Source organism: Pseudomonas sp. FW300-N2F2 (assembly GCF_017351655.1).
GTDB classification, from domain to species: domain Bacteria; phylum Pseudomonadota; class Gammaproteobacteria; order Pseudomonadales; family Pseudomonadaceae; genus Aquipseudomonas; species Aquipseudomonas fluorescens_AA.
In genome coordinates this window covers 345,562-403,232 of the sequence record NZ_JACNDQ010000003.1, presented here as the reverse complement: position 1 = coordinate 403,232, position 57,671 = coordinate 345,562, and the positions used below count along the sequence as shown (strand labels likewise).

The window sequence follows — 57,671 nt, the reverse complement described above, 5'->3', positions numbered from 1 at the left end:
GCCGCGCTCGGCCCGCCACCCCAGGCTTCGCGCAGGCTCAACGATTTCTTGCATCACTATTTCATCAAGGAGCTCGCCGAAGATGAGCGATCTGCACCGTGACATCAAACAGCTGATCATCGACGCCCTCGGCCTGGAAGACATCGGCATCGACGACATCGGCGACCACCAGACCCTGTTCGGCGAAGGCCTGGGCCTGGACTCGGTGGATGCCCTGGAGCTAGGCCTGGCGATCCAGAAGGAGTACGGCATCAAGATCGACGCCGACGCCAAGGACACTCGTAACCATTTCAGCAATGTGGCAAGCCTTGCGGCCTTCGTCACTGCAAAACGCCCCTGAGACCGGACCATGCAAACTCGTGACGACATTTTCAACACCCTGCGTGACGCCCTGGTCGAGCTCTTCGAGCTGGACCCAGAGCGCGTGACGCTGGAATCGAACCTGTACCAGGACCTGGAAATCGACAGCATCGATGCGGTTGACCTGATCGACCACATCAAGCGCCAGACCGGCAAGAAAATCGCCGCCGAAGAATTCAAGTCGGTGCGCACCGTCAATGACGTGGTCGAGGCGGTCTATCGACTGGTTCAACCAGCCGCATGACCCGGCTGATTGGCCTCGGCCTGCTGCTGGCAGGCCTGCTGTACCCCTTTGCGGTGTATTTCGGCATGGAGCATTTCGCCCCGTGGCAGTTCGGGCTGCTGCTGGGTAGCCTGTGGCTGGCCCGGGCGTTGCTAGGCAAGGGCGGTGACGGCAGCCGCTGGATGGCGACCACGGCGATCGTGTTTTGCGTGTTGCTCGCGCTGTTCGACAGCCCGCTCCTGCTGCGCTGGTACCCGGTACTGATCAGCGGGTTCATGCTCGGACTGTTTGCCCTGAGCCTGAAATACGGCCCGCCAATGATCGAACGCCTGGCCCGCCTGCGCGAACCGCAGCTGCCGGCCAAGGCGGTGGTGTATACGCGTCAGGTCACGGTGGCCTGGAGTGTGTTTTTCCTGTGTAACGGTTTGCTCGCCGCCGCCCTGACCCTCTGGGCGCCGCTGAGCTGGTGGATGTTGTACACCGGCCTGATTTCCTACGGATTGATGGGGCTGCTGTTTGCCATTGAATGGCTCATACGACAACGGGTAAGAGGCCGCCCATGAATTGGATAACACTTGAGCGGATGTTGCTCAGGGCTCAGCCGGAACGCACCGTCGCGGTCGCTCCGGCGCTGGATCATTCGCAACTGCGGGACGCGGCGTTGCGCCTGGCGGCCGGCCTGCAAGCCCAGGGCGTGCGCCATGTGGCGGTGCACCTGGAAGATGCAGCCGACCTGGCCATCGCCCTGCTCGGTGCCTGGCACGCCGGCACGCGCGTCCTGCTTCCTGCCGACCTGCAAGCGCAGACACGCCAGCGCTGGGCGTCGGAGGTGGACCTGTGGCTGACCGACCAGCCCGGCGACACCCATCCCGACGACTTGCAACACGCGCCGATGGACGCCGTCGAACTGGACCTCGATCACTGCTGGCTGAGCCTGTGCACCTCCGGCTCCAGCGGCGAGCCCAAGCGCATCGAGAAAACCCTGCGGCAGTTGAGTAACGAAGTCCAGGCCCTGGAACAGCTGTGGGGCGCCGACCTGGGCCCGGCCTGCATGATCGGCAGCGTTGCCACCCAACATATCTACGGGCTGCTGTTCCGAGTGCTGTGGCCGCTGTGCGCCGGGCGTCCGTTCGGGCGCAGGCAATTGGCGTTCCCCGAAGACCTGCAACGCGCCAGCCGCGAGCAGCCGGTGTTCGCCTGGGTCGCCAGCCCGGCGTTGCTCAAGCGCATGGGCGATAACCTCGATTGGCCGGCCCTGAGCAGCGTGCGCCGGGTGTTCTCCTCCGGCGGCGCCTTGCCGGCCGAGGCCGCGCAAAGCTTGCAGCGACGCCTTGGACAATGGCCGACGGAAATTTTCGGCAGCTCGGAAACCGGCGGTATCGCCTGGCGCCAGGGTGACCCATGGTGGCAGCCCTTTGCCGACGTCGAGCTGCGCCAGGACAGCGACGGCGCCTTGCTGATCGCTTCGCCCTATCTGCCCGCCGGGCATGTGGAACACACCGCCGACGCGGCGCGAATCGCCGAAGATGGGCGCTTCGAGCTGCTCGGGCGACTGGACCGTATCGTCAAGCTCGAAGAGAAGCGCATCTCCCTGCCCATGCTCGAACAGGCGCTGGTGGCTCACGACTGGGTCAGCGAAGCGCGGCTGGGCGTGGTGCAGGAGAATCGCGCCTCCCTCGGCGCGCTGCTGGTGCTGAGCGACGCTGGCCTGCGGGCCTTGCGCAACCAGGGTCGGCGGGCCGTGACCGAGGGCCTGCGCCGGCACCTGAGCGAACATTGCGAAACCCTCGCCCTGCCACGGCGCTGGCGCTGGCTGCGGCAGTTGCCGCTCAACGCCCAGGGCAAGCTGCCCCAGGCCGAGGTCGAGGCGCTGCTGATGGCGCCACGCCCCAAAGCCCCCGAGGTGTTGGAGCAGGTTGAAACCGACGGCGAGTGGAGCCTGCGCCTGGTCGTGCCGCCTGACCTCGCGTACTTCAGCGGCCACTTCCCCACCGCGCCGGTACTGCCCGGCGTGGTGCAGGTCGACTGGGCCTTGAGCCTGGGCCGCCAACTGCTGGACCTGCCGCCGCGGTTCGTCGGCATGGAGGTGCTGAAATTCCAGCAACTGGTTCGCCCCGGTGACGACATCCAACTGCACCTGCGCTTCGACCGCGAGCGCGGCAAACTGTACTTTGCCTACCGCAATGCCACGGCGGCCTGTTCCAGTGGGCGGATTGTGTTGGGGATGACGAATGATTAATGCTCACACTGCCCTCCTGTGGCGAGGGAGCTTGCTCCCGCTCGAGCGCGCAGCGCTCGCCCAGCGATCTCGAATACAGGGGGCTGCTTCGCAGCCCAGCGGGAGCAAGCTCCCTCGCCACAACAAACTCTCCGTTCACCACAATTCCTCTGTGCACAGTAGATCAGTGGAAGGTGCAACCCATGCATAACCCCTGCGCCGTCATCCCGGTCTACAACCACGAAACCGCCATCTCGGCGGTGGTCCAGGCGTTGCTCGCCAACGGCCTGCCCTGCGTGCTGGTGGATGACGCCAGCAACCCGGCATGTGCCGCCGTACTGGAACGGCTGGCCGAGGGCGAGCAGGTGCATCTGGTCAGGCTGGCCGTCAACCAGGGCAAGGGCGGCGCGGTGATGACCGGCTTGCGGGAAGCGTCGCGCCTGGGTTTCAGCCACGCCTTGCAAGTGGACGCCGACGGGCAGCACGATCTGGGCGACGTGAAGACCTTCATCGAGCAATCCCGTGCCCACCCGGACGCAGTGATCTGCGGCTATCCGCACTACGACGCCAGCGTGCCGAAAGGTCGCCTGTACGCGCGCTACCTGACCCACGTCATGGTCTGGATCAACAGCCTGTCCCTGCAAATCCGCGACTCGATGTGCGGCTTTCGGGTCTATCCCTTGGCACCGACCCTGGCGCTGATCGACTCGGCCAATATCGGCAAGCGCATGGATTTCGACTCGGACATCCTGGTGCGCCTGGCCTGGCGCAATCAGCCGATGCACTGGCTGCACACCCGAGTCCATTACCCTCAGGACGGCGTTTCACATTTTCGCCTGTTCCACGACAACGTGCTGATTTCCAGCATGCACACCCGGCTGTTCTTCGGCATGCTGGTGCGCGCGCCCCTGATCCTCTGGCGACGGTGGCGGACATGAGCCTTCAGGCAGACAAGCAACATTGGGCCGACCGCCAGGAGCGCGGCAGTTTCTGGCTGATGAAACTCACCGCGCTCGCCGCCAAGGTGCTCGGCCGACGCCTGTTGACCCCGGTGCTGTACGGCATCGTCCTGTACTTTTTCATTTTCGGCCGCAGCGCGCGCCAGGCGGCCTGGCAATACCAGCAACGCCTGGCCGACTGGAGCGCACGCCCCGAACTGCGCCCGACCCGCTGGCGGGTGTTCGGGCAGTTCATGGCGTTTGCCGATTCCTTGCTCGACAAGCTCGACGTCTGGAACGGCAAGCTGAGCATCGACCAGATCGAAATCGTCGACCCGGCGCTACTGCGCAATCACCTGCGCGATGCCCGTGGGCAAATGCTGGTGGGCGCGCACCTGGGCAACCTGGAGATGTGCCGGGCCCTGGCCGAGCTGGGCGAGAAAGTGACCATGAACGTGCTGGTGCACACCAAGCACGCCGAGCAGTTCAACCGTTTGCTGGGCGAGGCCGGTGCCACGCACTTGCGGCTGATCCAGGTCAGTGAGCTGAACCCGGTGATCATGTTGCAACTGAGCGAGCGCCTGGAGCGCGGCGAGTGGCTGGCGATTGCCGGCGACCGCGTGCCACTGCACGGCGGACGCAGCGTGACCGTGGACTTCATGGGCCACCCGGCGGCATTCCCCCAGGGGCCCTGGCTGCTGGCCGGCCTGCTGAAATGCCCGGTCAACCTGCTGATGTGCCTCAAGCACGAGGGGCGCTATCGCGTCACGCTCGAACCCTTCGCCGATGCCGTAGTGTGGAAACGCAACGAGCGCGAACAAGTGATCGCCCATTGGGCCGGCCACTATGCCGAGCGCCTGGCGCAGTACTGCCTCCAGGGCCCCCAACAGTGGTTCAACTTTTACCCTTTCTGGAAGACCGATGACGATGCCCACTCTTGAGCCGGTAACCTTCGGCGAACGCCCCCTGCGCATCGAAGATGTGCTGGCCCTGGCCAACCGTCAGGCCCCGACGCAGTTGCAGGATGACCCGGCGTTCCGCCAGCGCATCGCCAAGGGTGCGCAATTCCTCGACTCCTTGCTGGACAAGGAAGGCGTGATCTACGGCGTGACCACCGGCTACGGTGACTCTTGCGTGGTCGCGGTACCACTACACCACGTCGAGGCCCTGCCGCGTCACCTGTACACGTTCCACGGCTGTGGCCTGGGCAAACTGCTGGACGCCCAGGCCACCCGCGCGGTGCTGGCGGCGCGCTTGCAGTCGCTGTGCCACGGCGTGTCCGGGGTGCGGGTGGAACTGCTGGAGCGGCTCCAGGCCTTTCTCGAACACGACATCCTGCCGCTGATCCCGGAAGAAGGCTCGGTGGGCGCCAGCGGCGACCTGACGCCGCTGTCCTACGTCGCCGCCACGCTGTCCGGTGAACGGGAAGTGATGTTCCGCGGCGAGCGGCGCCTGGCCGCCGATGTGCACCGTGAGTTGGGCTGGACCCCACTGGTGCTGCGGCCCAAGGAAGCCCTGGCGCTGATGAACGGCACCGCTGTGATGACCGGCCTGGCCTGCCTGGCCTTCGCCCGGGCCGACTACCTGCTGCAACTGGCGACCCGTATCACCGCGTTGAACGTCGTCGCCCTGCAAGGCAACCCGGAACATTTCGACGAGCGCCTGTTCGCCGCCAAGCCACACCCAGGGCAGATGCAAGTCGCCGCGTGGCTGCGCAAGGACCTGGCGATCGATGCGCCGACAGCGCCGCTGCATCGCCTGCAGGATCGCTATTCCCTACGCTGCGCGCCCCATGTACTTGGCGTGCTGGCCGACAGCCTGGGCTGGCTGCGTTCGTTCATCGAGACCGAACTCAACAGCGCCAACGACAATCCGATCATCGACGCCGAAGCCGAGCGCGTGCTCCACGGCGGGCATTTCTACGGCGGGCATATCGCCTTCGCCATGGACAGCCTGAAGAACCTGGTGGCCAACGTCGCGGATTTGCTGGATCGGCAACTCGCGCTGCTGGTGGACGAGCGCTACAACCATGGCCTGCCGAGCAACCTGTCCGGCGCCAGCGCCGAGCGGGCAATGCTCAACCACGGGTTCAAGGCCGTGCAGATCGGCACCAGCGCCTGGACCGCCGAAGCCCTGAAAAACACCATGCCGGCCAGCGTGTTCTCGCGTTCCACCGAATGTCACAACCAGGACAAGGTGAGCATGGGCACCATCGCCGCCCGGGACGCGATCCGCGTGCTGGAACTGACCGAACAGGTCGCCGCCGCCACGTTGCTGGCGGCCAACCAGGGCGTATGGCTGCGCAGTCGTGCCGAAGACGCGCGGCCGCTGCCGCCGGCCCTGGCCGCCATGCACCAGCAATTGGCCGAGGATTTCGCCCCGGTCATCGAAGACCGCGCCCTGGAAGGCGAACTGCGCCTGTGCCTGCAACGCATCGCCGAACAACATTGGAGGCTGCATGCGTAGCCAAGGCGTTCTGCACGTCGACACCCACATCGTGGTGCCGTTTTTCGACGTCGACTCGATGAACGTGGTCTGGCACGGCCACTACGTCAAGTACCTGGAAGTGGCTCGCTGTGCGCTGCTCGACCTGATCGGCCACAACTACAACGACATGCTCGAATCCGGCCATGCCTGGCCGGTCATCGACCTGCAACTGCGCTACGTGCGCAGCGCCGTGTTCGGCCAGGCCCTGACCGTGCGTGCCAGCCTGGTGGAGTGGGAAAACCGGCTGAAGATCAATTACCTGATCAGCGACGCAGCCACCGGCGAGCGCTTGACCCGCGCCAGTTCGGTACAAGTGGCCGTGGACATCGCCAGCCGCGAAATGCTGCTCGCCTCGCCCCGGGTCTTTGTCGAAGCCGTCGAAAGGAAACTGCCATGAAACGTTTGTCGATCTGGCTGCTGCTGTGTTGCCTGGCGCCGTTGGCCCAGGCTTTCGACCTGCAGCAGTTGAGCGACCAACTGGCCCGCCCGGAGGTGATCCACGGCCAGTTCATCCAGGAAAAACACCTGCGCGCCCTGCCCCAGCCCCTCACCAGCAAGGGCCGCTTCGTGCTGGCGAAAAACCATGGCCTGCTGTGGCTGCTGCAAACCCCGCTGCAACAGGACTACCGCATCACCGCCCAGGGCATCGCCCGGCGGGATGGCAATGCCTGGCAGATGCTGCCGAACAAGAGCGCCGGCGCCGAACAGAACCGCCTGTTCCTGGCGGTATTGCAGGGCGACAGCAGTGGCTTGCAACGGGATTTCGAACTGAGCCTGTCGGGCGAACCACAGCAGTGGAAACTCACCCTGACCCCGCGCTCGGTGCTGCTCAAGCAGGTCTTCAACCAGATCAACATCGACGGCGGCGAACTGGTCCAGCGCATCGAACTGCTGGAAACCCAGGGCGACAGCACCGTGCTGCGCATGCAGGACGCCACCAGTGCACACCCCTTGAGCGAAACGGAGCAACATGATTTTGCCGAGTGAACGGATGCTGCCCCGGCTGTTCCTGATCCTGCTGCTGGCCGTGCTCGCGCTCGCCGGCTGGCAGTGGCGCAACGGCGCGCCGTTGTCGGCCAATCTCATGGAACTGGTGCCGGGCACGTCGCCCGATGCCCTGGAACTGATCGCCGAGCAGCGCATGCAGGAACCGTTGAATCGCGAGGTGCTGGTGCTGGTCGGTCATGCCGATCGCCAGCAAGCCATCGCCCTGGCGCAAACCCTGGGCGAGCAATGGCAGGCCAGCGGCCTGTTCGACAAGGTGCAATGGACATTGCAGGCCGACCTGCCGGCGTTGCGTACGCAACTGCTCAACGGGCGCTTGGCGATGCTCTCGGCGGCGGACCGGCAGCAACTGATCGAACAGCCCCAGGCGTTCATCCAGCAACGGGTGCAGGCCTTGTTCGACCCGTTCAGCGGCTTCAGCCTGGTGCCGAACCAGGACGATTGGCTGGGCCTGACCGGGCGTATCCAGAACAGCCAGCCCCAACGCGGCGCGATCAAATTCGACATCGGTAGCGGGGCCTTGGTCGCCGATGCCGACGGTAAAAGCTGGGTGATGTTGCGGGCCCGCGCCCAGGGCAACGCCTTCGACATGAACCTGCCGCTGCAAGTGGCCGAGCTGCTGCAACGCAGCCGCGACCAGGCGAGCCAGGCCCAAGGGCAACTGCTGGCGGCCAGCGGCCTGCTGTACGCCGCCAGCGGCCAGCAACAGGCGTCGCGGGAAATCACCTGGGTCGGCGGTGGCGCGACGGTCGGCATTTTGCTGCTGCTGTTGCTGGCCTTCCGACGCTTGCGCGTGTGGCTGGCGTTCGTGCCGGTGCTGGTGGGCATGCTGTTCGGTGCCGTGGCGTGCGTGGCCTTGTTTGGACGCATGCATGTGATGACCCTGGTATTGGGTTCCAGCCTGATCGGCGTCGCGGTGGATTACCCCCTGCACTACCTGTCCAAGAGCTGGAGCCTCAAGCCATGGCGCAGCTGGCCGGCCTTGCGCCTGACCCTGCCGGGGCTGAGCCTGAGCCTGGCGACCACCTGCATCGGCTACCTGGCCCTGGCCTGGACGCCGTTCCCGGCCCTGACCCAGATCGCAATATTTTCCGCCGCCGGGCTGGTCGGCGCCTACTTGACCGCGGTGTGCCTGTTGCCAGCGCTGCTCAACGGCGCGGATTTGCGTCCGGCCCAGTGGCCGCTGCGGCTGTGCGAATGCCTGCTCCAGATCCGCCAGGCGTTATTGGCACGGGTGCCTACGCCAGTACTGCTGGTGTTGCTGCTGAGCTTCTGCGCGGGCGGCCTCTGGCACCTGACCACGAAAAACGACATCCGCCAGTGGATCGGCACGCCCCAGCACCTCACCGACGAAGCCCGCGAGATCGCGCGCATCACCGGTTTCCAGCCCACCAGCCAGTTCTTCCTGATCCGCGCCGACAATCAGTCTCAACTGCTGGAGCGCCAGACCGCCCTCAACGAGCGGCTGGATCAGTTGATCGCCCTGGAAAAACTCCAGGGCTACCTGTCGCTGAACCAACTGGTGAGCCCACCCGCCGACCAGCAAAAAGTGCGTGAGGCCCTGGCCCGGTTGCCGGCGGTCTGGCAGCCGTTGCTGGACCTGGGCGTGCCGGTCGCCGCGCTGCAAGCGGAACTGGCGCAATTGCAGGCCTTGCCGGTGACCGACATCGATGCCGCGCTGGCCGGGCCCCTGGCCGAGCCGTACCGCACGCTCTGGCTCGGCCCCACCGCGCAAGGCGTGGCCGCCATGATCAGCCTGCAAGGCTTGAACGATGCCGCGCTGCTGCGGGTGCAAGCCGTGGACCTGCCGGGGGTACAACTGGTGGATCGCCTGGGGGACCTGAACCGGGTCTTCGCCGCCACGCAGGTCAGCGCCGCCGAGTTGAAACTGGCCTCCTGCGTGCTGATCGTGCTGGTGCTGATCTGGCCCTTCGGGGTCGGTGCGGCCTTGCGCATCGTCGCCCTGCCATTGCTGGCCGCGCTGTGCAGCCTGGCGAGCCTCGGCTGGCTGGGGCAGCCACTGACCCTGTTCAGCCTGTTCGGCCTGCTGCTGGTGACGGCCATCGGCGTCGATTACGCGATCCTGATGCGCGAGCAGATTGGTGGCGCGGCGGTGAGCCTGCTGGGCACTTTCCTGGCAGCGATCACTACTTGGCTGTCGTTCGGCCTGCTGGCGCTTTCCAGCACACCGGCAGTGAGTAATTTCGGCCTGGCGGTGAGCCTGGGGCTGGCTTTCAGTTTCATGCTGGCGCCGTGGGCCGGGCGTCACGAACACCCCACACCCGCTCAAGAAGACCAACGATGATTACGGAACTCGAGGAATCCCAATGCCTGTGACTGAAACGGAACATCGCCTGGTCGTCGTCATCGGTGCCGGCCCCTCCGGGGCCATTGCCGCCGCGCTGCTCAAGCGCAAGGGCCACGATGTGCTGGTCATCGAGCGCCAGCATTTCCCACGGTTCTCCATCGGTGAGAGCCTGTTGTCCCATTGCCTGGATTTCGTTGAAGAAGCCGGCATGCTCGACGCGGTGAATGCCGCCGGGTTCCAACGCAAGAACGGCGCCGCGTTTGCCTGGGGTGAGCGCTACAGCGCCTTCGACTTCGGCGATACCTTCAGCAACGGCAAGCCCACCACTTTCCAGGTGCAACGGGCCGACTTCGACAAATTGCTGGCCGACCAGGCCGCCCTGCAAGGCGTGGAGATCCGCTACGGCCAAGCGATTGCCAGCGCCGATTTCACCCTCGCCAAACCACGACTGGGCGTGCAGCGTGAAGACGGCAGCCAGTACTGCGTCGAAGCTGACTTCGTGCTCGATGCCAGCGGCTACGGTCGCGTCCTGCCGCGCCTGCTGGACCTTGAAGCACCGTCCAACTTCCCGCTGCGCCAGGCCGTGTTCACACACATCGAGGATCGTATCGACACTCCGGCGTTCGACCGGGAAAAGATCCTCATCACCACCCACCCGAGCAAACGTGACGTGTGGTTCTGGACCATTCCGTTCAGCGGCGGGCGCTGCTCGGTGGGCGTGGTCGCGGCGGCGGAACATTTCGCCGGTCGCACCGACGACCTCGATGCCTGCCTGCGTGGTTTCATCGACGAAACCCCGAGCCTGGCCGGCGTGCTGAAAAATGCGCTGTGGGACACCCCGGCACGCACCATCGGCGGCTACTCGGCCAACGTCAAGACCCTGCACGGCCCTGGCTTTGCCCTGTTGGGCAACGCCGCGGAATTCCTCGATCCGGTGTTCTCCTCCGGTGTGACCATTGCCATGCGTTCGGCGAGCATGGCCGCCGACGTACTCCACCGCCAGCTCCAAGGCGAAAGCGTCGATTGGCAAAGCGAGTTTGCCGAGCCGCTCAAGCGCGGCGTCGACACCTTCCGCTGCTATGTCGAGGGCTGGTACGCCGGCACCTTCCAGGACGTGATTTTCTACACCGAAGGTTCAGACGACATCCGGCGCATGATCAGTTCGATCCTGGCTGGCTACGCCTGGGATCAGCGCAACCCGTTTGTCAGTGAACCCAAGCGGCGCCTGCGCATGCTCTCGGAAATCTGCGCAAGCCCGGCGCCGAGTCCGCAACCATGAGCTACCTGAGCGACAACTACGTCGAAGAAACCCGCTTCGGCTTCTGGTTCCTGCGCAGCCACACCTGGCAGCACCACGTGTTGCGCGTGGCGATCAACGACCTGCGCAGCCTGTTCAGCACCGCGCTGCCAGCAAATCCGGTGCTGCTGGACGCCGGCTGCGGCCAGGGCAAATCATTCCAGTACCTGCGCCAGGTGTTCGCGCCACAACGCCTGATCGGCGTGGATGCCGACCCTCACAGCCTGGACCTGAGCCGGGAGGAAGCCGCGCGCCAAGGCATGACCGTGGAACTGATCGGCAGCGACTGCGCGACCTTGGCGGTGCCCGACGCCAGCGTCGACCTGCTGTTCTGCCACCAGACGTTCCATCACCTGGTGGAGCAGGAAAAAGCCCTCGCCGAGTTCTACCGCGTACTCAAGCCCGGCGGCTATTTGATGTTCGCCGAATCCACCGAAGCCTACATCGATACCTGGGTGATCCGCTGGCTGTTCCGCCACCCCATGCACGTACAGAAAAGTGCCGCGCAGTACCTGCAGATGATCCGCGATCAAGGGTTCCGGTTCGAAGACCGCAACGTCTCCTACCCGTACCTGTGGTGGAGCCGTGCCAAGGATTTCGGCCTGCTGGAGCGCTTTGGCCTGCGCCGGCCCAAGCCATTTGGCGAGCGTGAGGAAACCCTGGTCAATGTGGTGGCGCGCAAGCCTGGCGAAGGGGCTGCCGGATGATCCGTGGCCTGCTGATCGCCTGTGTGTTGCTGCTCAGCGCCTGCGCCAGCCAGGCGCCGCTGCCCGCACGCACGCCGACCCTGGCGTTGCCGATGCAACTGCACATCGAGCGGACCCTGGCCGACCAACGCCAGGACTGGCTACTGGTGATCCAGCGCGAAGACACCAGCATCCGTTGGTCGATGATGGACCCGCTGGGCATTCCCGTGGCCCGCCAGCGCCTGGTCGACGGCCAGTGGCAGGCCGACGGTCTGCTGCCACCCAATGCCGAGGCCCGGGAGTTGTTCGCCGCGCTGTTGTTCGCCCTGACCCCCGACGCCGAGCTGTCCGGCAACTATCCGGCGGCCCGGCGACAGACGTCGCAACGGACCCTCGATAATCGCTGGCAGGTGCGCTACACGCAGCCGCTGGATTTCGAAATGAGCCTGCCCCAAGGCCCCCGCTACCGCATCACACCGTTGACCGAGAACGCCCCATGACCGCCTACCTGAATGCCCTCGGGGTGATCTGCGCCCTGGGCCGCGACAAGCACACTGTCGCGCGCAACCTGTTTGCCGGCGACTGCTCGGGCGTGCGCTGCGAGGATGGCTGGGTGGCCGAACGGGCCTTGCCGGTCGCCGCGGTACCGGGTGAACTCGCGCCCATCCCCCCTGCCCTGGCGGCGCAACGCAGCCGTAATAATCAACTGCTGTTGGAAGCGGGGCTGCAGATTCGCGCGGAGATCGACCAGGCCATCCAGGCCTACGGGCGCGCTCGCATCGGCATCGTCCTGGGCACCAGCACGTCGGGCATCGATGAGGCCAGCCAGGGCATTGCCCACTACCTGCGCGAGCAGCGCTTCCCCGACGGCTACGACTACCAGCAACAGGAACTCAGCGCGCCGGCCAACTTTCTTTCCGACTGGCTCGGCCTGAGCGGCCCGTCCTACGTGATTTCCACGGCCTGTACCTCCAGCGCCCGCGCCTTGATGAGCGCCCGGCGCCTGTTGGACCTGGGCCTGTGCGATGCAGTGCTGTGCGGTGGCGTGGACAGCCTGTGCAAACTGACCCTCAACGGTTTTTCCGCGTTGGAAGCGGTGTCGAACGAACGCTGCAATCCGTTCTCGGTGAACCGCAGCGGCATCAACATCGGCGAAGCGGCGGTGCTGTTCCTCATGAGCAAGACGCCAGGCGAGGGCACACCGATTGCCTTGCTCGGCGACGGCGCCAGTTCCGATGCCCACCATATCTCCGCGCCCGAACCCAGCGGTCGCGGCGCACGCCAGGCCATGGAAAAAGCCCTGCGCTGCGCCGGCCTCGACGCCCACCAGATCGACTACCTGAACCTGCATGGCACCGCCACGCAACACAATGACGCCATGGAAAGCCAGGCCGTGGCCGGGCTGTTCCCGGCCGGTGTGCCCTGCTCGTCCACCAAGCCCATGACCGGCCACACCCTCGGCGCGGCCGGGGCGCTGGAAGCGGCGTTCTGCTGGCTGGCCCTGAGCACACAGAACACCGCCCAGGCCCTGCCGCCGCACATCTGGGACGGCCAGGCCGATCCTGCCCTGCCAGCGCTCGACTGGGTCACCGCCGACACCCGCCTGAAACCCGCCACTACGCGCCGCCTGATGAGCAATTCATTTGCCTTCGGCGGCAACAACGTCAGCCTGATTATCGGAGACGCCCCATGACTGACTGGCCGCTCGCCGAACTGCTGCCCCATGCCGGCGACATGATCCTCATCGACCGGATCCTGTCGTTCGATGACGAACAGATCCACACCCACGCCACCGTCAAGCCCGGCGGTTTGTTCAACCGCGACGACGGCGCACTGCCGGCCTGGGTCGGCATCGAGCTGATGGCCCAGAGTGTCGCGGCGTTTGCCGGTTGCCACGCGCGCCGACGCGGCGATGCCGTGGAGTTGGGCTTTTTGCTCGGTACCCGCAAGTTCGAATGCAACGTCGACTGCTTTCCCGTCGGCACCGAGCTGAGCATCCATGGCGTGCGCTCCCTGGAAGACGACAACGGCATGGGCGTGTTCGAATGCCACATCCACGCCCCCGGCATCCATGCCACGGCCCGGCTCAATGTATTCCGTCCGCCCCAGGCTGCCCATTACCTTCATGAACCGTCCGCAACAGGAACCCCGCCATGACTGAATCCGTACTGGTCACCGGCTCCAGCCGTGGCATCGGCCGCGCCATCGCCCTGCGCCTGGCCCAGGCCGGGCACGACATCGTGCTGCACTGCCGCAACGGTCGCGCCGAGGCCGAGGCGGTCCAGGCACAAATCCAGGCCCTGGGCCGCAACGTCCGGGTGCTGCAATTCGACGTGGCCGACCGCGCCGCTTGCAAGGCCATTCTCGAAGCCGATGTCGAAGCCCACGGCGCCTATTACGGCGTGGTGCTCAATGCCGGCCTGACCCGCGACGGCGCCTTCCCGGCCCTGAGCGAAGACGACTGGGATGTGGTGATGCGCACCAACCTCGACGGTTTCTACAACGTACTGCACCCGGTGATGATGCCGATGATCCGGCGTCGCGCCGCCGGAAGGATCGTCTGCATCACTTCGGTTTCCGGGCTGATCGGCAATCGCGGCCAGGTCAACTACAGTGCTTCGAAGGCCGGTTTGATCGGCGCGGCCAAGGCGTTGGCAATCGAGCTGGGCAAGCGCAAGATCACCGTCAATTGCGTCGCGCCGGGGTTGATCGACACCGCCATGCTCGATGAAAACGTACCCGTGGAAGAACTGATGAAAATGATCCCCGCCCAGCGCATGGGCACCCCGGAAGAAGTGGCTGGCGCGGTGAACTTCCTGATGTCCGCCGAAGCCGGCTACATCACCCGGCAGGTCCTGGCCGTCAACGGAGGCTTGTGCTGATGAAGCGCGTCGTCGTCACCGGCATGGCCGGCATCACCTCCGTGGGCAGCGACTGGGAAACCATCGCCAGCAACTTCGCCGCCAACCGCAGCGGCATCCGGCGCATGGATGAGTGGGACCGTTTCACCGAACTGAACACGCGCCTGGCCGGCCCCATCGACGACTTCCAGGTCCCGGCCCACTGGACCCGCAAGCAATTGCGCAGCATGGGGCGGGTCTCGCGCCTGGCGGTCGCGTCGGCGGAACAGGCCCTGGCCGACGCCGGCCTGCTGGGCGACGAATCGATCAAGGACGGGCGCATGGGCGTGTCCTGCGGTTCATCCACCGGCAGCACCGACGAGATCAAGGCGTTCGGCAACATGCTGCTCAACAGCGTGGCCGAAGGCCTGAACGCCAACTCCTATGTGCGCATGATGCCCCACACCACGGCGGCCAACATCAGCATCTTCTTCGGGCTGACCGGACGCCTGATCCCCACTTCCAGTGCCTGCACCAGCGGCAGCCACGGCATCGGCTATGCCTACGAGGCCATCAAGTTCGGGCGCCTGCCGTTGATGCTGGCCGGCGGTGCGGAAGAACTGTGTCCGACCGAAGCGATGGTCTTCGATGCGCTCTACGCCACCAGCCTGAAAAACGATGCGCCGCAAACCAGCCCGCGTCCCTACGACAAAGGCCGCGATGGCCTGGTGATCGGCGAAGGCGCCGGCATGCTCGTGCTCGAGGAACTGGAACACGCCCTGGCCCGTGGCGCACGGATTCATGCCGAGATCGTTGGCTTCGGCAGCAACGCCGACGGCCAGCACGCCACCCGCCCCGAACTGGTCACCATGCGCCGGGCCATGGAACTGGCCCTGGAAGATGCCGGCCTCGAACCCTCGGCCATCGGCTACGTCAATGGCCATGGCACCGCCACCGAACAGGGCGACATCGCCGAAACCCTGGCCACCAGCAGCCTGTTTGGCGAGCACATGCCCATCAGCTCGCAGAAGAGCTTCCTCGGCCACACCCTGGGTGCCTGCGGGGCGCTGGAGTCCTGGTTCAGCATCGAAATGCTGAAAAGCGACCAGTACGTGCACACCTTCAACCTCGATGAGGTCGATCCCCAATGCGGCCAGCTCGACTACCTGCGCAGCGAGTTCAGGTCGATGAGCAACGAATACGTGATGAACAACAACTTCGCCTTTGGTGGGGTCAACACCTCGTTGATCTTCCGCCGCTGGCGCTGAATCGGATTCAAAACCCGTTACCCCTACGTCAAGGAGACCATGATGTCGTTGAAGAAAATCGCCGTGACCGCCGCCCTGTTGCTCAGCACCCTGCCAAGCCTCAGCCAGGCCCGTGATACCGCGCTGTTCCTGCCGTTCGACAAGGTCGTCGCCGAAGCCATCCGCACCGGCAAGATCGACGGCAGCGTGAAGTTCTACCTGGCCGGCAACAAACCGGCTGGCAACGTCACCGTGGTCAGCCCCGGCGCCGTGACCAACAAGAAAACCAACGCCTTCAACAAGTCCGATGAAGTGGCCTGCGAATGGGTGCTGCAATCAGCCCTGATCAGCCTGCACCAGGCCGCCAAGAACGCCGGCGCCAACGCCGTCACCAACATCGTCAGCTTCTACAAGAGCAACGAACGCAAAGACCCCACCACCTACGAATGCCACGCCGGCGCGATCATGGCCGGTGTTGCGTTGAAAGGGGATTTGGCGAAGGTGCAATAAAAAGCGCCGTTTGGGCCATTAGAGAAGCCTGGCAATTGATGCCAGGCCATCCAACAGCCCTCATGTGGGAACAAGCTTGCTCGCGATAGCGCTGGGTCAGCACAGGCGATGCGGGCTGTACTGCCGTCATCGCGAGCAAGCTCGCTCCCACAGGGTTGGGTGGCGTACCCGGATATTGCGAACACCACAGTTCCACTGTGGGAGCGAGCTTGCTCGCGATAGCGGTGGGTCAGTACCGGCGATGCGGGCTGTGCTGCCGTCATCGCGAGCAAGCTGAACTGGTCAACTAATTTTGGACACCAGTTACGGTTTCATGCTGCCAGTTTCTCCATAGCTACCGGCGACCGGTAGTCGTTGTAGCTATGGAGTCTGACGTTGTTGTAACGCATCACATAACGCTGCACATCCACGCGGGCTTCATGCTCCGAGCTGTAGCCATCTTCTGGCACCCACTCCGACTTCAGGCTCCCAAAGAAACGCTCCATCGGGGCGTTGTCCCAGCACTCACCTTTGCGACTCATGCTTTGCAGGAGTCCATGCTTGCGCATTTCATTCCTGAATTTGTGGCTGGTGTATTGGCAGCCTTGATCGGAATGAAACAGCACCTCTTTTGGGCAACCTCGCAATTGCACCGCCATTCGCAACGCTTCGCAGGTCAGCGAGGCATCGGAAATCATTGAAAACGACCAGCCCACGATCCGGCGAGCAAACAGATCCAGCACCGCCGCGAAATACATCCAGCGCTTGCCGACCTTGATGTACGTCACATCGCCACACCACACCTGGTTGATCGCCGTGACATCAAACTTGCGCTTGAGCACGTGCGGCGCCACCAACGCTTCCACGCCGGAAGATTTGTACTTGTGCCGCCGGCGCTGACGACTGGCAACACCGGCTTCGCGCATCAAGCTGCGAGCCATATGCCGCCCGACACGATGTCCCTTTGCTTGCAGCTCCTTGGAAAGGGTGCGAGACCCCGCGGATGCTCTGGACTCCTTGTGATGCTCGACCAGCACGGCTTTAAGTTTCTCCCGCTCGGGCTTCACTTTGCCTTGGCGCTGACGCCAGGCGTAAAAGCTGCTGCGGTTGACTCCAAACGCCCGACAGCAATTGTTAATGCCGTACTGCTCGTCCAGCTCATTGATCAACGAGAATGATCTTTGGAGTCCAAAAGCAGGAGAGCACTGGCCTTTTTTAGGATTTCAATGTCCAGGTCTTTTTGCCTGAGCAACGCTTTGAGCTGCTGAATTTCACGCTGATCAGCGGTAATCGCCTTGGCGCCCACCGGGGTCGAACCCAAGCGTTCCTTGCGAACCTGATCGACCCAGCGGCGAAGCGCCGTGGGCCCAATATCCAGGCTGGCGCAGACTTCGGGAACCGACTGTCCCTCGTCCAGCACCATGCTGGCCGCTTTGAGTTTGAACTCACTGGAGTAAGATTTACGCATAACCAAAACACCTCAGATTTGGGCGCCATCATAGCGCCCGATTGAAGTGTCCAAAATCATTAGGCCAGTTCAAGCTCGCTCCCACAGGGTTGGGTGGCGTACCCGGATATTGCGAACACCACAGTTCCACTGTGGGAGCGAGCTTGCTCGCGATAGCGGTGGATCAGCACAGGTGATGCTGGCTGTGCTGCCGTCATCGCGAGCAAGCTCGCTCCCACAGGGTTGGGTGGCGTACCCGGATATTGCCGGCACGCTGTCTGGAGCCCACCAGCCGTCCGAGTGTCCAGCACCAGCCTTGTGGCGAGGGAGCTTGCTCCCGCTGGGCTGCGCAGCAGCCCCTCGTTCATTGGATGTCTTCCTTCATCCCATTCGAGTGCAGGCGATGAACATCCGCCCGTTTAAGAGCAGGCAGGAAATCCTCCGCCATCGGCACGCCTTCACGCACGATGATCAGGAAACGTTTCTGAAGCGTATTGATGATTTCGTCGCCATTGCTCAAACGACTGCCGACCAGCGCGATATTGCTATTGGCTTCCCCCGCACCGGTGATGATCCGTGCCGTGCTGCCATCGGCATACACCACCTGGTCGCCTTTCTGCGCGGCGCATACTTTCCAGCCATTATCCAAGGTGAACGTCAACGAAGATGACACCTGCTGGATCGTTCCGCCGTAACGCGTCTGGCTGCCCTCGGTGGCCACTCGATAAATAGCGATTGGCGGATGCGCTTGGACGAATGCTTTTTGTCGATTGACGAATGCCGCGACTTCTTCGCCGTAACCCTCCAGGTGGCGTTGCTCCAAGTACAAGTCATCCAAATGACAGAGAGATTCACGGGAGATTTCGTTGGTATAGGGGGCATCCAAAGATGAGTGCATTTCCAGGGACCTTATTCATGGGCTTCAGGCTGCGTCCCTTGCCGCTGGGAAGGAGCACTGAGCCGGACGATTCGGAATGATGAATAAGACGTCGCAGCGCAGGCGAGTGGCAATCCCAACGGCGTGCTACCTGGAACGAATAGGAAGTGTCTCAACTAGAAATGCGCGTTTTCCTACAGCACAGAGCGTTTATCTGGCGATTCGTTAAGCTTGGCTTCAATCGCTCGAAGAATGCACTCTGGAGAGGCGCTTACGCGAGCTGGAAACCGTGAGCGAGCGGGTCTCTGTCATCGACAAAAAGGGTGTTGTAGCCTGTCACCTGAGCCCAACCGGTGATGCTCGGGCGTATGCCGGCGAATTCGCCAACCTTTATCGCCGCCTCGACCTTGCCTTCGTAAAGCGTGCCAATCGGACTCTCGTGTCGATAGGTGTCGCCGACTCTCAGCCGCCCCTTGCCAAACAACTGCGCCATCCTGGCGGAAGTTCCGGTGCCACCAGGAGAACGATCAATGGCCTTGTCACCGTAAAACACCGCGCAACGACCATCCGCTGTGCTGTTCTGCGGTTTGTCGCACCAGATGACGTGATGCACGCCAGTGATCCGCTCATTTTCCGGGTGCAACGGATTACAGATTCCGGCCAGCGCCGCGCGCAGTTTCACACTCAGACCGACGATATCGGCGGTGCTGTGTCCATCAAGGCCTGGCCAGCATTGCTGCGGTTCGACCACCGCGTAAAAGTTACCGCCGTAGGCGATGTCGACAGTCAGTTGGCCGACGCCAGGCACCTGCACCACGACATCCGCGCTGTGCAGGTAGCTGGCAACGTTGAACAGTTTGATCGACTCGACGTATTCACCCTCCAGGGTGTACTCGACATCGACACGGCCGGCCGGGGTTTCGATCGCCAGCTTGCCCGGTTCTTTCGGCGTCACCAGCCCCTCTTCGATGACCACCGTCGAAAGCCCGATGGTCCCCGCGCCGCACATCGGCAAGCAGCCGCTGACTTCGATGAACAACGCGCCAAAGTCGCAATCTTCGCGAGTCGAGGGGTAGATGATCACGCCGGACATGATGTCGTGGCCGCGAGGCTCGAACATCAGCGCGGTGCGTACCCAGTCGTGATCGCGGACGAATATCTCCCGCCGCTCGGCCATGGAAACCGACGGCAACAACGGACCGCCACCTGCGACAACGCGAACCGGATTGCCGCAGGCGTGGGAATCGATACAGAAAAAACTGCGTCTCATGGTGCCGTCCTGTTAAACCATTTTGCTGGGAGAATGGCGCTGCAGCGCGCCGCGAGACAGGCGATCGAGCAGCAACGCGATGGCGACGATGGCAAGACCGGCACGCAGGCCCAGGCCCATTTCCATCCGCGACAGCCCCCTGGTGACTTCAGCCCCCAGGCCACCCGCCCCCACCAGACCGGCGAGTACCACCATGGCCAGCGACATCAGGATGCACTGGTTCAGGCCCACCAGCAGCGTGGGTGCGGCGGTCGGCAATTCGATTTTGAACAGAATGTCCTTCGGCGACGCACCGGACGCTTGCCCCAGTTCCAGCAGGTCTTTGGGCAGTTGTTTGAACGCCAGCGTGGTCAGGCGCAGCATCGGCGGAATGCCGTAGACGATGGTGGCGATGATCGCCGGAACACGCCCCAGGCTGAACAGGATCACCGCCGGAATCAGATACACCCAAGGCGGCACGGTCTGCATGATATTGAGGATTGGCAGAAACGCATCGTCTACGCGCTTGACCCGAGCGGCCAGAACCCCCAGCGGGAAGGCAATCGCCACCGAAATCAGCACCGACACGGACACCAGCGCGATGGTCTGCATCGACGCGACCCACAGGCCAGAGAACAGGCAGAACGCCAACATCAACGCCGCGAACACCGCCACACGTTTGGTGGCGAAGATGAACGCGGCAACAAAGACGATGGCGATCATGACGTAGGGATGAGGCGCCAGCAACAGGCGCTCGACCAGCCCCAGCACAGCCTCTACCACTTGGCTGATGACGACGAACAAGCCATGCAGATTGGCGTTGAGCCAGTCCACGACGGGGGCTAGAAACTCACCGGGGGAAAAACGCAGGTCGGCGATGCTCATTGGCTTTCTCCCATACGAGGCCGTGCTGCACTCTGCGCCAGGCGGTCGAGGATCATGGTCAGGATGACGATGGCGATGGCCGCGTTGATCGACTTGGCGATGTCCAGCGTGCGCACCGCACCGTAGATCGACTCACCCAGGCCGCCGGAACCGACGATCCCGGCGATCACGACCATGCCGAACGCCATCATCAGGCTCTGGTTGACGCCGGCCATGATGCTGGGCATCGCGAATGGCAGGCGGATCTTGAAGAACATCTGCATCCCGGTCACACCGCTGGCGTCGCCCAGTTCGATGAACTCCTTGGGGGTCATGCGAATGCCCAGCGAAGTCAGGCGCAAGGCCGGTGGCAGCGCGACAATGAAAGTCGCCAACAACGCAGTGGCCGGGCCGTATCCCAACAGCGCAATGGCGGGCAGCAGATAAATGTAGGGCGGCATGGTCTGCACCAGGTCCAGGCACGGATCGACCACCTGGTCGAATGCAGGCGCGAGCCCCGCGACCACGCCCAACGGGATTGCAACCAACAGCGCCAGAAAGGTCGCGGTGAGGACAAGAGCCAGTGTGCTCACGGTCTCCGGCCACAGTCCGATAAAGGCGCAAAACATCAGGGCCAGCCCCGACAGAATCGCGAAACGAAGGCCGATCAAGCGCCAGCCGATCAACGCGAACAGCAGCGCAATGACGTAAAACGGCGGCAAGGCGACGCACCAGAGCACGCCTTTGTAGACCGCTGTCAGCGCGTCGTTGGCGGCGCTGAACAGGAACTCGCCGTGATCGGCCAGCCACTCCAGGCTGGAATCGATGGCCGAATCGAACTGACTGGAAAAGTCGGGGGTGCTCATGCCGAAGCCTCCAGCGCAGCGGTCGCTGACGAGGCTGAGAATTCATTCGCAATTCCCTGCACACCGCGCAGCAGATCACGAGGCGTGATGATCCCTACGACCACGTCGTTATCGACCACCGCCAACGCATCGCGCTCGGATTTCACGGTCAGGCCAATCAGCTCGTTGATGTCCGCATCGAGCCTGGTCTTGATCAGTCGCGCAATATCACAGCCGGGGTTGGCCGCCTTGAACGGCGCGACCGGGGTCATCACCGAGTGGGCCTTGACCAGATGCAGGCGCGAGATGCCCGCGACGAACTCGGCCACGTAATCATCGGCAGGCTTGAGGACGATTTCTTCGGCGGTACCCACCTGAATGATCACCCCGTCCTTCATGATCGCGATGCGGTCGCCGATGCGGATGGCTTCGTCCAGGTCGTGGGTAATGAACACCGCAGACTTGCCGAGCTCTTTCGTCAGCTGGCGGAACTCGTCCTGTAGCTGGCGGCGGATCAACGGGTCGAGGGCGCTGAACGGCTCGTCCATCAGAATCACTTCCGGGTCGGCAGTGATCGCCCGGGCCAAGCCGACACGTTGCTGCATGCCCCCGGACAACTCGCTGGGGTAACGCTGCGACCATTCGCTCAGGCCCACTTTCGCCAGCGCACGCTCAGCCACCTTGTAGCGCTCGGCCTTGCCGATGCCCTGCACTTCCAGGCCGAACGCGGTGTTTTCCAGCACCGTGCGGTTGGGCAGCAGGGCCACGCTCTGGAAGACCATGCCGATGTGCCGGGCGCGTACTTCGCGCAATTGTGCCGCTGAAAGCGTGGAAAGATCCTTGCCCTTGACCAGGACCTTTCCGGAACTTGGGGTGATCAGCTTGTTGAGCAACCTGATCAGGGTGGATTTGCCACTGCCGGACAATCCCATGATGCAAAAGATCTCTCCACGGCGGACCTGGAGACTGACGTTCGAGACCCCGACCACGCAGCTGTAATCTTGCAGAATCCGGGTCTTGGTAAGCCCCTGCTGAACGACAGCTTGCATCGCGGCAGGTGCGCTTTCCCCAAAGATTTTCCAGACATTCTGGCAATCTACCAGCACTTCGTTAGTGTCAATTTTAGCCGTTGTCATGTCGTAACCCGTCGAGTCAGTTTTGGCTGACTTCTCTCATTGATCAAAAGGCGGCAGTGGCAAAAAAAGCGTTGTGTTTCACTTCTTGACGTTTTCCCAGCGCTTCAACAAATCGGCGTGACTGTCGGTCCAGCCCTTGACGGCCTCATCCATGGTCTTGCCGTCCTTGACCTCGGCGTTCATGGCGGTGATGTCGGCGATAGGCACGTAAACACTGGCCATCAGCTCACGGGCACGTGGATTGCCCTCGGCGAAACCTTTATGGCCGATCCAGTAATAGCCTTGCAGCGGCGGGAAGATGCCTTTGGGGTCTTTCAGAAACTTCAGGTCGAATTTCTTGGTCATCCAGGACGGATCCCACACCGTGACCGCCACCCACTCTTTGCGGTCCACAGCGGACTTCAGCGCGGCGGTCATCGCAGCGGTACTGCCTTCGACCAGTTTCAGCTTGAGGTCATAGGCCTTGACCACGTTGTTGGCATCGCTCATCAAGCCTGACCCTGGCTCGATGCCGATGATCTTGCCGCCGAGCTTGTCTGCGTTGGCATTGAGTTGATCGATCGAATCGATGTCGACATAGCTGGGCACCGCCAGCCCCTGGTACAGACCGAACGAGACCGGCGACAGTTTTTCGAGCCTGTTTTTATTCTTGTTCCAGTAATCGGAGGCGGCGTAATCGGTCTGGGAGGCCAGAACCTGAACATCACCCTTGGTCAGGGCTGCATAGGCAATGCCCCACTCCGAAAACTCCACCACTTTGACCGTGTAGCCAGAGTCCTCGAGCACCTTCTTGGTGATGCCGGTGATGGGGGTCAAGTCCTCCCAGTTCATGGTGCCCATGGTGATGGTTTTCTCTTCGGCGTGAACCGGCAGACTCATCATGCCTGCTACCGCAACCGCACAGACTGCCTTCCAGATTTTCTTCATGGCGTTCCCCGATCTACGTTTATAAAACTGGTTATGGATGTTTAACGAACCTCGGTCTTGCGACTCGACCTCAACCTTCCCGACCGGCCCTAAGTGCCTGCCAGCGAATGACTGAACTGACGCCCAACTGAGTCAACAACTTCGGTGGCAACTTGCTCGGCCCTGGAGCCTGGCTGTAGCGCTGCAAAAACTCCGACTGCGTACCGCTTGCCAACTCGGCGGCCATGACCCCGGCCAGGGTGCTCTTCACCGTGCCCAGACCGTTCTCGCAGCATGCGGCGTAGAGGTTTTCTTCCACTTCGCCAAAGGCTGGCGCGCTGTTGCGGCTCAGGCACAGGCGCCCTGCCCAGCTGAATTCGATGGGTGTCGATTTCAACTCCGGGAAGCGTGCGTCGAGCGAATGCCGTTGTTCTTCGGCCACCGCCGCAACACGCATCGGCGTCACGGTGATGGTCGGGTCGTAGGTGAATTTGGTGCGAATGACGATGCGCGATTGCCCGTTCGAGGTGATCTTGCGCACCGTTGCGCCCATCGGATCGGCGGGCAGCAGCGCCCAGCGGTCGTGACCGGTCACGTTGCGTTTGAATTCGTCGTGGCTGAATCCGGCGGTCATCGAGGCATAGGTGAAGACATGCAGCAGCCGCCCCTTGAAATGCCCGAAGTCTTCGATGTGGCCATTGACCGCAAGGATGACTTTCGGCGCCGAGACTCGGCCCTTGTGGGATTTCGCCACCCAGCCGGCCCCGGACTTCGACAGCTCGACAATCGGCGAGCGCTCGTAGAGGCTGATCTTCTGCCCCAGCCCCTGCGCCAGGTCGCGGATGTACTGCGCCGGCTGAATCATCACCGCGCCGGGGGTATACAACCCACCGTGGTAGTAATTCGAGCCGGTGATTTCCAGCATCTGTTTGGCGTCGTACAACTCATGCCGTTCGCCGATCCTCGCCAGGGACTTCGCGTACTTGAGGTTCAGCTTCAAGCCGCGCTCGGTGGCTGCCGCGTTGATCTTCCCGGAGGGGTCGAAGGTCTGCCGCGACATGCCGTACTCAACCGCAACCTGAGCCGCAAAGTCGATGGCAAAGCGATTCTGTGCGATCTCCTGCGCAGTGGCGGACTCACCGGCCACCGAGTATTCGCCGGAGGAAAGGCTGTGGGGCACATCGATCATGAAACCGGAGTTGCGCCCCGCAGGGCCCTTGGCGATTTCATGGGCGTCGACCACCACGATGGTGTCGTCGGGACGTAGCTGGGACAGCCGACGCGCCGCCGACAGACCCGCGAATCCCGCACCGATGATCAGCCAGTCCGCCGACACGTTCCCATCAAGCATTCGCACAGGGGCGGAACGCGTGGAGATCGCCTCCCAGCCTGAAACACCGGTGTCTACCGGCAGCCGCTTGATGGTGTGATCGCTCATTTTACGGTCTCGTCAACCGACCGATCAGACACATCGATCCAGATGGTTTTGATTTCGGTGTACTGGTCGTGGGCGAACACTGACTTGTCGCGACCACCGAAACCGGACTCCTTGTAACCGCCGAACGGCGTCGATGCATCGCCCTCGCCGAAGCAGTTGACAGTGACGATCCCGGCACGGATTTCGCGAGCCAGCTTGATCGCCCGGCGCAGGTTGCCGGTGTACACCGAAGCGGCCAACCCGTAGTGGGTGTCGTTTGCCAGGGCAATGGCTTCGCAGATCGAGTTGAAGGTCGTGACCGACAGCACCGGGCCGAAAATCTCTTCCTGGAACAGGCGGCTGTCGCGATCCACACCGTCGATTACGGTGGGCTGAATAAAGGCACCGTCATGAGTATCGCCGCCATACACGGCTTCCAGATTGCTCACGCTGGCGTAATCCAGGTAGGACTTCACTTTCTCGAAATGGTCGCTGCTGACCAGTGCGCCCACGCGATTCTGCGGGTCCAGCGGGTCGCCCATTTTCCACTCGCGGATATAGGCGCCCATGCGCTTGAGCAGTTCGTCTTTGACCGATGCGTGAACCAGCAGGCGCGAAGTCGCCGAGCAGTTCTCGCCCATGTTCCAGAACGCGCCGTTGACCACCTGCTCGGCGACCAGGTCGAGATCCTCGGCGTCGTCCATGACCACGGCCGGGTTCTTGCCGCCACACTCGAGCACTACACGCTTGAGATTGGAATCGGCGGCGTAATGCAGGAAGCGCCGACCGGTTGCGGTTGAGCCGGTAAAGCTCACCATGTCGACATCTTTGTGCAGGCCGAGGGGTTCGCCCACGTCCTTGCCGGTACCCGTGACGATGTTCAGCACGCCAGCGGGCACACCCGCGTCGAAGGCCAGCTCGGCGACACGCAGTGTGGTCAAGGTGGTTTGTTCAGCGGGTTTGACGATCACCGAACAACCGGCGGCCAGCGCAGGGCCGATCTTCCAGGCGAGCATCAACAGCGGGAAGTTCCACGGCAGCACACAGCCCACAACGCCAATCGGCTCGCGCACCACCATGGTCAAGGCATCGTTGCCCACCGGCGCGGTGTGGTCGTAAAGCTTGTCGATCACCTCGGCATGCCAGCGCAGGGTGTGAATGGTGTCTGGCACGTCGACCAGTTGGCATTCACGCACCGGTTTGCCGCTGTCCAGGCTTTCCAGCACCGCCAGTTCATGACGATTCTTTTCCAGCAGCTTGGCGAACTTCAGGAGCACGGCCTTGCGCTCACCAGGGGGCAGCAGCCTCCAGCGGCCATCTTCGAAGGCTTCCCTGGCTTTGCTGACGGCATAGTCCACGTCTTCGGCAGCACAGGCCGAAACCTCGGTCAAAAGCTCGCCGGTAGCCGGATTGACGGTGGCAAAGGTATTGCCGGAAATCGCAGGCTTGAAGGCGCCATTGATGAAGGCGGTGTTCGGAAACGACATCGACTTTGCGATGGCGGCATATTCGGCCGCAGTCAGAAGATCACGCATTGTTGGCTCCCGAGGTGATGTGGGCGACGGTACGTTTCACGTTGGCGATGACGGTCTGCAGGCTGCGTTTGTCGTCCGAATTGAGCGGACGCAATGGCGCACGTACGTCACCGACTTCGAGCCCGTTCAATTCACAACCGAACTTGATACACTGCACGAACTTGCCGCCGTCCAGCGCATTCATCAGCGGCATCATCGCGGACATGATCTGGCGGCCCTTATCGAAGTTCTTCTCGACGACACAGGCTTCATATAACGCAACATGCTCTTTTGGCAGAAAGTTTGAACCGGCACACACCCAACTCCTGGCGCCCCAGGCAAAGAACTCGAGTGCCTGGTCATCCCAACCACAAGACAAGGCGATATGGGGAAATTCACGGGCCAATAAATGAACGCGGCCCATATCGCCGGAACTTTCTTTAATGGCTTTTACGTTTTTGGACTTGCCGACCCGAGCGAGGTATTCCTCGTTCATTTGCACACACATGCGACCCGGATAGTTGTACAACATGATCGGCATATTGGCCGCGCGGTCGATGGTCAGCGCGTGGATGGCGTTTTCCTGATCGGTCGGCAGCGCGTAAGGCGGTGTGGTCACCAGGATCGCGTCGGCCTTGATCCGCTTGGCATCCTCGGCAAACAACACCGCGTCTTCGGTGCGAATGGCGCCGGTGCCGATGATCAACTGTACGCGGCTGCCGATGACTTCCCTGGCATGTGCGGCGAGCTTGAGGCGCTCCTCGGCAGTCTGCGCATAATATTCGCCGGTGGAACCGCCAATGATGATCCCGTGCACTTTCGCTTCGATCAGAGATTCGAGAACCTCGGAAAAGACGCGCCAGTCGATTTCACCATCAGGCGTATGCGGCGTGACCGCCGGTGTGTAAATGCCTTCGAATTTCAAGACGATATTCTCCGAATAGGAATGGCCGTGGCGTTTAAAAAGAAACGGCCAATTAACAACAGCAAAACGTACGCGGCCGAAGCCCTGGAACACGAAATAAAGTCCATCTGATTTCCGGGACGTGCCCCGATGTAAAAACAAATAACGCAGGTGTGAGGATGACGTTGACTCAGGATTTAATCCTGAACCTTTATCAACGCAAGAACTTCAATGTTCTTTCGCAATCGCCCAGCGCGACACATTTCCAGAGCCACTCAAGTACATCGAGCAGGCCGCAGAAAAAACGCTAAAGCTTTAGAATACGTTCGGTCGAGACACGGCCTTTACCTCAGGCAGACACTGTTCGACACAGGGCAGATGAGCAATCGCTTTAATCAACATAGTCAGACCGTATCTATCCCAATTGGCAGTGACGACGGTTTCTTATTTTCAGCACGTATGGAAGGTCTCCATCGGCTTTTGCACGCCCCGAATCCTCTTGCATCGACCCGAGGATTACTGGCGGCTTGTGTGAAGATTACGTGTCGAACGCGCTTGCCAACAAGAAACCTTTTCACTGGGCAATGCATAAAAAAATGTTATCGATTGGACGCTCAGGATGTCGTTCGCGTCGCGGATGCCCGGTTCATTCGAACTGCGACAGCACCCAGTCCCTGAACCGGCAACAGGCCTCGTCGTGCTCGCGGTCTTCCCTGAACGTCAGGTAGTGCTGGCTTTCCTTGAGCACAACTTCTTCAGCGACCGGCCGCACCAGCAACCCGTCGTCAATCAGCTTTGTCACCAAGTGGTTCCAGCCAAGAGACACGCCCTGATGGGTCAGCACCATGCTGATGATGAGGTTGTAGTCGTTGGCATTGAGCACGTGAGGGCTGTCGTGCGGGCGCTCGTCAAGATTGACGTTATGGAAGGCGAACCACACATTCCAATCCACATGTTCCGCCACCTGCGAACGGCCATAGGGGCTGAGATTGAGCAGCACGCCATTGCGCAGCCCTTCCAGGCTCGACAACTGCGGGTGAGCGTCTCGGTATTGCGGGGTACAGACCGGATAGATCACGTCGTGGAACAGCGGATAGCTGCGGTAACCATCCTGAATCCGGGCCATCTTGGTGATGAAAATGTCCGGGCGAATGCCAGGCTCCATCGACAGAAAGTTCTGGGTGGTGATCAGGTTGAGATCAATATCGGGATTCTGGCTGAAAAAGGTAGGCAGTTTCGCCGCCAGCCATAGCGCCGAAAATGCGGGAGAGCAGCACAGGGTCAGCACGCGCTTCCCGGCGTTATGAGTGCGGATGCGCTCAGCCGCCTGGGAGATATTTACGAATGACATTTGCGCTGCGTCGAAGAAAATGGCGCCTGCTTCGGTCAACTCGACCGCACGACCTATTCGCCTGAACAGCTCTACGCCAAGATACGTTTCAAGCTCGCGAATTTGCCGACTGATCGCTGCCTGGGTCACGCACAGCGCCTCTGCGGCACGGGTGAAGCTCTGGTATTTGGCGGCTGCCACGAAGGACTTGACGGCCTTGAGAGAAGGCATTTTCAACAACGTCAAATCTGGATCGATGTGCTTGACCATAGCTTTAACGAGTCATCCATTTTGAGAAATAGGCAGATACTGGGAACTGAGATAGAGATCTTCTTACGCTATCGCCTCTCCCCGCATGCGGTACCTATATACCACCCACCCGAGTTTTTCCTGAATAGGTTGTACTGCCAACATTCCTCCAGGAAGAAAAGCAGTGGAACACCCTCCCCTTACAACGTCCCATGACTTACCGTTCGCCGACAGCGCCGCGCTGCCGGATGCCCCGCTGGTCAGCCAGCTCAAGGCGTCGCAGCAACACATGATCCGCCTGAACGACGCCATCCCACGGCCTTCCAATGTGATGAGGCAACACCTGGATTATTGGTTCAGGAGAACCTTCCCTGCCTTGGCGGGCAGCATGACGGTGCACGAACTGTCCGTGCGCACGCTGCGCGAAGAGACGATCGCGCCTGCGCAGCGCACAGCCGATGACCCGGCCACCGGTAAGACGGTGACGGACACCCGCTTGCTCGAAACCCTTTTGCTGCAAGTCGTCGCTGGCAGGATCGATCCGCGGGCGTTCTTCCGTGACCTGGACGACATCGAGATTGTCACCCATCGGGACAGCACCACCGCAGCGCCCGTCGCCCTGAACGAGCGCGCCGCAAAAACTGAAATCAAGCGGCTGATCAGCGCCACGCCGGCGCTTTATGAACGACTGCTCACCCGTGCATTGGATGAGTTCTGGAACAAACCGGCCGACTTCAGCCAGGACCGCAACGTCGGCGACTGGCTGGCGGACGAACTCGCCAGGCAACTAAAAGCCCAGGCCGATCTGCATCGGCTGGACACGACATTGAGCCCGCAAATGCACCAGGCGCTGACCGACCATGCGTTGTCGGCGCCGGACGCAGCGTCTCGCGCACAGTTGGCGGAACGGGTCCGACCCGGGGTGTTCAGCCTGGGGATCACACCCCGCCGGTGGGGCTTCAGCGTACCGGTGTCGGGCGCCGTGGCCTTGTCGCGGTATGACAACGCCAGCGATTCGGGACATGCCGTGCTGTATCGCCCGGGCCAGCCGTTGCAACTGTACGACACCCTGGTGGCGCTCACGGCCGGCCTGGCACAAGACGGCAACGCTGGGGATGAAGTCGACATCGCGCCTGTCACCGAGCACTTCCTCGCGCGCCTGGTCACGGAACTGCGGACAGGGCAGAAAACCGCCGTGCGCGATGCCGTGCTGGACGGTCCCGCGGCGTCGGAAGAAATCACCGCCTGGATGAACAGGGTCGATGCGGCGGCGGACATCGGCCACAAGCTGGACCTGGCAAACGCCATGGAGGAGCGCGAACTGCGGCTAAACCTCAAGAGACTCAATGACTGGCTGCACGGCAACCCGCACGTTACCGCCAGCGATCGCCTGGCATGGTGGGCGGCGACACGGGCCCTGCACAACGCCCTGACGGATCAGCCCCCGCCGCCGGACCCGGTGACGCTGGCCACCATGGACGCTCTTCGGGACCGGACCCGTCAGTTGCTCGCCGATGTCATCAAGGCGAAGTACCCGCCGGTCGACCCTGAGGACGTGTCCCTGAGCATCAGAAGAACCGTGGTCGATCCCCACGCACCGACAGGTAGCTCGCCGTTTGGCTCCGGGGTCTCGCAAGGCAGCGTGAGGGGAATCGTCGATGACCGTCGCTCCCTGACACAGTGGGCGATGTCCAACCTGACCCAGGACGAACGCCATGCCTCTCACCCAGCCGTGGAAGGGCCGCTGAGCTTCGCGCAAATTGTGGACGTCATTGAGAGGGCGAACATCGGCGCCCGGCTCCCGGTCGAGCTGCAACGCGTGGCCCGGGAACAACAGGCGCAGTGGATGGCCCTGAAAGCGCAACAGATGCGCGCCCAAGTGTGGGCCGCGCATATTTCGGGAGACTTGCGGCACGACCGGGACAATACCGGCTTGAAGCTGGTGCTGGCGGCACTGGACGGCCCGACCGCAGCGGCACGCGACAAGGTCAACGGGCACCAGGTGGTGGTCCGCCAACTGCAATGGGGCGACAGCGTGCTGAGGGAAGTGCTGGCGTTTGGGGTGAAGGCGACGGCGAGCCGCCCTTCGTTGACGCTTTACACACCAGGCGCCCCCGACGGCAAGACGTTCAGGGACGTGGATGCGCCAAGCGCGCGGGCGTTGGAAACAACCTTGGTGCAAACACTCACTGCCACGTCGGAGATGACCCGTTGGCTCATTTCGCACCTGCCGCTGCTCGAACAGGCCAAGCAACTTGCCAGCATGGCACCGACCTCGGAGGACCTGGCGCTCGAGGAAAAAATCAAGAAAGTCACACAGTCTGTCTTCGCGTGGGCCCAGGACAGGGCACAGGACGATTTCGCGAAGACCATCGCTTCGCCCATCGTCGAGGGGGATGTGTTCAAAGCGTTGCATGAGACGCAAATCGCCCATGGGCTCAAGACGGCAGACATGTTGACGGTGACCCATGCCGAGCGCGACAACACCTACGCCCAAGAGGGACGCCGCAGCGCCGTCCTGCTGCTGACGGGGGCGATGTCGATGTTCCCGGCAGGCCGGCTGGGCGGCCTGCTGGGACGAGCGATCCTGCCGACCATGGCCGGCGGTGCCGCGGTGTCGGCGATAGACGATGAGAACGGCAGCCTGCAGCAGTGGACCCTTGATTTTATCGGCGGGCTGGGGGAGGTCATCGCCGAGGCGGGGCAGGACTTGATCATGGCCCGCGCCGGACGCCGTCGCAGGCAAGCACGCCCGGCGCTATCGGCGCTCCCCCCCATGACGGACCCGGAGCTGGAGCCGTACCGGCTCAAAGGGTTCGACGGCCACGGATTGATCCACGAGGGTCGCCACCGGTACCGGGATGCAAGCGGGCAAGGCTACTTGATGCTGGAGAACGGCTATTACAAGGCGGCGGTCCAGGCAGGCGAGCAAATCATCTACGCGCCCGACAACCGCTCCAACCAACGGACTGTCATTTGGGAAAATGATCGTTGGCAGATTGAAGAACGTCAGCGTCTACGCGGAGGCGGCGCGCTCCAGAGCCTGCTCAGACGAGCCCCGCAGACGCCGCGAGAGCGAGCTTTCAATGCATTGGTGGAAGGGGTGCTGGTCAACAATCGCTACCCCACCCTCGAAGCCGTCAACACGGCAAAGGAGATTTTCCACACCATGCCCGACGCGCTGCTCGAACGCATACTCGACGAAAGCATGGCCGACATAGGCGCGCTCGACCTCAACGCCTATCTCTCGAAAATAAGGGACCTGACCCAGGGCCGGGGCAATCTGTCCCGGCATCAGGCCGCCCACGACGATCTGCTGGACAAGATGAACACTTGGCGAATCGTGACCCTTAGCTATAAAGACATCGAAGCCAACGCGCCTGACGTCGAACTGAGCGAAACACAAAAAATAAAAATATATGACACGATCATTTCGCACAAAAACGTGTTCTTTACCGAAGATCGAATCCAGGTGCACACCACCATCATCACGGACAACCTGACCGGCGCAGTCTTCATGACCTTCACGCCTCATAAAGGCCGGAAAAGAGTGGCCATGGACAAGATATCCAAAGACACCCGGGCCATGTTGCACGCCGTGGAAGCCAAACTGAATGCCAAGGCCCAGGCGTTACATCCGGGGGATGGCCCGCAAGAGCAGGCCGCCCGAGAAAACTACATGGCTTCGGAGGATTACTACAACGAGATGATCACTGCGCTTCGGGAAGAGAAGCAGCGCATGCACAAGCCTGGCCTGTTGACGGAGATAAGGAACAATCGCGTGCCTTATCTCATTGTCAACAAAGGCAAGACCCAGCGAAATACCATGCTGCTCACCAGCGAAGACATTACAAACTTCACCAGCTCGCTCGCAAACTATGAACCCTTCGACATCGAAATCGTTACACAGGCCAAGTCCAACAAAGTGACAGGGACACCCCCACCCACCGCCCCCATGGTTTTACCCGCCCCGGAGCTTGTACCGGATAAATTCCAGACCCGCACCAGCCCATTGGCCGAAACACAGATGGCATACGCCAGCTTTCCCAAGGAGGCTGAAGCCAAGGTCGGGGAAATCCTGGCAGATATCCGCGCCGGCAGGATAACCACCAAGCGAATCTATCGGTACTACTGGTACACCATGGCCCAACTGTCCCCCGGCGGTGGCAAAGGCGCATGGCGCGCCGCGTTCGAACGCAAGGGCGACACCTGGATACTCCAGGGCTTTTATGATTACCACGGCAATAAGCCCGCGACGGTCTGGGAAGGATAGGTCGATCGAATCGAGGTCGAGTGGTTGGCGATCAACAGCCAGTGCCTTGCGTCAGTAAATCCACAAACGCCTTCGCCATCGGCGAACGCTGTTCCTTGCGCTGCACCAGCCACACGGCCGAGACCGCCGCCGGGTCGAGCAGCGGTCGATAGACCACGCCATCGATGCGCATGCGTTGGTAGGACGCCGGCAATACCGAGACACCCAGCCCTGCCGCGACCAGGCCGATGATGGTCATGGCCTCACCGGCTTCCTGGGCGAAGTGCGGGCTGAAGCCGGCGTCGCGGGCCAGGCTCAGCAATTGCGCGTAGAGGCCGCTGCCGTAGCTGCGCGGGAAAAACACGAACGGTTCCTGAGCCAACGCCGAGAGGAACAGGCCCTTTTCATCGCCCTGGGCCAGGGGATGCTTGGCGCTGAGCACGGCCACCAGGGGTTCGCGGCTGAGTTCGATTTCCCTCAGGGCGTCGGGCAGCGGCAAGGGCCGCATGATGCCGACCTCGATCGCCTCATCCAGCAGTGCGTCGGCCACTTGGGTGCTGCTCATTTCCCGCAGGTTCAGGTGCACCGCCGGGAAGCGCTGACGGAACGAGAAGATCGCCTGGGGAATGGTCGAGTTGAACGGTGCCGAGGAGGTGAAACCGATTTTCAGCTCGCCCAACTCCCCCAGTTGGGCACGGCGGGCCACGTCGGCGGCCTTGTCGACCTGGACCAACACCCGTCGCGCTTCTTCAAGGAACAGCCGCCCGGCCTCGCTCAATTCGACTCGACGATTGGTGCGCTCGAACAACCGTGCGCCAATCTCCTGTTCCAGCGCCTGGATCTGCTGGCTCAACGGCGGCTGGGAGATGCCCAGGGCCAGCGCGGCGCGGCCGAAATGCAGTTCTTCGGCAACGGCGATGAAGTAACGCAAGTGACGCAGTTCCATGGGCCATCCAATAGGTCGTTAAACATCTTAAACAGGTCGAATAATATATTGGATAGAAACATTAGCTGGCTATATGCTTTTTTCATTGCCTGCCTGATCGTGTCCTTGCGAGGTCCACCGTGAAAACTGCTGTCGCTCCATTGGCCCATGAAATCCCGTCGCGTGCGCAGGACGATACCGTCGCCGAACTCAAGGACATCTACATCGAGAAAGGCACGCCGATGTTCATGCGCACGGTGCTGGCGCTGTTCTGCGGTGGCTTTGCGACCTTTGCCCTGCTGTATTGCGTGCAACCGATGATGCCGCTGCTGTCCAGGGAGTTTTCCATCAACGCGGCGCAGAGCAGCCTGATCCTGTCGGTGGCGACCGGCCTGCTCGCCATCGGCCTGTTGATCACTGGCCCGATTTCCGACCGCATCGGCCGCAAATCGGTGATGGTGACGGCGCTGTTCGCCGCGTCGGTGTGCACGATCGCCAGCGCCATGATGCCGACCTGGCAAGGCGTCCTGCTGCTGCGCGCCTTGGTCGGGCTGTCGTTGAGCGGGTTGGCGGCGGTCGCGATGACGTATCTGAGCGAAGAGATTCATCCCAAGCACATCGGCCTGGCGATGGGGCTGTATATCGCTGGCAACGCCATCGGCGGCATGTGCGGGCGCCTGATCACCGGGGTCTTGATCGACTTCGTCAGTTGGCACACCGCGATGCTGGTGATTGGCGGCCTGGCGTTGATCGCGGCGGCGGTGTTCTGGCGGATTCTTCCCGAGTCACGCAACTTCCGTCCCCGTTCGCTGCACCCGCGCAGTCTGCTGGATGGTTTCACCCTGCACTTTCGCGACGCCGGGTTGCCGCTGCTGTTTCTCGAAGCCTTCGTGCTGATGGGCGCGTTCGTGACGCTGTTCAACTACATCGGCTACCGCCTGCTGGCCGAGCCTTATCATCTGGACCAGGCCTTCGTCGGGTTGCTGTCGGTGGTGTACCTGTCGGGCATCTACAGCTCGGCCAAAGTCGGCGCACTGGCGGACAGACTCGGTCGCCGCAAAATGCTCTGGGCGACCATCGCGCTGATGCTGTCCGGCCTCGTGCTGACCATGGCCACCCCGCTGTGGCTGGTGGTCCTGGGCATGTTGGTGTTCACCTTCGGTTTCTTCGGCGCCCATTCGGTCGCCAGTAGCTGGATCGGCCGCCGCGCCCTCAGGGCCAAGGGCCAGGCTTCGTCACTTTATCTGTTCAGCTACTACGCCGGATCCAGCGTGGCAGGTACGGCCGGCGGCGTGGCCTGGCACCTGGGCGGCTGGAACGGGATCGGCCTGTTCATCGGTGGCTTGCTGGTGATTGCGTTGTGGGTGGCGGTGAAGCTGGCGAAATTGCCGTTGTTGCCGGGGAATGTGCAGGTCTAGCCATCGCTATCCACATCGGGAACAAAGTGGACACTTTGTGGCGAGGGAGCTTGCTCCCGCTGGGTGGCGCAGCCGCCCCAAAACCAGCCACCGCGGTGCAACAGGTAAACCCTGTAAACCCGTTTACGACTGCTGCGCAGCCGAGCGGGAGCAAGCTCCCTCGCCACAAAGGCCACTCGTGCCCTGATCAAAACTGCCGTGTGTCATTGGCGCAAAACCACTCGCGCGCCCAACACACCATTCTCCACTTCCAACGTCAGCGACCGCAGCACCGCGCCTTCTCGCTCCTGTTGATCCAACCAATGCAGCAACGCACTCGCATCACCACTGACGGCGAGTCGCAACGAGTCGCCGTCGACCTCCATTTGCGCCATGTCCAATCCCGCCGCTGTCGCACTTTCATTGACCCGCACCGACAAGGGTCGCGTGGCGACAGTCATATCCCGGGTGGGTTCGGCACGCTGGATCCGGGCGTTCAGTTCGGCCTGTTGTTGATACTGGCGTTCGGCAACCTCCCGTCGTTGCCAGGTCGGTTGCCAAATCGCGGTGTAGGCCAGCGCCACCGACAACGCCCCGACAAGCCCCAGCAACAGCCCTTGTTCTCGGCGCGACAGGCTTCCCCACGTCTGTTTCAAGACCCGCCATCGATCGACGTTCATCAACTGTTCTCCAGTGTGAGGATGGCCTGCACCCGATTGTTCTGTTTGCTCGCGCTGCCCAGGGTGACGGGCAAGCCGTTTTGCTGCCCGCGTTCACGCAGTTGTTCAAGCTCGACGAAACTGTTCGCCGTCAACTGGATCTTCCAGCCTTCGCCTTCACGAAAATCGATGCGTTGCACCTCGACGTTACTGGCGCCAATGACCCGCTCGGTCAGACGGGCCAGGCGCGCGACCTGAGTGTCGTGGCTTTGCCCGCGCCGACTCTGCAATGCCTGGAACTGCGCCGCCAGGTCGACGATCCGCTCCTGCCCGGGGTACAGCGACCTGAACCGCTGCTCACTTTGGGCATACAAAAGCCGGGTTTCGCTTTCAAGAAAACGTACGCGGGCATCGCAAAAAGCCCAGGTGAGCACCAACATGCCCAGTGCCACCGCCGAAGCGCCACGCCATGGCAGCGATCGACGACGTCGACGGAACTCACCTTGCAACAGGTCGATGGGGCGTCCACCCGCGCTCAGCAGCCATTCATCGATGCCAGGGCAATCGCGCTCTTCGTCCAGCCAATGAATGTCCTCGGGCAGGCCGGGCTTGAGCGCCGCCAGGGCCCGTGCCGACAACGCCACCCGCGCCGGCAGCCCTGCGCCCAACAACCAGCGCCCGAACCAACGCACGCCCAATGCCTGGTCATCGGCAAGCAGGTCGGCATCGACATGCACCGCCCGCGTATCGATGCCTTGTTCGGCGAGCAGCGCCAGCAGCGCCTGGAACCGGGCCCGCTCCGTCACCATCAGCGGATAGCGGTGCTGACGATCCCGCGGGCCGACGCTGATGTGCAGCGCCTCCAGGTTTTCACTCAGTTGTTCTTCGATGGCGAATGCCAGGGCGTGGGGCCGGGGCTGGCGTCGAGAGGGCCACGGATCGCTGCGCAACCAACTGCACATTTCCATCGGCAACAGCACATCGACGGGCCGGCCGCTCAACTCGCCGGCCGCCTCGTGCAACGGCAGGCGACGACGCTCGCCGGTGGGCGACCACACGCAGCACGGCCAGTTGGCGCAAGGCGCCGCCAGGCCCTCGGCGGTCAGGTAAAGCCAGGTTTTCATCAAGGAAGCTCACTGGGGCTGAAGGGTAAGAAACGTCGCTGACGAACCGTCCAGCGCCCGCTGACAGAATCACGCTCGATATCCGAGGCCAGGCGCAGACGGCTGTCGGCATGGATCACGCTCACGGTGATTCGAAACCAGCGACTGCCCACCCCCAGCCCATGGCTGCTGAGGCCCATGCCGGACAGCAACGGGTCGTTGGTAAACGCCTGCACGCTGGGGTATGGCGCGTGGCGACGCTGGTTGACCAACGCCTGGGCGGCCCCCGCCTCCATGCCCTCGAGGGTCATCAGCACGCGCTGCGGGGCGGTATTGATGTTCATCCGCGCCTCCTTGGGCAGCAACGCCACCCAGGGCTCCAGGCGCCGTAGCGTCGGGCCGTCGATGCCCGGCAATAGCCGCAGTTGACTCAACTCCTGTATCGGTCCGACCTGGGGCAACGACAGCGGCGGCAGATCCAACGAGGCCAGCAAGCGGGTCCAGCGACCGAGGGTGACCTGATCGATTTGCCCCTGGGCCAGCAGCCCATTGAGATTCAAACGCCCAGACAAATCCTCGATACCGATGTGCAGCGCGGCGCCGTCCATTTCCATGGCAGGCCCGAGCCGGGCCCAATCCTGGCTCAGGTCAACGGGCCCGGACGGCGTTATCCCGCTGCTTTCCAAGACCACCCGCGCCCAGTCCTCCCCAGCCAATCCCAATTGCCGCAACTGGACCTGTTGCAGTTGCTGCGCGCTGCTGTGCAACAGCAGGCGATGGCTGCGCAACAGCCCACCGACCAGCAGCAATGCCAGGCTCAACACCAGCAGCACGCTGATCAGCGCCATGCCACGTTGGCGCTTCATGGCAACGCCTCCGGCAACAGCAGCACGCGGCGGATCTGTTCGAAACGCCCCGCAGACACGCTCAACTCCAACGCCAACGGCGAGGTACCGCTCGCGGTTTCACCGCGCCAGCCCCGTTGCCGGTCGAACACGCGCCAGCTCAGGCTGCGGACGTCGTCGAGCAATATCTGCCGCTGCACAAGCGTCATGCCTTCGCCGACACTCTCGCGCCATAACGTGCCGCCCTTGAGCTGATAGCTGACTGTTTGCCGTTCGCTGCGAGGCTGGTCCAGTGGGTTGCGCCAATGGCTGCGCTGCAACTGCAAATGCCCGGGCGCGAGCACGACCGAGTCGGCAACCGCCTGCCACACATCCCGTTCGATCACGCCGACAGCACGCTGCAAGGCCCTGATGTCGCGCTCATGCTGAGCGGCTCCCTGCTGGGTCCGCACGACCCCATCGAACAACCGCCAACTGGCCAGGCCGAGCAAGGCAAAAATGGCGATGGCGATGACCAGCTCCAGCAAGGTGAAACCCGCTTGCCTATTCATGATGGCTGCGGACCCAGCCGATGGTGCGGTGCGCGACGGTCGCACTGTCGTCGCGGCTGACCTGGATCTCGACCTGCAACAGGCGTCCATCACGGGCCGGGGCGATACGCTGTTGCAAGACCCAAGCGCGGCGATCCAGGTGCCGGTTCAGTCGCTGTTGTCCGGGCGACGTGATGACTTCCAGGCGCAGTTCGCTCAGTTGATTGTCCGCCAGCCAGGCGCCGAACAGACGCTCCTCAAGCCCGACGCTTTGCTTGAGCACGAACTGGCTGGCCGAAAGTACGGCCGCCGCCAGCGTCGCGAAAATCGCCAGGGCGATCATGACTTCCAACAGCGTGAAACCCTGGCAACCGGCGGCCTGCCTGCGCGCGTTACTCATCGATCAGCGGCTCCGCCAGGCCATCGCTCGATACTCGGGCAGCTGTCTGCCCAGCGACATTGATGAACAGCTTGAACGGACTGATCTCGTCACTGCTGAGCATCAGCAACTGGGGTGAGCCTTGAACGGCATCGAGCGACAGGACATGACCGTCCAGCTCCAACCCGAGCGTCAAGCCCTCGGGCAATCGATGCGGCACCGACACCGCCGTCCAGCCCTGGACTTCGAGTCGCAACGCCTGATAACTGCCGGGCTGCACGTGCACACCATATTCCTGCCCGTCCAGTACCGCCCGCTCGCGCAACTGCTGCACCAGCGCAACGAAATCCCGGGCTTGCTGGCGGGCTTCACGCGCCGGGCCCGGCCCGGTGGCGAAGCGGACCATGCCCGCCAGGACGCCGATCAAAACGATCACGACCATCAGCTCCAACAAGGTGAAGCCCCGGCAACGACGCGGCATGTTCACTCGGCCCAATTGCCGATGTCGGCCGCCATCCCTTCACCACCCGACACGCCATCGGCGCCCAGGGAGTAGAGGTCATAGCCGCCATCGAGGGATTTGTGCCCGGGGTTGAGGTACTGGTAGGGCGTGCCCCAAGGGTCGACCGGCAAGCTTTTCAGATAACCCTGGGGGTTCCAGTTCCTGGCCGCGGGGGTACCGGACGGGCGTTTGCTCAACGCCTCCAGGCCTTGTTGGGTCGAGGGGTACTGGAAGTTGTCGAGGCGGTACATTTCCAGGGCCGTGGCGATCGCCTGGATATCGGTGCGGGCGGCCGTGACCTTGGCCTGGTCGGGTCGGCTCATGAACTGCGGCACGACGATGGCGCCCAGTACGCCAATGATGACCACCACCACCATGATTTCGATCAGGGTAAAACCACGTTGTTGATGGCGTGCGGGTCGCTTGCTTTGGAGTTTCATCGGTCAGTTCACCAATTGGTTGAGGCTAAGGATGGGGAGGAGGATGGCCATGACGATCAGCAGCACGACGCCACCCATCAGCACCAACATGGCCGGTTCGAAAAGGCTCACCACCAGCGCGATGCGCGCCGCGAGGCTGGCTTCCTGTTGTTCGGCGGCCCGGGCCAGCATGTTGTCGAGTTCGCCGGCCCGTTCGCCGCTGGCGATCATGTGCAGCATCAGCGGCGGAATATCACCGCCCTGCTCCAGGCCACGAGTCAGGGTCCCGCCCTCACGTACCGAACGTGCAACGTCCGCCATGCGGGCGCGGATCGTCAGGTTGCCGATCACCTGGGCGGCGATGTGCAAGGCCTCCACCAGCGGCACCGCGCTTTTGCTCAGGATCGCCAAGGTGCTGGCGAATCGTGCCGCTTCCATCGCCCGCAGCACCTCGCCCAGCAGCGGCAGCCGCAGCAACAAGCGATGCCAGCGCAGGCGCCACGCCGGTTGGCGCAAGCTCCAGCGCCACAACCCGAACAGCCCGGCCAGGGCACCGAGCAGCACCAGGCCATGGCGACGCAAGCCGTCGCTCACGGCGATCAGTGCCTGGGTCAGCCAGGGCAACGGCTGACCGCTGTCGATGAAAATCTTCACCACATCCGGCACCACATAACCCAGCAGGAACGCGACAATCGCGACACAGGCCAGCATCAGGATCAGCGGGTACACCAACGCCAGTTGAATGCGCTGGCGCGAGGCCTGGCGCGCCTGGGTGTAACTCGCCAATTGTTCCAACACCTGCCCCAGGTGACCCGACTGCTCGCCCGCCGCGACCGTGGCGCAGAACAGTTCGGGGAACGCTTGAGGGAAGGCCCTCAGTGCCGTCGCCAACGCGTGGCCTTCCATCACCCGGCTGCGCACCGCCGCCAGCAGGTGGGCAACGCGCCGTTTCTGGCTCTGTTGCGCCACCGCCCCCAAGGACTCCTCAAGGGGCAGGCCGGCCTGGATCAAAGTGGACAGCTGCAACGTCAGCAACGCCAGATCCGCCGGGCCCAGGCGCCCCCCGGCATGGAGCCCGCCCAGGACTCGCTGGTCCCTGGCTTGCGCCAGCTCGCTGGGCAGCAAGCCGCGCTCGCGCAACAACTGTCGAGCATGGCGGGGGCTGTCGGCTTCCACGCGGCCCTTGCAGCGTCGGCCCTGGGTGTTTTCAGCCCGATAATCGAAGGTCGGCATGGCGCTAATCCTCCTGGGTGATGCGCAGCAGTTCGTCGACGCTGGTCAGGCCTTCCAGCACGCGCTGGCGACCGTCCTGGAACAGGCTGCGGGAGGTCTTGCGGGCCTCGGCGGCTAGCGCCTGCTCGGTGGCGCCCTGGTGAATCAACTGCGACAGAGCGGCGTTGACATGCACCAGCTCATAGATGCCGAAGCGCCCGCGATAGCCTTTCTGGCATCGCTCGCAGCCCTGGGCCTTGAACAACCTGGGCGCGGCATCGGCGTCGAGGCCCAGGCGCCGACACGTGGCGGCGTCGGCCACATAAGGGGCTTTGCAGGAAGGGCACAGACAGCGCAACAAACGCTGGGCGACGATGCCGGCCAGGGACGACGCCAGCAGATACGCATCCACGCCCATGTCCACCAGCCGCGTGACCGCGCCGACGGCGGTGTTGGTGTGCAGGGTCGAGAGCACCAAGTGCCCGGTCAGCGACGCCTGGACGGCGATTTCGGCGGTCTCGCGATCGCGTATTTCGCCGACCATCACCACGTCCGGGTCCTGGCGCAAAATGGCCCGCAAACCGCGGGCGAAGGTCATGTCGACTTTCGGGTTGACCGGCATCTGGCCGATACCCGGCAGGTGATATTCGATGGGGTCTTCGACCGTGAGGATGTTGCGGCTCTGGTCGTTGATGCTGCTCAGCGCCGCGTACAGGCTGGTGGTCTTCCCCGACCCCGTGGGCCCGGTGACCAACACGATGCCATGGGGCTTGCCGAGCAACTGGCGCAGGCTCGCCAGGGTGTCGTCGGGCAGGCCCAGGCGTTGCAGATCCAGACGCCCGGCCTGCTTGTCGAGCAAGCGCAACACCACCCGCTCGCCATGGGCCGAAGGCAGGGTCGAGACTCGCACATCGACCTCGTGCCCAGCCAGGCGCAACGCCATCCGACCGTCTTGGGGCACGCGTTTTTCGGCGATGTCCAGGCGCGCCATGACCTTGATCCGCGACACCAGCAGGTTCGCCAGTTCCCGGCGCGGGCGCAGCATTTCCTGCAACTGCCCGTCGATGCGCATGCGCACCGACAGGTATTGCTCGAACGTTTCCAGGTGCACATCCGAGGCATGCTCGCGGACCGCTTCGCTGAGCAATGCATTGATCAGGCGAATGATCGGCGCATCACCCTGCTGCTCCAACAGGTCGGTGGTCTGCGGCATCTGGTCGGCCAGGCTGAGCAGGTCCAGTTCCTCGTCCAGGCCTTGGGCCACCTGCTCGGCAGCGCTTTGGCCCTGGCGATAGACGCTGGCCAGGCGTGCGGCGAACTGCGCCGGCGCCAGGACCTGTACAGGTAGATCCCGCCCACACAGGCGCCGGACTTCAGCCACGGCAGTCAGGGGCGTGTCGCTGCGCATCGCCAGGCTCAAGGTCGGCCCCGCGCCTTCCAGCAGCACGCCCAGGCGCCTGGCGAAACCAAAGGGCAACGGCTCGCTCACAGGCCCTCCGGCTGCGGTGGGCGCACGTTGACCGCCGGCTCCTGCGCAGACGATTCGAACAACTGGCGGGCGTCCCGGGGCAGCAGCAGCGAATTGTTTTTCCGCGAGCCAGGTTTGCTCAGCTCCCGGAGCGCGTCGTAGCGTTGCCGGCTGACATCGGCCAGGTCTTCGCTGCTGCGCACGATGGTCGGGCGCAGGAACACCATCAAGTTGCTTTTGGTCTGGGTGTCGCGGTTCCAGCGAAACAACGCGCCCAGGTAGGGAATACTGCGCAGCAGCGGCACACCGCTTTGCTGGCTGCGGACACTGTCGCGGATCAGGCCACCGATCACGATGATCTCGCCATCGTCCGCCAGGATCGTGCTCTTCAAGGCGCGCTTGTTGGTGATCAGGTCCGAGGAGTCCACACCAGAGACCGACGGCGCGATGTCCGACACCTCCTGCTCGACTTCAAGGCGCAAGGTCGAGCCTTCGTTGATGTAAGGCTTGACCTTGAGGCTGATACCCACGTCCTTGCGCTCCACTGTGGTGAACGGATTGTCCGCGCCGTTGCCGCTGGTGGCGTAGGAACCCGTCTTGAACGGAACGTTCTGGCCCACGATGATTTCCGCTTCCTGGTTATCCAGGGTCAGCAGGCTGGGGGTGGACAGCAGGTTGCTGTGGGCATTGCTCGCCAGCGCCGAGACCAGCGCACTGAAGCGATCGCCACCGAGGCGCAGGAATGCGCTTTCCTTGGTTTTATCCAGCTTGTTGAAGTCCAGGCCGATGATCGGGATATCGGTTCCCGGGAAATTGATGCTCCCTGTCGCGCTGCCGCTCTTGAGTCCCCACTGCACCCCCAGCGCTTCGGAAATATCTCCGCTCACCTCGACGATGGCCGCATGAATGAGCACCTGGGCCCGGGGTTGGTCCAGCTCCCGGACGATGTTCTCGATGATGCGGACCTGGGCCGGTTCGGCGATCAGGACCAAGGCATTCTGGCTTTCATCGGCCTTGATCCTGAATGGGCTGGCACCCGTGGTTTCCCGTTGGCCAGCGAGGGCGGGTGTGGATTTCCTATCCTGGCCGACACCTTCCAGTACCTCGGCCAACTGTTTGGCATCGCTGTGACGCAGACGGATGACCCGGGCGTTGTCTTGGGAGGCGGCTGCCGGTACGTCCAGGGTCCGGGCCAGGTCGACCAGGCGTTGACGCACCGCTGGCGCGCCGATGATCACCAGCCGATTGCTGCGGGCATCGGCGATCACCACGCCCGCCGTATCCCCCTCGCGCTTGCCGCCGGAGGCTTCCACGAGTGGGGCGATGTCCCCGGCCTGGGCGTGCTTCAAGCGCACCACCACGTGATTGCGGTTGCGTCCTGAATCCAACCGTTGCACCACGCCGGCGATGCGCTGGACGTTGGCGGCGGTGTCGGTGACTACCAGGGCGTTGGACGATACCGAAGGACCGACGTAACCATTGGCCGATACCAAGGGGCGGATCAGCCCGGCGACGTCGGCAGCGATGCTCGATTGCAGGTCGAGGACCCGGGTGACGAACTGCGACGGTGTGGCGCTTTGTTCGTCGGCGACACCGGCACGCGTCTTGGCATCGCTGACCGGCGTGATCAGGATCCGCTCGCCTTCGTCGATCACGGTGAAGTTATGGGCGTCGAGTACCGAATAGAACAACCGCCGCACCCCTTCGCGGTCCAGCGCCTCACGGGACATGACCGTAATGCGCCCCGACACCCGGGGATCGAGCACCACGGTCTTGCCCAGGATCGCGGAGAACTCTTCGACCACATCGCGCAGTTCCGCGTTGTTCATCGCCAGTTGCCACTGGGCCTCTTCGGCCTGCAGCCAACCGGCGGGCGTCAGCAGGCAAGACGCGGCGAGGCAGAACAGGACACGCGAAACACGGCCCCGGATAAAGCTGTTCATGAATTCGATCACTCTGATTGCCCAGCCACCGGGCGTAGGTATTGCGAGGAATGCAGCGCGGCATGGCCCCCGTCTTCAAGGCTCAGCCGGCGCAGCAAGGGTTTGGCTACGGGTTGCAGGGCCAAGCGCTCTTCACGTCCGTTACGCCACAACGTCACATGGCTGGCCTCGACCCGGCGCAGCACGCTGCCACCCGGCAAACGCTCGCCCACCTGGTAAATGCGCGGGCCGGCGGCGTCCGCCAGCAAAGCCCGCGACAAACCTTGGCCAGCGACAAAACTGGCTTGCAACGTGATCGGTTCGGCGCTTGGCGCCTGGGCACCTTCAGGCGCCAGGCCGAGCACAGTCGCTACCGCTTGGACGTTGGGCAAGTCGCGATGCGGCGCCACCGGCGAGTCGCTCACCACCGGCACGTCACGGCCCAGTGCCTGGCGAAAACGCCATTCCTGCCCGGCCAGCAATGCCCCATAGAGCAGCGGCACGAGCAGCAGCGCCAGCGTCGGCAAACGGCTGCCGACCCGCAACGGCAGGCTCAACTTTGCACTCGCGGGAGGGTGACCGCCGGCTTGGCGAAGGACATCCGGCGCACCACCCTACGCCCGGAAAACTCATGCCAGAGCACCGCGCACAGGTGCAACGCGACAAGCATCGAAAGCACCATGCAAGACTGCACGTGGATCGTGTTGGCCAGTTCGATCAACGCCGGATCAGCCAATGGCTGAGGAAATCGAACGAGGCCGAAGACACTGATGGCGCTTTTCATCATCAGCACGCCGGTCACCAGCACGACGCCGATCACCAGGTAGATCAGCGCGTGCACCGCCAAGGCCAGCCTCTTGTTCAAGGAAAGCGCCGTCCCATGGGGCTCCCGTTCGCACACGAACAGCCAGGTCCGCCATACGAAAAACGGAATGAACAGCGTGGTCAGCGACACATTGAATGACCCGACCCATTGTTGGGTCGAAGCGGACACCGGGTTGAACGCCACATAAAAACCGGACGCCAACGCCCACAGGATAATGACCGCCGACAACCAGTGCAGCAGCACCCGCCGCCTTGAGTAATTGATAGACATCACTGCGTTCTCGTCTGAAGGCCCCAGGCAACCCGTGCGGATCGCCTGGGGCCATGCCTGTCAGGACTTACAACTTGTCCCAGGCGCTTTGCCACGACGCACCGACACCTGGCTCGAAACCGTTCGACGTCGGGGTGTATTGCTTGCAGTAGCCGGACGCTGGGAACGGCTTGCATTCGAAGACTTCGTCAGTCGCGCGCTGCAGCACTTTCGTGCCGGCGGTGTACTCGCTGATGCCATTAGGGAATTCGAAGTCGTACTCGATGCCTACGCCCTCGCCGGTCAGGGTGACCGCTTGGGTCTCCTGGCGAGTGGTACGGCCGTCTACGGTAGTCCCCACCAGCGTCAGGGTGTGCGCGCCTGGGGCGCTGCGCACGTCCAGGTTCAGGCCGGTGCTGCCTGCGCCCACGGTCTGGCTCACGACACCCACCTGCTTGTTCTTTTCATCGAACAGAGTGGCTTCGAGATTCATGCTGCGGTTGGTCTGCGCAGTGAACGCCATGCTGACCCGACCTTTGTCGAGGACGTACTCGGGTTGCAGGGAGGAAATCTCCATGCTGGCGCTGGCGTCTTCGCGCATGTCCAGTTGCACTTCGTAGCGCGTCACAGCGCTTTCTTTCTGGGCATACAGGCTGTTGGCGCCCTTGGCCGGCGCGATGTTGCCGTCCTCGTCCCGAACACCGGCACGAATGAGCGGATAGGCCCTGTTGAGGGCCTCGGCCAGTTTGAACGACCAGTTTTCCGCCTTGCCTTCCTCAGCGTTGTCGATGCTGATTTCCAGGCTGTACTCGGCATTTTCGCCGCTGGCGGAGAATGCCCGGGCCTTGACCTTGTCGCCCACCAGCAACGGGGTCGATGGCGCAATGCTGCCCACCGCCGACCAGCCGCCCGGCAACGCAGCTTCGGCGAGGATGTTCACATCAATCGGGTTGTAGAACGCGTTGTCCGTGTCGCCCACCGTCCAGACCGCCAGGACAACGTGATGACCCGTCTTGCTGTCGGGAATGACGCAGTTGTGCGGGGCACCTGCTACCGGAACTTGATTACCGCCATCCACCGTACAGAACGGCGTGGTGTCGAACGAGGCACGCTTGAGCACTTCGTTCGGGTTCCAACCGTCGCGGGTAATGAAATACTCATGTTTGGTCGCCGGGTGTGCTGCGGAGTATTGCCATTGGAAGACAATGTTGCGGTCCTTGATTTCAGTCAGGTGCCAGCGCGAAGCCGATTGCGCATCAAGGGCAGAAAACAGGGCACTGCCGCCGCTGGCGATCTTGCCATCGACAGGGCCTTGCAGTGGCGCGCCACCGGCTCCATTCGGGAATCCCTTGAAGGTTTCGCCGGTACTCTGCGGCTCGTATTGCGCGTCGCCGCAGTGCTGGTTGACACCTTTCTGGCACAACAATGCGCGAGAAGGCGGCACTTCGACGAAACCGTGGGCCAGCACACTTTGGGATGTCGCCATGGCCGACAACAGAACTAGCGAGGACGCACACCCCGTTAATACATTGTTCCTGCTGAAGTTGTTCTTCATATAAATTCCAGACTAGTCATCAAAAATGAAAGACGTATCACCGTCCTCTTGAAAGGTGCGCCAGACCGCTCAGCGCCTGCCCTTGCAAGTGCCCGGAACCTTATAGAAAGTTGAATATTTCATGTGTAGGACAAATCTCTCAACTTAGAAGGAATGATCTCTGAATCAATTTCCCCTACATAACTTGAGAAACTTCTTACGAATAGAAATAACTATCGGAAAAAAGACAAATAAACACAAACAAACACGTCAGGCATAACTACCGACTGGGTTTATGGCGGATCGTTAAACAAGCGAGCAATAAAAAGCCTGTCCGGCACAGGTCCGGACAGGCTGGGTGACAGGGGCAGCAATCAGACGTGATATTGCGCCGACAACTCATGCACCGCCCGCAGGAAGGCGCCGGCGTGTTCTGGATCGACTTCCGGGGTGATGCCATGGCCCAGGTTGAACACATGCCCGCTGCCACTGCCGTAGCTGGCCAGGATGCGTCCGACTTCAGCGCGGATGGCTTCAGGCTTGGCGTAGAGCACGGTGGGGTCCATGTTGCCTTGCAGGGCGACCTTGTGACCGACACGTTCGCGGGCATTGCCAATGTCGCAGGTCCAATCCAGGCCCAGGGCGTCGGCGCCGGCCTCGGCGATGCTTTCCAGCCACAGGCCGCCATTCTTGGTGAACAGGATCACCGGGACTGTGCGACCTTCGTGCTCGCGGATCAGGCCGCTGACGATCTTGCGCATGTAGGCCAGGGAAAACTCCTGGTATGCCGCCGCCGACAGGTTGCCGCCCCAGGTATCGAAGATCTGCACCGCTTGCGCGCCGGCCAGGATCTGGCCGTTGAGGTAGGACGTGACCGACTGGGCCAGCTTGTCCAGCAACAGGTGCATGGCTTGGGGGTTGTCGTAGAGCATGGCCTTGGTCTTGCGGAAGTCCTTCGACGAACCGCCTTCGACCATGTAGGTCGCCAGGGTCCAGGGGCTGCCGGAGAAACCGATCAGCGGCACGCGCCCGTTGAGTTCACGGCGAATGGTGCTGACCGCGTCCATGACGTAGCCCAGGTCCTTCTGCGGATCGGGAATCGGCAGGGCCTCGATGTCGGCCAGGGTGCTGACGACTTTCTTGAAACGCGGGCCTTCGCCGGTCTCGAAGTACAAGCCCTGCCCCATGGCGTCGGGAATGGTGAGGATGTCGGAGAACAGGATCGCCGCGTCCAACTGCGGATAACGGTCCAGCGGCTGCATCGTGACTTCGCAGGCGAACTGGGGGTTCATGCACAGGCTCATGAAGTCACCGGCCTTGGCGCGGCTGGCGCGGTACTCCGGCAGATAGCGACCGGCCTGGCGCATCATCCATACGGGGGTGACGTCCACAGGTTGCTTGAGCAGGGCGCGAAGGAAACGGTCGTTCTTCAGGGCAGTCATGTCGGCATCCGGAAAAAAAGTGCGGGCATTTTCTCAGAGCGCGACGCAAAAGGCACGGCAAGAGCCGTGCCTTTTATCTATCGGGGCAATTTGTCGCGGTGCCATGCAATATTCAGCAACACCACAAAACAACTGTGGGAGCGAGCTTGCTCGCGATGAGGGCGTCAAATTCAACATGTTCGTCGACTGATCCGCCGCTATCGCGAGCAAGCTCGCTCCCACATTTTGATCGCATTCCAGCGTTAGGAAGTGATCAGACCCCCAGGTAATCCAGAATCCCTTCCGCCGCATTGCGGCCTTCGAAGATCGCCGTCACCACCAGGTCGGAACCCCGGACCATGTCGCCTCCGGCGAAGATCTTCGGGTTGCTGGTCTGGTGCTTGTACTGGCCCTGCTCCGGGGCCACGACGCGGCCCTGGCTGTCGGTATGGATGCTGAACTGCTCGAACCACGGTGCCGGGCTCGGGCGGAAGCCGAAGGCGATGACCACGGCGTCGGCCGGGATGATCTCTTCGGAACCAGGGATCGGCTCGGGGCTGCGACGGCCACGGGCGTCCGGTTCGCCGAGACGGGTCTCGACCACCTTCACGCCTTCGACCTTGTCTTCACCGACAATGGCGATCGGCTGGCGGTTGTAGAGGAATTTCACGCCTTCTTCCTTGGCGTTCTTCACCTCTTTGCGCGAGCCGGGCATGTTCGCTTCGTCGCGACGATAGGCGCAGGTCACCGACTTGGCGCCCTGGCGAATCGACGTGCGGTTGCAGTCCATCGCCGTGTCGCCACCGCCAAGCACCACAACCTTCTTGCCTTTCATGTCGACGAAATCTTCCGGCGACTTTTCAAAGCCCAGGTTGCGGTTGACGTTGGCGATCAGGAAGTCGAGTGCATCGTAGACGCCCGGCAGGTCCTCACCGGCAAAGCCACCCTTCATGTAGGTGTAGGTGCCCATGCCCATGAAGACCGCATCGTATTCCTCGAGCAGTTGCTCCATGGTCACGTCCTTGCCCACCTCGGTGTTCAGGCGGAACTCGATGCCCATGCCGGTGAAGACTTCGCGACGATTGCTCAGCACGGTCTTTTCCAGCTTGAACTCGGGGATGCCAAAGGTCAGCAGGCCACCGATTTCCGGGTTCTTGTCGAACACCACCGGGGTCACGCCACCGCGTACCAGCACGTCGGCACAGCCCAGGCCCGCCGGGCCAGCACCGATGATCGCCACGCGCTTGCCGGTCGGCTTGACCTTGGACATATCCGGGCGCCAGCCCATGGCGAACGCGGTGTCGGTGATGTACTTCTCCACCGAACCGATGGTCACCGCGCCAAAACCGTCGTTGAGGGTGCAGGCACCTTCACACAGGCGATCCTGCGGGCACACCCGGCCGCAGACTTCCGGCAGGGTGTTGGTCTGGTGGGACAGCTCGGCGGCCTGGAGGATGTTGCCCTCGGCCACCAGTTTCAGCCAGTTGGGAATGAAGTTGTGCACCGGGCACTTCCATTCGCAATACGGGTTACCGCAACCCAGGCAGCGGTGGGCCTGGTCGGCCGACTGCTGGGGTTTGAAAGGCTCGTAGATTTCCACGAACTCTTTCTTGCGTTGACGCAACAGTTTCTTCTTCGGATCCTTGCGCCCGACATCGATGAACTGGAAGTCGTTATTCAGACGTTCAGCCATTGTTAAAACCTCATCAAACTCTTCAGGCGCATATCACTGCGGGTTGGCACGAGTGCTGGAAAGCAACGATTTCAGGTTGGCAGCCTTGGGCTTGACCAGCCAGAAACGACGCAAGTAGTCATCGAGGTTTTCGGCGAGTTCACGCCCCCACTCGCTGTCGGTTTCCGCGACGTACTCGTTCAGCACGTTTTGCAGGTGGCTGCGATAGGCTTCCATCGCCTCGCCGCTGATCCGCTGGATTTCCACCAGTTCGTGGTTGACCCGGTCAACGAAGGTGTTGTCCTGGTCGAGCACGTAGGCGAAACCGCCGGTCATGCCAGAGCCGAAGTTATAACCGGTCTTGCCCAGCACGCAGACAAAACCACCGGTCATGTACTCGCAGCAGTGATCGCCGGTGCCTTCCACCACAGTGTGGGCCCCGGAGTTACGCACGGCAAAACGCTCGCCCGCGGTGCCGGCGGCGAACAGCTTGCCGCCCGTGGCGCCATAAAGGCAGGTGTTGCCGATGATGGCACTGTCCTGGGTCTTGTAGACGCTGCCCTTGGGCGGAACGATGACCAGCTTGCCGCCGGTCATGCCCTTGCCCACGTAGTCGTTGGCATCGCCTTCCAGGTACATGTTCAGGCCACCGGCGTTCCAGACGCCGAAGCTCTGGCCTGCGGTGCCCTTGAAGCGGAAGGTCACCGGCGCCTTGGCCATGCCCTGGTTGCCATGCTTGCGGGCGATTTCGCCGGAGATCCGCGCGCCGATGGAACGGTCGCAGTTGCAGATATCCAGGTCGAACTCGGCGCCGCTCAGGTCGTTGATCGCCGCAGCGGCCATGTCGACCATCTTCTCGGCCAGCTCGCCCTTGTCGAATGGCGGGTTGCGGTCGACCTGGCAGAACTGTGGCTTGTCCGCCGGGATCAGATCGCTGCCCAGCAACGGGGTCAGGTCCAGGTGCTGCTGCTTGGCGGTCTGGCCCTCGATCACGTCCAGCAGATCGGTACGGCCGATCAGCTCTTCAAGGGAACGCACGCCTAGCTTGGCCAGCCACTCACGGGTCTCTTCGGCCACGTAGGTGAAGAAATTCACCACCATGTCGACGGTACCGATGTAGTGGTCCTTGCGCAGCTTGTCGTTCTGGGTCGCCACGCCGGTGGCGCAGTTGTTCAGGTGGCAGATGCGCAGGTATTTGCAGCCCAGGGCGATCATCGGCGCGGTGCCGAAGCCGAAGCTCTCGGCGCCGAGGATGGCCGCCTTGATCACGTCCAGGCCGGTTTTCAGGCCACCGTCGGTCTGCACGCGGACCTTGCCACGCAAGTCGTTGCCGCGCAGGGTCTGGTGGGTTTCGGCCAGGCCCAGTTCCCACGGCGCGCCAGCGTACTTGATCGAGGTCAGCGGCGATGCACCGGTGCCGCCGTCGTAGCCGGAGATGGTGATCAGGTCGGCATAAGCCTTAGCCACACCGGCGGCAATGGTGCCGACGCCGGCTTCCGCCACCAGCTTCACCGAGACCAGCGCCTTGGGGTTCACCTGCTTGAGGTCGAAGATCAGTTGCGACAAGTCTTCGATCGAGTAGATGTCGTGGTGCGGCGGCGGCGAGATCAGGGTCACGCCGGGGACCGCATAACGCAGCTTGGCGATCAGGCCGTTGACCTTGCCGCCGGGCAACTGGCCGCCTTCGCCGGGCTTGGCGCCTTGGGCAACCTTGATCTGCAGCACTTCAGCGTTGACCAGGTATTCCGGCGTCACCCCGAAGCGGCCGGTGGCCACCTGCTTGATTTTCGAACTCTTGATGGTGCCGTAGCGCGCCGGGTCTTCGCCGCCTTCGCCGGAGTTGGAACGCGCACCGAGGCGGTTCATGGCTTCGGCCAGGGCTTCGTGGGCTTCCGGGGACAAGGCACCCAGGGAAATACCGGCCGAATCGAAGCGCTTGAGCACCGATTCCAGCGGTTCCACTTCACTGATGTCCAGCGGCGTGTCGAGGGTCTTGACCTTGAGCAGGTCGCGGATCATCGACACCGGACGGTTGTCCACCAGCGAGGTGTATTCCTTGAACTTGCTGTAGTCGCCCTGCTGCACGGCCGCCTGCAAGGTGTTGACCACGTCGGGGTTGTAGGCGTGGTATTCGCCACCGTGGACGAACTTCAGCAGGCCGCCCTGCTGGATCGGCTTGCGCGGGCTCCAGGCTTCGGCGGCCAGGGCTTTCTGCTCGGCTTCGATGTCGACGAAACGCGCACCCTTGATGCGGCTCGGCACGCCACGGAAGCTCAGCTCGCAAACCTCTTCGGACAGGCCGATGGCCTCGAACAGTTGCGCGCCACGGTACGAGGCGATGGTCGAGATGCCCATCTTCGACAGGATCTTGAGCAGGCCCTTGGTGATGCCCTTGCGGTAGTTCTTGAACACCTCGTAGAGGTCGCCCAGTACTTCACCGGTGCGGATCAGGTCGCCCAGCACTTCATAGGCCAGGAACGGATACACCGCCGAGGCACCGAAACCGATCAGCACCGCGAAGTGATGCGGATCGCGGGCGGTGGCGGTTTCCACCAGGATGTTGGAATCGCAGCGCAGGCCTTTTTCGGTCAGGCGATGGTGCACCGCACCGGTGGCCAGCGAGGCGTGGATCGGCAGCTTGCCCGGGGCGATGTGGCGGTCGCTGAGGACGATCTGGGTACGCCCGGCGCGCGCGGCTTCTTCAGCCTGATCGGCGACGTTGCGGATCGCCGCTTCCAGGCCGACGCTTTCGTCGTAGTTCAGGTCGATGACCTGGCGCGCGAAGCCCGGACGGTCGAGGTTGGTCAGCGAGCGCCACTTGGCCGGGGAAATGACCGGCGAGCTGAGGATCACGCGCGAGGCATGCTCCGGCGACTCCTGGAAAATATTGCGCTCGGCGCCCAGGCAGATCTCCAGGGACATCACGATCGCTTCACGCAGCGGGTCGATCGGCGGGTTGGTCACCTGGGCGAACTGCTGGCGGAAATAGTCGTACGGCGTGCGCACGCGCTGCGACAGCACGGCCATCGGCGTGTCGTCGCCCATGGAGCCGACCGCCTCGTAGCCCTGCTCGCCCAGCGGACGCAGCACCTGGTCACGCTCCTCGAACGTCACCTGGTACATCTTCATGTACTGCTTGAGCTGGTCGACGTCATAGAAAGCCGAGCCGTGGTCGTTGTCTTCCATGGTCGCCTGGATGCGCAGGGCATTCTTGCGCAGCCATTGCTTGTACGGATGACGGGACTTGAGACGGTTGTCGATGGCGTCGGTGTCGAGGATCTGGCCGGTTTCGGTGTCCACGGCAAAGATCTGGCCCGGACCTACGCGGCCCTTGGCGATGACGTCTTCGGGCTGGTAGTTCCAGACGCCGATTTCCGACGCCAGGGTGATGAACCCATTGGTGGTGGTGACCCAGCGCGCCGGACGCAGACCGTTACGGTCCAGCAGGCACACGGCATAGCGACCGTCGGTCATGACGATACCGGCCGGGCCGTCCCACGGCTCCATGTGCATGGAGTTGTATTCGTAGAAGGCACGCAGGTCCGGGTCCATGGTCTCGACGTTCTGCCACGCCGGCGGCACCAGCATGCGCACGCCGCGGAACAGGTCGATGCCACCGGTCACCATCAGTTCCAGCATGTTGTCCATGCTCGAGGAGTCCGAACCCACGCGGTTGACCAGTGGGCCGAGTTCTTCGAGGTCCGGCATCAGGTCGTTGGCGAACTTGGTGCGACGGGCCACGGCCCAGTTGCGGTTGCCGGTGATGGTGTTGATCTCGCCGTTGTGGGCGAGGAAGCGGAATGGCTGGGCCAGCGGCCATTTCGGCAGGGTGTTGGTGGAAAAGCGCTGGTGGAACACGCAGATCGCGGTTTTCAGGCGCTCGTCGCTCAGGTCCGGATAGAAGGCGGTGAGGTCCGCCGGCATCATCAGGCCTTTGTAGATAATGGTCTTGTGGGAAAAGCTGCAGATGTAGTGATCGGTGTCGGCGGCGTTGGCCACGGACGAACGACGACGGGAACTGAACAGCTTGATCGACATGTCCTGGTCGCTCAGGCCTTCGCCGGCGATGAACACCTGTTCGATCTGCGGCAGGCGCTCGAGCGCCAGGCGGCCAAGGACGCTGGTGTCGATCGGCACTTTGCGCCAGCCAACCAGTTGCAGGCCGGCGGCCAGGATCTCGCGATTCATGTTTTCGCGAGCCGCCTCAGCCTTCACCGGGTCCTGGTTGAAGAACACCATGCCCACGGCGTACTGCTTGGGCAGGGTCACGCCGAACGTTTCCTGGGCTACGGCACGCAGGAACTCGTCGGGCTTTTGAATCAGCAAGCCACAACCGTCGCCGGTCTTGCCGTCGGCGTTGATCCCACCGCGGTGGGTCATGCAGGTCAGGGCCTCAATGGCCGTTTGCAAAAGGGTATGGCTGGGCTCGCCCTGCATATGAGCTATCAGGCCGAAACCGCAGTTATCCTTGAATTCATCTGGTTGGTACAGACCTGCTTTCATAGACACTTTCTCACCAGGCTGCCTCTAATCGAGGCAAATTTCTTTTCAATTCAACCGGTTGCATGCCGCGCCGAACGTACGCCAGCTTTGCGGGGGCAAAAGGGAGGTCATTGTACACACCGACACAGAGGCTCACAAATTTGACGACGAACTGTCGCAAATCCATGTCGCATTTGTGAAAGGTTTAAAGCTATACGCTATGCTAGTCAAAACTTTTTTGGGTTTGACCGCTACGACTCAAACGCTACTGTGACGCAGACACCACAAGGCGCGCGGCCTGAAAGGTCGCCCGCCCTTGCGGAAATTTTGAGGTTGCCGGGAGAGGCGGCCTGGGTAAGGCCGCCGAATCTTCAGCGAGTTGCTGCCAGTTCCTGTTGGACGCTGGCGACAGTGCGAGGCCAAGGTTTACCAGCCTGAACCTTCGCTGGCAAGGCCTTGATGGCGGAAACAGCCGCATCACGGTTGGCAAAGCTGCCGTAGGTGATGACATACAGCGGCTTGCCGTTGAGCACTTTCTTGAAATAACGGTACTCGCCACCCTGCTCCTTGACGAAGTTCTGCGCCGCGGCTTCGGAACTGGTGCCGAGGATCTGCACCACGTAATTGCCCGGCGCCTGGCCGGCGTACCAGCTACCGCCGGTGGCCTTGGCTGGGGCAGCAGCAGGCTTGGCCGCCGGTGCTGCTGGCGCCGCTGGTTTGGCCGCAGGCGCCGGAACCGGTACCGGCTTGGCGGTGGCCACCTGGGTCGGCGCCGGAGTCGGCTTGGCGGTCGGGGCAGGCGTTGGCGCCGGGCCGGCCGGCACGCCCGCAGGCGGCGCGGTGGTGGTCACGGTCGGCGGCGTGTCGCTGCTGTCGTCGATCGGTGGCGCTGCGCCGTCGTCGCCTTCGGTGATACCGCCGGCCGCTTCGGCCAGCGGGCCGCGCATGACCGGCTGCGACTGGCCGACCAGCGGCAGCGGCATCGGTTGGGTGTTACCGGCGAATTCCACGGCCGGCGCGCCACCGTTGGGTTGCGGCGTACCTTGGCCGAGGGGCAGTTGCGCCTGCTCGTTGGCAGGGGCACCCGTGGCAGGTGCCTTGGTGCGACCCGGCATCAGCCAGGCGGCGGCAACCGCGACCACGACGACGGCGGAAATTGCCAATACGTGTTTCTTCGGCATGTTGAACCCCATACTTGGACGCTTCACCGCTGAGCGGCTGGCAATCATGACTTCGATCAGAGCATCGCGGGCAACCTGGTTGATGTTGCCAGGCCAACCGTCGGAGCTTTCGTGAATCTCAGAGATCTGATCGGCGGTGAAAAGTTCGATACCCCGGCCCGCGCCCTCAAGACGCTGGGCCAGGTATTCGCGCGTTTCTTCCTCGGTGTAGGGCGCCAGCTCGATGACGTGGAAGCGCTCTTCCTCGAGGTTCAACTGGTCCAGGTCGGCGATCAGCGACGACTCGCCGAACAGGAACACGTGGGGCCGGCCCTCCGGCGCACCGGCCGCCAAGGCCAGCAGGGCTTCGAGGGCCGACTCGTCGAGTTGCTCGGCATCGTCCACCAGCAGATAGACTTCCTGCCCGGTCAGCGCCAGTTGCACGATCTGATCGAGGATTGCACCGATTTCGGCCTGGGCGACGTTCAGCGCCTGGGCCACCTGGCGCAACACACCGGCGGCATCGCCAGCGCCACGGGCCGACACCACCACGCTTTGCACAGACTGTTTGTTGGTACTGGCCACCAGGGCCTGGCGCAGCAAAGTCTTGCCGCTGCCCTGGGGGCCGGTGACCACCAACAGCAACTGGCTGTAGCGCGCCAGGTGATGCAACTGGCCCAGCACCGGCTTGCGCTGGGCGGGGAAGAACTTGAAGCCCGGGACCCGTGGGGCAAAAGGGTCATGACTCAATTGGAAATGGCCGAGGAAAGCCTCGTCGGCATGCAAACTAGTCATCGGAATCTTATTAACCTTTAAGCTGAGCCAGGGCGCGGTAGTCCGCTCCCAGCGTGGCCTGTAGAACTTCTTTCGGATAATCGTCGGTCACCACCGCTTCGCCCATGTGGCGCAGCAGCACCAGGCGCAGACGACCGTCGATCACTTTTTTGTCGATTGCCATGTGTTCAAGAAAATCCGCCTCGCTCATTTCCTCGGGCGGAACCACCGGCAGCCCGGCGCGCTGGAACAGACGAATACCGCGATCGCGTTCCTGTTCGCTGATCCAGCCCAGGCGCGCGGACATCTCCAGGGCCATGACCGTACCGGCCGCAACCGCTTCACCGTGCAGCCAGACACCATAGCCCATGTGAGTTTCGATGGCATGGCCGAAGGTGTGACCCAGGTTGAGCGTGGCGCGTACCCCCGACTCACGTTCATCGGCACCGACCACGGCGGCCTTGGCGGCGCAGGAGCGCTCGATGGCGTAGGTCAGGGCCGCTTGATCCAGCGCACGCAGGCGGTCGACGTTCTCTTCGAGCCAGCCCAGGAACGGTTCGTCGCAGATCAGCCCGTACTTGATGACTTCCGCCAGCCCCGCAGACAGTTCGCGGGCCGGCAGGGTATTGAGGGTCGCGGTGTCGATCAGCACCACATTGGGCTGATAGAACGCACCGACCATGTTCTTGCCCAGCGGATGGTTGATCCCGGTCTTGCCGCCCACCGACGAGTCGACCTGCGACAACAGCGTGGTGGGGATCTGGATGAAGTCGACGCCGCGCTGATAACAAGCGGCCGCAAAACCGGCCATGTCGCCGATCACGCCACCGCCCAGGGCAACCACCGTGGTGCGGCGATCATGCCGTGCGGTCAGCAGGCCGTCGAAAATGAGTTGCAGGGTTTCCCAGTTCTTGAAGGCTTCGCCGTCGGGCAACACCACGGAAATGACCGAGAAAGCCGACAGGCTGCGGGTCAGACGTTCCAGATACAGAGGCGCGACGGTTTCATTGGAAATGATCGCCACTTGCCGCCCGGCGATATGCGGCGCCAGCAGTTCGGGCTGGTCCAGCAAGCCTTCGCCAATATGAATCGGGTAGCTGCGCT

General features: G+C 62.7%; 52 protein-coding genes (2 of these 52 only partly in view). 21 read left to right on the top strand and 31 right to left on the bottom strand.

Features of this window, described 5'->3' with window-relative positions; translation table 11 throughout:
• The 19 genes from J4E63_RS22620 to J4E63_RS22530 form a co-directional block, all read left to right on the top strand.
• Positions 1-102 carry the 3' portion of a 1-acyl-sn-glycerol-3-phosphate acyltransferase gene (locus J4E63_RS22620; RefSeq protein WP_207283418.1) on the top strand. 708 nt of this gene lie to the left of the window's left edge, so 102 of the gene's 810 nt are visible here — the last part of the coding sequence; its start codon lies beyond the left edge, outside the window; it ends in the stop codon at positions 100-102.
• Positions 83-340: a phosphopantetheine-binding protein gene (locus tag J4E63_RS22615; protein ID WP_014336216.1), complete on the top strand. Its 258-nt coding sequence runs from the start codon at positions 83-85 to the stop codon at positions 338-340. The genes J4E63_RS22620 and J4E63_RS22615 overlap by 20 nt, the downstream gene beginning before the upstream one ends.
• 9 nt (positions 341-349) lie before the next feature.
• Positions 350-604, top strand: a complete 255-nt coding sequence (locus J4E63_RS22610; protein WP_030140951.1) for an acyl carrier protein — start codon at positions 350-352, stop codon at positions 602-604.
• Entirely contained in the window at positions 601-1,146 is a 546-nt protein-coding gene (locus tag J4E63_RS22605; protein ID WP_072407257.1) for a hypothetical protein, read from the top strand. Before J4E63_RS22610 ends, J4E63_RS22605 begins: the two co-directional genes overlap by 4 nt.
• A complete protein-coding gene (locus J4E63_RS22600) occupies positions 1,143-2,822 on the top strand; it encodes an AMP-binding protein (protein ID WP_207283417.1) in 1,680 nt (559 codons plus the stop codon). The genes J4E63_RS22605 and J4E63_RS22600 overlap by 4 nt, the downstream gene beginning before the upstream one ends.
• 182 nt (positions 2,823-3,004) lie before the next feature.
• Complete coding sequence (locus tag J4E63_RS22595) at positions 3,005-3,739, top strand: glycosyltransferase family 2 protein (RefSeq protein WP_092173568.1); 735 nt, start codon at positions 3,005-3,007, stop codon at positions 3,737-3,739.
• Positions 3,736-4,680 carry a glycosyl transferase gene (locus J4E63_RS22590; RefSeq protein ID WP_192261910.1) on the top strand — a complete coding sequence of 315 codons (945 nt, stop codon included), beginning with the start codon at positions 3,736-3,738 and terminating at the stop codon, positions 4,678-4,680. Before J4E63_RS22595 ends, J4E63_RS22590 begins: the two co-directional genes overlap by 4 nt.
• Positions 4,661-6,205: a histidine ammonia-lyase gene (hutH, locus tag J4E63_RS22585; RefSeq protein ID WP_060739516.1), complete on the top strand. Its 1,545-nt coding sequence runs from the start codon at positions 4,661-4,663 to the stop codon at positions 6,203-6,205. Before J4E63_RS22590 ends, hutH begins: the two co-directional genes overlap by 20 nt.
• The gene (locus J4E63_RS22580) at positions 6,198-6,623 is read left to right on the top strand and encodes a thioesterase family protein (protein WP_060739517.1); all 426 of its coding nucleotides are present in this window, start codon (positions 6,198-6,200) and stop codon (positions 6,621-6,623) included. The genes hutH and J4E63_RS22580 overlap by 8 nt, the downstream gene beginning before the upstream one ends.
• The gene (locus J4E63_RS22575) at positions 6,620-7,213 is read left to right on the top strand and encodes an outer membrane lipoprotein carrier protein LolA (protein ID WP_207283416.1); all 594 of its coding nucleotides are present in this window, start codon (positions 6,620-6,622) and stop codon (positions 7,211-7,213) included. The genes J4E63_RS22580 and J4E63_RS22575 overlap by 4 nt, the downstream gene beginning before the upstream one ends.
• Positions 7,197-9,536 (top strand): MMPL family transporter, encoded by a 2,340-nt coding sequence (locus tag J4E63_RS22570; RefSeq protein ID WP_207283415.1) that lies wholly within the window; start codon positions 7,197-7,199, stop codon positions 9,534-9,536. The genes J4E63_RS22575 and J4E63_RS22570 overlap by 17 nt, the downstream gene beginning before the upstream one ends.
• Before the next feature lie 22 nt (positions 9,537-9,558).
• Positions 9,559-10,818, top strand: a complete 1,260-nt coding sequence (locus J4E63_RS22565; RefSeq protein ID WP_207283414.1) for an NAD(P)/FAD-dependent oxidoreductase — start codon at positions 9,559-9,561, stop codon at positions 10,816-10,818.
• On the top strand, positions 10,815-11,543 hold the full coding sequence (locus J4E63_RS22560) for a class I SAM-dependent methyltransferase (protein ID WP_192261906.1): 729 nt from the start codon (positions 10,815-10,817) through the stop codon (positions 11,541-11,543). Before J4E63_RS22565 ends, J4E63_RS22560 begins: the two co-directional genes overlap by 4 nt.
• A complete protein-coding gene (locus J4E63_RS22555; RefSeq protein ID WP_207283413.1) occupies positions 11,540-12,022 on the top strand; it encodes a DUF3261 domain-containing protein in 483 nt (160 codons plus the stop codon). The genes J4E63_RS22560 and J4E63_RS22555 overlap by 4 nt, the downstream gene beginning before the upstream one ends.
• Entirely contained in the window at positions 12,019-13,215 is a 1,197-nt protein-coding gene (locus J4E63_RS22550; protein WP_207283412.1) for a beta-ketoacyl-[acyl-carrier-protein] synthase family protein, read from the top strand. Before J4E63_RS22555 ends, J4E63_RS22550 begins: the two co-directional genes overlap by 4 nt.
• Positions 13,212-13,679, top strand: coding sequence for a hotdog family protein (locus tag J4E63_RS22545; RefSeq protein WP_092203402.1), 468 nt, complete (start codon positions 13,212-13,214; stop codon positions 13,677-13,679). The genes J4E63_RS22550 and J4E63_RS22545 overlap by 4 nt, the downstream gene beginning before the upstream one ends.
• Entirely contained in the window at positions 13,676-14,404 is a 729-nt protein-coding gene (fabG, locus tag J4E63_RS22540; RefSeq protein ID WP_207283411.1) for a 3-oxoacyl-ACP reductase FabG, read from the top strand. The genes J4E63_RS22545 and fabG overlap by 4 nt, the downstream gene beginning before the upstream one ends.
• On the top strand, positions 14,404-15,630 hold the full coding sequence (locus J4E63_RS22535) for a beta-ketoacyl-ACP synthase (RefSeq protein ID WP_192261903.1): 1,227 nt from the start codon (positions 14,404-14,406) through the stop codon (positions 15,628-15,630). Before fabG ends, J4E63_RS22535 begins: the two co-directional genes overlap by 1 nt.
• A 42-nt stretch (positions 15,631-15,672) precedes the next feature.
• Positions 15,673-16,119, top strand: coding sequence for a hypothetical protein (locus J4E63_RS22530; protein ID WP_003197008.1), 447 nt, complete (start codon positions 15,673-15,675; stop codon positions 16,117-16,119).
• Positions 16,120-16,430: 311 nt separating this feature from the next.
• Here J4E63_RS22530 and J4E63_RS22525 read toward each other — a convergent pair whose 3' ends face one another.
• The 12 genes from J4E63_RS22525 to J4E63_RS22475 all read right to left on the bottom strand — a co-directional run bounded on the left by J4E63_RS22525 (position 16,431) and on the right by J4E63_RS22475 (position 28,857).
• Entirely contained in the window at positions 16,431-17,267 is an 837-nt protein-coding gene (locus tag J4E63_RS22525) for an IS3 family transposase (RefSeq protein ID WP_259333607.1), read from the bottom strand.
• Positions 17,264-17,521, bottom strand: coding sequence for a transposase (locus tag J4E63_RS30965; RefSeq protein WP_237140769.1), 258 nt, complete (start codon positions 17,519-17,521; stop codon positions 17,264-17,266). The genes J4E63_RS22525 and J4E63_RS30965 overlap by 4 nt, the downstream gene beginning before the upstream one ends.
• Positions 17,522-17,909: 388 nt before the next feature.
• Positions 17,910-18,443, bottom strand: a complete 534-nt coding sequence (locus J4E63_RS22520; protein ID WP_207283410.1) for a PAAR domain-containing protein — start codon at positions 18,441-18,443, stop codon at positions 17,910-17,912.
• A 250-nt stretch (positions 18,444-18,693) separates the two neighbouring features.
• Entirely contained in the window at positions 18,694-19,692 is a 999-nt protein-coding gene (locus tag J4E63_RS22515) for a 4-hydroxyproline epimerase (RefSeq protein ID WP_207283409.1), read from the bottom strand.
• Between the two features lie 12 nt (positions 19,693-19,704).
• On the bottom strand, positions 19,705-20,556 hold the full coding sequence (locus J4E63_RS22510) for a proline/glycine betaine ABC transporter permease (RefSeq protein WP_207283408.1): 852 nt from the start codon (positions 20,554-20,556) through the stop codon (positions 19,705-19,707).
• The gene (locus tag J4E63_RS22505; protein ID WP_207283407.1) at positions 20,553-21,401 is read right to left on the bottom strand and encodes a proline/glycine betaine ABC transporter permease; all 849 of its coding nucleotides are present in this window, start codon (positions 21,399-21,401) and stop codon (positions 20,553-20,555) included. Before J4E63_RS22505 ends, J4E63_RS22510 begins: the two co-directional genes overlap by 4 nt.
• Positions 21,398-22,516 carry a glycine betaine/L-proline ABC transporter ATP-binding protein gene (locus tag J4E63_RS22500; protein WP_060739531.1) on the bottom strand — a complete coding sequence of 373 codons (1,119 nt, stop codon included), beginning with the start codon at positions 22,514-22,516 and terminating at the stop codon, positions 21,398-21,400. Before J4E63_RS22500 ends, J4E63_RS22505 begins: the two co-directional genes overlap by 4 nt.
• A gap of 78 nt (positions 22,517-22,594) precedes the next feature.
• Positions 22,595-23,443: a glycine betaine ABC transporter substrate-binding protein gene (locus tag J4E63_RS22495; RefSeq protein ID WP_060739532.1), complete on the bottom strand. Its 849-nt coding sequence runs from the start codon at positions 23,441-23,443 to the stop codon at positions 22,595-22,597.
• A 70-nt stretch (positions 23,444-23,513) separates the two neighbouring features.
• Positions 23,514-24,860 (bottom strand): FAD-binding oxidoreductase, encoded by a 1,347-nt coding sequence (locus tag J4E63_RS22490; protein ID WP_207283406.1) that lies wholly within the window; start codon positions 24,858-24,860, stop codon positions 23,514-23,516.
• Positions 24,857-26,374 (bottom strand): aldehyde dehydrogenase, encoded by a 1,518-nt coding sequence (locus tag J4E63_RS22485; protein ID WP_207283405.1) that lies wholly within the window; start codon positions 26,372-26,374, stop codon positions 24,857-24,859. The genes J4E63_RS22490 and J4E63_RS22485 overlap by 4 nt, the downstream gene beginning before the upstream one ends.
• On the bottom strand, positions 26,367-27,278 hold the full coding sequence (locus tag J4E63_RS22480) for a dihydrodipicolinate synthase family protein (protein WP_207283798.1): 912 nt from the start codon (positions 27,276-27,278) through the stop codon (positions 26,367-26,369). The genes J4E63_RS22485 and J4E63_RS22480 overlap by 8 nt, the downstream gene beginning before the upstream one ends.
• Before the next feature lie 625 nt (positions 27,279-27,903).
• Positions 27,904-28,857: a LysR family transcriptional regulator gene (locus J4E63_RS22475; protein ID WP_207283404.1), complete on the bottom strand. Its 954-nt coding sequence runs from the start codon at positions 28,855-28,857 to the stop codon at positions 27,904-27,906.
• A gap of 163 nt (positions 28,858-29,020) precedes the next feature.
• On the opposite strand from J4E63_RS22475, the gene J4E63_RS22470 reads away from it, so the two are divergent.
• Positions 29,021-33,109 carry a dermonecrotic toxin domain-containing protein gene (locus J4E63_RS22470; RefSeq protein ID WP_207283403.1) on the top strand — a complete coding sequence of 1,363 codons (4,089 nt, stop codon included), beginning with the start codon at positions 29,021-29,023 and terminating at the stop codon, positions 33,107-33,109.
• Between the two features lie 31 nt (positions 33,110-33,140).
• Here the strand turns inward: J4E63_RS22470 and J4E63_RS22465 are convergent, their stop codons facing one another.
• A complete protein-coding gene (locus J4E63_RS22465; protein WP_060739538.1) occupies positions 33,141-34,034 on the bottom strand; it encodes a LysR family transcriptional regulator in 894 nt (297 codons plus the stop codon).
• Between the two features lie 221 nt (positions 34,035-34,255).
• Between J4E63_RS22465 and J4E63_RS22460 the strand changes: the two genes are divergently transcribed.
• On the top strand, positions 34,256-35,431 hold the full coding sequence (locus J4E63_RS22460) for an MFS transporter (protein WP_259334254.1): 1,176 nt from the start codon (positions 34,256-34,258) through the stop codon (positions 35,429-35,431).
• Between the two features lie 203 nt (positions 35,432-35,634).
• On the opposite strand, the gene gspM is transcribed toward J4E63_RS22460, so the two are convergent.
• The 18 genes from gspM to aroB all read right to left on the bottom strand — a co-directional run.
• Entirely contained in the window at positions 35,635-36,090 is a 456-nt protein-coding gene (gene gspM / locus J4E63_RS22455; RefSeq protein ID WP_207283401.1) for a type II secretion system protein GspM, read from the bottom strand.
• The gene (gene gspL / locus J4E63_RS22450) at positions 36,090-37,193 is read right to left on the bottom strand and encodes a type II secretion system protein GspL (protein ID WP_207283400.1); all 1,104 of its coding nucleotides are present in this window, start codon (positions 37,191-37,193) and stop codon (positions 36,090-36,092) included. Before gspL ends, gspM begins: the two co-directional genes overlap by 1 nt.
• A complete protein-coding gene (locus tag J4E63_RS22445) occupies positions 37,193-38,038 on the bottom strand; it encodes a type II secretion system protein GspK (RefSeq protein ID WP_207283399.1) in 846 nt (281 codons plus the stop codon). Before J4E63_RS22445 ends, gspL begins: the two co-directional genes overlap by 1 nt.
• Positions 38,035-38,568, bottom strand: a complete 534-nt coding sequence (gene gspJ, locus J4E63_RS22440; RefSeq protein ID WP_207283398.1) for a type II secretion system minor pseudopilin GspJ — start codon at positions 38,566-38,568, stop codon at positions 38,035-38,037. The genes J4E63_RS22445 and gspJ overlap by 4 nt, the downstream gene beginning before the upstream one ends.
• Positions 38,561-38,947 carry a type II secretion system minor pseudopilin GspI gene (gene gspI / locus J4E63_RS22435; RefSeq protein WP_207283397.1) on the bottom strand — a complete coding sequence of 129 codons (387 nt, stop codon included), beginning with the start codon at positions 38,945-38,947 and terminating at the stop codon, positions 38,561-38,563. Before gspI ends, gspJ begins: the two co-directional genes overlap by 8 nt.
• Positions 38,940-39,407 (bottom strand): type II secretion system minor pseudopilin GspH, encoded by a 468-nt coding sequence (gene gspH, locus J4E63_RS22430; RefSeq protein WP_207283396.1) that lies wholly within the window; start codon positions 39,405-39,407, stop codon positions 38,940-38,942. The genes gspI and gspH overlap by 8 nt, the downstream gene beginning before the upstream one ends.
• A gap of 2 nt (positions 39,408-39,409) precedes the next feature.
• On the bottom strand, positions 39,410-39,868 hold the full coding sequence (gene gspG, locus J4E63_RS22425) for a type II secretion system major pseudopilin GspG (protein ID WP_207283395.1): 459 nt from the start codon (positions 39,866-39,868) through the stop codon (positions 39,410-39,412).
• A 3-nt stretch (positions 39,869-39,871) separates the two neighbouring features.
• Positions 39,872-41,080 carry a type II secretion system inner membrane protein GspF gene (gene gspF, locus J4E63_RS22420; protein WP_207283394.1) on the bottom strand — a complete coding sequence of 403 codons (1,209 nt, stop codon included), beginning with the start codon at positions 41,078-41,080 and terminating at the stop codon, positions 39,872-39,874.
• 4 nt (positions 41,081-41,084) lie between these two features.
• The gene (gene gspE / locus J4E63_RS22415; RefSeq protein WP_207283393.1) at positions 41,085-42,548 is read right to left on the bottom strand and encodes a type II secretion system ATPase GspE; all 1,464 of its coding nucleotides are present in this window, start codon (positions 42,546-42,548) and stop codon (positions 41,085-41,087) included.
• A complete protein-coding gene (gene gspD / locus J4E63_RS22410; RefSeq protein WP_207283392.1) occupies positions 42,545-44,470 on the bottom strand; it encodes a type II secretion system secretin GspD in 1,926 nt (641 codons plus the stop codon). Before gspD ends, gspE begins: the two co-directional genes overlap by 4 nt.
• Before the next feature lie 8 nt (positions 44,471-44,478).
• Entirely contained in the window at positions 44,479-45,006 is a 528-nt protein-coding gene (locus J4E63_RS22405) for a type II secretion system protein N (protein WP_207283391.1), read from the bottom strand.
• Entirely contained in the window at positions 45,003-45,545 is a 543-nt protein-coding gene (locus tag J4E63_RS22400; protein WP_207283390.1) for a cytochrome b, read from the bottom strand. Before J4E63_RS22400 ends, J4E63_RS22405 begins: the two co-directional genes overlap by 4 nt.
• A 67-nt stretch (positions 45,546-45,612) precedes the next feature.
• The gene (gbpA, locus tag J4E63_RS22395) at positions 45,613-47,079 is read right to left on the bottom strand and encodes an N-acetylglucosamine-binding protein GbpA (RefSeq protein WP_207283389.1); all 1,467 of its coding nucleotides are present in this window, start codon (positions 47,077-47,079) and stop codon (positions 45,613-45,615) included.
• 353 nt (positions 47,080-47,432) lie between these two features.
• Positions 47,433-48,500 carry a uroporphyrinogen decarboxylase gene (gene hemE, locus J4E63_RS22390; RefSeq protein ID WP_060739552.1) on the bottom strand — a complete coding sequence of 356 codons (1,068 nt, stop codon included), beginning with the start codon at positions 48,498-48,500 and terminating at the stop codon, positions 47,433-47,435.
• 253 nt (positions 48,501-48,753) lie between these two features.
• Positions 48,754-50,172 carry an FAD-dependent oxidoreductase gene (locus J4E63_RS22385; RefSeq protein WP_207283388.1) on the bottom strand — a complete coding sequence of 473 codons (1,419 nt, stop codon included), beginning with the start codon at positions 50,170-50,172 and terminating at the stop codon, positions 48,754-48,756.
• A 33-nt stretch (positions 50,173-50,205) separates the two neighbouring features.
• Complete coding sequence (gene gltB / locus J4E63_RS22380; RefSeq protein ID WP_060739553.1) at positions 50,206-54,654, bottom strand: glutamate synthase large subunit; 4,449 nt, start codon at positions 54,652-54,654, stop codon at positions 50,206-50,208.
• A gap of 350 nt (positions 54,655-55,004) precedes the next feature.
• The gene (locus tag J4E63_RS22375) at positions 55,005-56,588 is read right to left on the bottom strand and encodes an AAA family ATPase (protein WP_207283387.1); all 1,584 of its coding nucleotides are present in this window, start codon (positions 56,586-56,588) and stop codon (positions 55,005-55,007) included.
• A 10-nt stretch (positions 56,589-56,598) separates the two neighbouring features.
• Positions 56,599-57,671: the 3' portion of a 3-dehydroquinate synthase gene (aroB, locus tag J4E63_RS22370; RefSeq protein ID WP_046065075.1), read on the bottom strand. 28 nt of this gene lie beyond the right edge of the window; only the last 1,073 of its 1,101 coding nucleotides appear in the window; the start codon falls outside the window, past its right edge; it ends in the stop codon at positions 56,599-56,601.

Excerpts from the sequence above, each read along its gene's own strand:
- J4E63_RS22615 (WP_014336216.1), top strand. The coding sequence starts at position 83 with ATGAGCGATCTGCACCGTGACATCAAACAGCTGATCATCGACGCCCTC.
- J4E63_RS22610 (WP_030140951.1), top strand. The coding sequence starts at position 350 with ATGCAAACTCGTGACGACATTTTCAACACCCTGCGTGACGCCCTGGTC.
- J4E63_RS22605 (WP_072407257.1), top strand. The coding sequence starts at position 601 with ATGACCCGGCTGATTGGCCTCGGCCTGCTGCTGGCAGGCCTGCTGTAC.
- J4E63_RS22600 (WP_207283417.1), top strand. The coding sequence starts at position 1,143 with ATGAATTGGATAACACTTGAGCGGATGTTGCTCAGGGCTCAGCCGGAA.
- J4E63_RS22595 (WP_092173568.1), top strand. The coding sequence starts at position 3,005 with ATGCATAACCCCTGCGCCGTCATCCCGGTCTACAACCACGAAACCGCC.
- J4E63_RS22590 (WP_192261910.1), top strand. The coding sequence starts at position 3,736 with ATGAGCCTTCAGGCAGACAAGCAACATTGGGCCGACCGCCAGGAGCGC.
- hutH (WP_060739516.1), top strand. The coding sequence starts at position 4,661 with ATGACGATGCCCACTCTTGAGCCGGTAACCTTCGGCGAACGCCCCCTG.
- J4E63_RS22580 (WP_060739517.1), top strand. The coding sequence starts at position 6,198 with ATGCGTAGCCAAGGCGTTCTGCACGTCGACACCCACATCGTGGTGCCG.
- J4E63_RS22575 (WP_207283416.1), top strand. The coding sequence starts at position 6,620 with ATGAAACGTTTGTCGATCTGGCTGCTGCTGTGTTGCCTGGCGCCGTTG.
- J4E63_RS22570 (WP_207283415.1), top strand. The coding sequence starts at position 7,197 with ATGATTTTGCCGAGTGAACGGATGCTGCCCCGGCTGTTCCTGATCCTG.
- J4E63_RS22565 (WP_207283414.1), top strand. The coding sequence starts at position 9,559 with ATGCCTGTGACTGAAACGGAACATCGCCTGGTCGTCGTCATCGGTGCC.
- J4E63_RS22560 (WP_192261906.1), top strand. The coding sequence starts at position 10,815 with ATGAGCTACCTGAGCGACAACTACGTCGAAGAAACCCGCTTCGGCTTC.
- J4E63_RS22555 (WP_207283413.1), top strand. The coding sequence starts at position 11,540 with ATGATCCGTGGCCTGCTGATCGCCTGTGTGTTGCTGCTCAGCGCCTGC.
- J4E63_RS22550 (WP_207283412.1), top strand. The coding sequence starts at position 12,019 with ATGACCGCCTACCTGAATGCCCTCGGGGTGATCTGCGCCCTGGGCCGC.
- J4E63_RS22545 (WP_092203402.1), top strand. The coding sequence starts at position 13,212 with ATGACTGACTGGCCGCTCGCCGAACTGCTGCCCCATGCCGGCGACATG.
- fabG (WP_207283411.1), top strand. The coding sequence starts at position 13,676 with ATGACTGAATCCGTACTGGTCACCGGCTCCAGCCGTGGCATCGGCCGC.
- J4E63_RS22535 (WP_192261903.1), top strand. The coding sequence starts at position 14,404 with ATGAAGCGCGTCGTCGTCACCGGCATGGCCGGCATCACCTCCGTGGGC.
- J4E63_RS22530 (WP_003197008.1), top strand. The coding sequence starts at position 15,673 with ATGTCGTTGAAGAAAATCGCCGTGACCGCCGCCCTGTTGCTCAGCACC.
- J4E63_RS30965 (WP_237140769.1), bottom strand. The coding sequence starts at position 17,521 with ATGGTGCTGGACGAGGGACAGTCGGTTCCCGAAGTCTGCGCCAGCCTG.
- J4E63_RS22520 (WP_207283410.1), bottom strand. The coding sequence starts at position 18,443 with ATGCACTCATCTTTGGATGCCCCCTATACCAACGAAATCTCCCGTGAA.
- J4E63_RS22515 (WP_207283409.1), bottom strand. The coding sequence starts at position 19,692 with ATGAGACGCAGTTTTTTCTGTATCGATTCCCACGCCTGCGGCAATCCG.
- J4E63_RS22510 (WP_207283408.1), bottom strand. The coding sequence starts at position 20,556 with ATGAGCATCGCCGACCTGCGTTTTTCCCCCGGTGAGTTTCTAGCCCCC.
- J4E63_RS22505 (WP_207283407.1), bottom strand. The coding sequence starts at position 21,401 with ATGAGCACCCCCGACTTTTCCAGTCAGTTCGATTCGGCCATCGATTCC.
- J4E63_RS22500 (WP_060739531.1), bottom strand. The coding sequence starts at position 22,516 with ATGACAACGGCTAAAATTGACACTAACGAAGTGCTGGTAGATTGCCAG.
- J4E63_RS22495 (WP_060739532.1), bottom strand. The coding sequence starts at position 23,443 with ATGAAGAAAATCTGGAAGGCAGTCTGTGCGGTTGCGGTAGCAGGCATG.
- J4E63_RS22490 (WP_207283406.1), bottom strand. The coding sequence starts at position 24,860 with ATGAGCGATCACACCATCAAGCGGCTGCCGGTAGACACCGGTGTTTCA.
- J4E63_RS22485 (WP_207283405.1), bottom strand. The coding sequence starts at position 26,374 with ATGCGTGATCTTCTGACTGCGGCCGAATATGCCGCCATCGCAAAGTCG.
- J4E63_RS22475 (WP_207283404.1), bottom strand. The coding sequence starts at position 28,857 with ATGGTCAAGCACATCGATCCAGATTTGACGTTGTTGAAAATGCCTTCT.
- J4E63_RS22465 (WP_060739538.1), bottom strand. The coding sequence starts at position 34,034 with ATGGAACTGCGTCACTTGCGTTACTTCATCGCCGTTGCCGAAGAACTG.
- J4E63_RS22460 (WP_259334254.1), top strand. The coding sequence starts at position 34,256 with ATGTTCATGCGCACGGTGCTGGCGCTGTTCTGCGGTGGCTTTGCGACC.
- gspM (WP_207283401.1), bottom strand. The coding sequence starts at position 36,090 with ATGAACGTCGATCGATGGCGGGTCTTGAAACAGACGTGGGGAAGCCTG.
- gspL (WP_207283400.1), bottom strand. The coding sequence starts at position 37,193 with ATGAAAACCTGGCTTTACCTGACCGCCGAGGGCCTGGCGGCGCCTTGC.
- J4E63_RS22445 (WP_207283399.1), bottom strand. The coding sequence starts at position 38,038 with ATGAAGCGCCAACGTGGCATGGCGCTGATCAGCGTGCTGCTGGTGTTG.
- gspJ (WP_207283398.1), bottom strand. The coding sequence starts at position 38,568 with ATGAATAGGCAAGCGGGTTTCACCTTGCTGGAGCTGGTCATCGCCATC.
- gspI (WP_207283397.1), bottom strand. The coding sequence starts at position 38,947 with ATGAGTAACGCGCGCAGGCAGGCCGCCGGTTGCCAGGGTTTCACGCTG.
- gspH (WP_207283396.1), bottom strand. The coding sequence starts at position 39,407 with ATGCCGCGTCGTTGCCGGGGCTTCACCTTGTTGGAGCTGATGGTCGTG.
- gspG (WP_207283395.1), bottom strand. The coding sequence starts at position 39,868 with ATGAAACTCCAAAGCAAGCGACCCGCACGCCATCAACAACGTGGTTTT.
- gspF (WP_207283394.1), bottom strand. The coding sequence starts at position 41,080 with ATGCCGACCTTCGATTATCGGGCTGAAAACACCCAGGGCCGACGCTGC.
- gspD (WP_207283392.1), bottom strand. The coding sequence starts at position 44,470 with ATGAACAGCTTTATCCGGGGCCGTGTTTCGCGTGTCCTGTTCTGCCTC.
- J4E63_RS22400 (WP_207283390.1), bottom strand. The coding sequence starts at position 45,545 with ATGTCTATCAATTACTCAAGGCGGCGGGTGCTGCTGCACTGGTTGTCG.
- gbpA (WP_207283389.1), bottom strand. The coding sequence starts at position 47,079 with ATGAAGAACAACTTCAGCAGGAACAATGTATTAACGGGGTGTGCGTCC.
- hemE (WP_060739552.1), bottom strand. The coding sequence starts at position 48,500 with ATGACTGCCCTGAAGAACGACCGTTTCCTTCGCGCCCTGCTCAAGCAA.
- J4E63_RS22385 (WP_207283388.1), bottom strand. The coding sequence starts at position 50,172 with ATGGCTGAACGTCTGAATAACGACTTCCAGTTCATCGATGTCGGGCGC.
- gltB (WP_060739553.1), bottom strand. The coding sequence starts at position 54,654 with ATGAAAGCAGGTCTGTACCAACCAGATGAATTCAAGGATAACTGCGGT.
- J4E63_RS22375 (WP_207283387.1), bottom strand. The coding sequence starts at position 56,588 with ATGACTAGTTTGCATGCCGACGAGGCTTTCCTCGGCCATTTCCAATTG.